Genomic DNA, 55,629 nt, shown 5'->3' with positions numbered 1-55,629 from the left:
GAGCATCGGTCCGCCGGTGGCCGGGTCGTACACGTGGGCGCCGAGCTGGCGGTCCGCCAGCAGGCAGAGCAGCGCGGCGGCCAGGATCGGGAAGACCATCAGCACCAGCAGGCTGGTGACCATGATGTTCCAGGTGAAGATCGGCATCCGGAACATCGTCATGCCGGGCGCGCGCAGCGTCAGGATCGTGGTCAGCATGTTCACCGCGCCCAGGATCGTGCCCAGACCCGAGATCGCCAGGCCGACGATCCACATGTCCGCGCCGACGCCCGGTGAGTGCGTCGAGCTGTTCAGCGGCGCGTACGCGAACCAGCCGAAGTCGGCGGCGCCGTCGGGCGTGAAGAACCCGAGCATCGTCATGCTGCTGCCGAACAGGTAGAGCCAGTACGCGAACGCGTTGAGCCGCGGGAACGACACGTCCGGCGCGCCGATCTGCAACGGCACGATGTAGTTGGCGAACGCGAACAGGATCGGCGTCGCGAAGAACAGCAGCATGATCGTGCCGTGCATGGTGAACAGCTGGTTGTACTGCTCGGTGGTGAAGAACTGCAGACCGGGCCGGGCGAGCTCGGCGCGCATCAACAGCGCCATGAAGCCGCCGACCATGAACCACGCGAACGACGTGACCAGGTACATCAACCCGATCTGCTTGGCGTCGGTGGTACGCAGCAGCCGGCCCAGCGCCGATCCCCTCGCCGGCCGGTGCACCGGCCACGCGCGGGTCCGGATCGGCTTCGGCGCTAGCCCGGTCATGACGCCTCCCCCGGGTGGAGAAGCCGACCGACGACACTGTTCGCGACTGAACGAAGGTCCACTGTCACGCCTCCCGGCGGGCACCGCAGCTCGTTGGACGTCTCTCGCCGTGCTGCGAACAGTCTGCCCGCCTTCGACCGGGGGCACCAGTTCGACGGTGGTGGAAAAGTCAGCCCGAGGACGGCCGGAGCCGGACGTCGTCGGCCGCCGCCACCAGCCACTCGACGCCGTCGCGGCCCCGTACCACCGGATTGGTCAGGGATCCGATGCCGTCGATGGAGATGGCGACCACGTCGCCGGTGTCGAGGGTGAACGGCAGCTCCGGGACGAGGCAGGTACCGGTGGAGAGCACGACGCCGTCGGGGAAGGCGTCCGCGCGCAGCAGGTGCGCGACGAGGTCGGCGAGCGTGCGGTGCAGCTGCGACGTGCTGGCGGCGCCCGACCAGACCGGCGCCCCGCCCCGGTGGATGGACATCCGGATGGCGAGGTCGGTGGGGTCGGGTAGCTGCCAGACCGGTACCACGGCGGGGCCCACCGCGCAGCCGCCCAGGTAGATCTTGGCCTGGGGCAGGTACAGCGGGTTGTCGCCCTCGATGGTCCGCGAGCTCACGTCGTTGCAGATGGTGTAGCCCACCGTGTCGCCCCCGGCGTTGAGGACGACCGCCAGTTCCGGCTCGGGAACGTCCACCGCGGAGTCCGCCCGTACCGAGATCGGCTCGCCGTCGCCGACGACCCGCCACGCGGCGGACTTGAAGAACAGCTCCGGGCGTACCGCGTCATACACCCGGTCGTACACGCTCGCTGCCGCCTGGCTCTCCTTCATGCGCTCGGTCTGCGACGTCTTGTAGGTCACCCCCGCCGCCCACACCTCCATCCGACCGTCCACCGGGGGCAGCAGCCGGACGGCGTCGCGCGCCGTGACGAACCCGGCCGGGTACTCGTACGCGGTCCGGATGTCATCAAGCGACCAGTGCAGGAGCTCCGCGAAGGAGCCGACGCCGAGCGGGGTGACGGCGTCGCCGTCGAGGACCCCGACGTCCTGCCGCCCGTCGCGGTAGGCGAATCGAACCAGGCTCATGCCCGTACCTTCCTCATCAGCGGTCGAGGCGGCGCGCCATCGCCGGGGCGTACCGGTCGCCGGCGGCGACGCCGGGCGGGAACAGCCGGTCCAGCTCGGCGACCAGGTCGGGGTCCAGCGGCGTACGGGCCGCGTCCAGGTTGGCCTCCAGGTTGCGCAGGCGGCGGGTACCGGGGATCGGGACGACGTCGTCGCCCCTGGCCAGCACCCAGCCGAGCGCGAGCCGGGCGGGTGGCAGGCCGGCCCGCTCCGCCAGCTCGAACATCCCCCGCGCGAGGCGGAGGTTGTGGTCGAGGTTCTCCTCGCCGTACCGGGGGTACCGGCGCCGCCGCGCGTCGTCGGCGGGCAGGTCGCCGGCCGACCGGTAGGTACCGGTGAGGATGCCCCGGCCCAGCGGGCTGTACGCGACGAGCCCCACCCCGAGCTCCCGGGTGGCCGGCAGCAGCTCAAGCTCGGGCTCCCGGGAGAAGACCGAGTACTCCTGCTGCACCACGGTGATCGGGTGGACCGCGTGCGCGGCGCGCAGGGTTTTCGCGCTGACCTCCGACAGGCCCAGGTGCCGCACCTTGCCGGCCCGTACCAGGGCGGCCATGGCCTCGACGGTGACCTCGACCGGCGTCGTCGGGTCCAGTCGGTGCAGGTAGTACAGGTCGACGTGGTCGACGCCGAGCCGGGTCAGGCTGGCGTCGAGCGCCTCCCGTACCTTCTCCGGCCGGCCGAGCCCGTCGGCCTGGATGCCGAACTTGGTGGCCAGCACCACGTCGTCGCGCCGGCCCCGCAGCGCCCGGCCGATCAGTTGCTCGTTGTGGCCGTCGCCGTACGAGTTGGCGGTGTCGAGGTAGGTGGCGCCGGCGTCGATCGCCGCGTGCAGCACGGCGATCGACTCGGCCTCGTCGGCGGGGCCGTAGATGCCGGACAGGGCCATCGCCCCGAAGCCGATCGCACCCACCTCGGGGCCGCGGGGACCCAGCCGGCGGCGCGGCAGCGGCGCGGCCGTCACAGCGGCACCGCCAGGTACTTCTGCTCGAGGAACTCCTCGATCCCCTCGGAGCCGCCCTCCCGGCCGAGTCCGCTCTGCTTCACGCCGCCGAAGGGGGCGGCCGGGTCGCTGAGGACGCCCCGGTTCACCGCGACCATCCCGGCGTCCAGCCGCTCGCCGACGCGGATCGCCCGGGCCAGGTCACCGCTGTAGACGTAGGCGATCAGCCCGTACTCGGTGTCGTTGGCCCAGTCGATCGCCTCCTGCTCGGAGTCGAAGACCACGATCGGCGCGACCGGTCCGAAGATCTCGGTACGGGTGATCGGCGTACCGTGCTGGACTCCGGTGAGGACGGTGGCCGGGTAGAACGCGCCCGGCCCGGCGATCGGGCCGCCGCCGGTCTCGGCCCGCGCCCCGCCGGCCACGGCCTCGTCGACCAGTTCAGCGATCTTGTCGCGCTCCCCGACGGAGACCGACGCGCCCAGCCCGTTCGCCGGGTCGGCGCCCGGACCCACCGCGAGCGCGGACATCTCGGCGGCGAGGGCCTTGGTGAACGCCTCGGCGATGCCGCGCTGCACGTAGAAGCGGTTCGCCGCGGTACAGGCGGCGCCGCCGTTGCGCATCTTCGCCACCATCGCGGCCGCGACGGCGTCCGCGACGGGCGCGTCGTCGAAGACGAGGAAGGGCGCGTTCCCGCCGAGCTCCATCGACGTGCTGACCACGCGGTCCGCCGCCTCGTGCAGCAGGATCCGCCCCACCTCGGTGGAGCCGGTGAAGGACAGCTTGCGCACGGCCGGGTGGTGCAGCATGGCGCTCACCGCGGGGCCGGCCGGCCGGGGCGTCACGCAGTTGACCACGCCCGCCGGTACGCCCGCGCGTTCGAGCACGTCCACCAGGTACAGCGCGGTCAGGGGGGTTTCGAACGCGGGCTTGAGCACGACGCAGCAGCCGGCCGCCAGGGCCGGGCCGATCTTGCGGGTCGCCATCGCCGCCGGGAAGTTCCACGGGGTGACCAGCACACTGACCCCGATCGGCTGCCGGGTGACCACGATGCGCTTGTCACCGTTGGGCGCCACCCGGAAGTCACCGCCGATGCGTACGGCCTCCTCGGCGAACCAGCGGAAGAACTCGGCGGCGTAGTCGGCCTCGCTGCGGGCGTCCGCGAGGACCTTGCCGTTCTCCCGGACGATCAGCCCGGCGATCGTCTCGCGCTCGTCGCGCATGATCTCGTACGCCCGGCGCAGGATCTCCGAGCGCCGGCGCGGCGCCGTCGCGGCCCAGCCGGCCTGGGCCGCCTCGGCCGCCTCGACCGCGGCCAGGCAGTCCGCGATTCCTGCGACGGCGACCTCGGCGATGACCGAGCCGTCGGCGGGGTCGTGCACGGCCGCCCGGGCGTCGCCCGTGGCGGGCCGCCAGGCGCCGTCGATGTACAGGTCGGTGAAGAGCTTCCCGTCCATGGCGTTCACCCCCGCGCCCCGACAAGCCCGGCGCTGTCGTGCTCGGCGCGCAGCCGCAGCGCCACGTCGATGATCATATCTTCCTGGCCTCCCACGTAGCCGTGCTCGCCGACCCGGCGCAGGATGTCGGCGGTCGGTACGCCGTACCGCTCGGACGCCTGCTCGGCGTGCTTGAGGAAGCTGGAGTACACCCCGACCAGACCCTGCACGATCGAGCCGCGCTCGATCAACGGGGGCACGCCGATGAAGGGGCGTACCACGTCGTCGGCGGCGGACAGCGCGGCCGTGGTGTCCAGCCCGGTCGGTACGCCGAGCCGCTCGAACACCGCGGCGAGCACCTCGGTCGGGCTGTTGCCGGCGCCGGCGCCCAGGGCGCACAGCGTGCCGTCGATCTGCCGGGCGCCCGCCTCGTACGCCAGCAGCGAGTTCGCCACGCCCAGCGAGAGGTTCTGGTGGCCGTGGTAGCCGACCTGCGCGTCCGGTGAGACCTCGGCGACCAGCGCCGCCACCCGGTCGCGCGCCTCACCGAGGATCAGCGCGCCCGCGGAGTCGACCACGTACACGCACTGGCAGCCGGCGTCGACCATGATCCGGCCCTGCCGGGCCAGCTCCTGCGGCCCCGCCCGGTGGCTGAGCATCAGGAACCCGACGGTCTCCAACCCCAGGTCGCGGGCGACCGTGAAGTGCTGGATGGAGACGTCCGCCTCGGTGCAGTGGGTGGCGATCCGGATCACGGACGCCCCCGCGTCGGCGGCCCGGCGCATGTCCTCGACGGTACCGACGCCGGGCAGCAGCAGGCAGGCGATCCTGGCCCGGGTGGCCTCCTGCGCGGCGGCCGCGATCAGCTCGATCTCGTCCACCTTGGAGAACCCGTAGTTGAACGACGAGCCGCCGAGGCCGTCGCCGTGGGTCACCTCGATGACCTGGAGGCCGGCCCGGTCGAGCGCCCGTACGGTGTCGCGTACCTGCGGCACGGTGAACTGGTGGCGGACGGCGTGGCTGCCGTCGCGCAGCGTCGTGTCGGTGATCCGGACCGGCTCCCGGGGGTCGCCGGTGTGGATGTCGGTCATGCGGATACTCCCAGCGATCGGACGGACAGCTCGGCCCCGACCTGCGCCGCCGCGGCGGTCATGATGTCGAGGTTGCCGGCGTAGGCGGGCAGGTAGTCGGCGGCGCCGGTGACCTGGAGGAGCACGGTGACGCGGGCCTGGCCGTTCCAGCCGTCGCGCGGGTCGTCGAACTGCGGGTCGGCCATCAGCCGGTAGCCGGGCACGTACCGCTGGACCCGCTCGACCATCGCGACGACGGACGCGCTGATCGCGTCCCGGTCGGCGTCCGGCGAGATCGCGCAGAACACGGTGTCCCGCATGATCATCGGGGGTTCGACCGGGTTGAGCACGATGATCGCCTTGCCCCGGGTGGCCCCGCCGACGGACTCGATCGCCCGCGCGGTGGTCTGGGTGAACTCGTCGATGTTGGCCCGGGTACCGGGGCCCGCCGACCGCGAGGCGATGGAGGCCACGATCTCGGCGTACCCGACGGGCGTGACGGCGCTGACCGCGGCCACCATCGGGATGGTCGCCTGCCCCCCGCAGGTGATCATGTTGATGTTCGGCGCGTCCAGGTGCTGCTCCAGGTTGACCACGGGTACCACGTACGGGCCGACCGCGGCCGGCGTGAGGTCGATGCAGCGCATCCGTGCCTCGGCGTACCGGGGCGCGTTGGCCAGGTGCGCCGACGCCGAGGTGGCCTCGAAGACGAGGTCGGGCAGCTCCGGCAGGTCGAGCAGCCAGTCGACGCCGCCGGAGGAGACCTCGAGCCCGGCCTCCCGGCCACGGGCCAGCCCGTCCGAGGCGGGGTCGACGCCGACGAGGTACCGCAGCTCGATGTCGTCGCGGCGTAGGAGCTTCTTCATCAGGTCGGTACCGATGTTGCCGGAACCGACGATCGCCGCTGTCGCGGTCATGCGTCCTCCTTGGACTGCGGGGTGGACTGCCGACCGGACAGGCCGAGCAGGTGACGGGGGTTGTCGACGAGCATCCGGCGCAGCTCCGACTCGGGCACCCCACGGTGCAGCAGGTTGTCCGCCAGGACCCGCAGCGACTCGTGCGGCATGGGGGTCTGGATCCCGCCACCGTCGGAGGCGAGCACCACCCGACCGGCCCCGACCCGGTCGATCACCGCCTGCACGTCGTCCAGGCGCAGCTTGTCCCAGAACCCGCTGACCAGGACCGAGCAGATCTCGACGTACCCGCCGCGCCGCACGATCTCGGCGATGAAGTCCAGGTCGCACTGCGGCATGTACATGACGTGGTTGACCAGGACCCGGGTGCCCACGTCTGCCGCGTCGTCGAGGACGGCGAGGATCTCGTGCGGCGACAGGTGGCTGGTCGCGAGCAGCGCGTCCGCGGCGGCGACCAGGCGTACCACCTCGCGCGCGGCGTCGGTGAGCCGCCCGTCGCCGTCGAGCACGGTCAGCCCGGTCGCGTCCGGTGGGTTGTACAGCTGCATGAACGAGTTGCCCCAGCCGCCGAGGGTGCCGGTCACCTCGCTGTGGTAGTGCGCGTGCCCGCTGGGCATCCACACCACCCGGCCGCCGATCGCCAGGCAGGAGTGCACGGCGGCCGGGTTGATCCCGCCGACCGGGTAGTTCAGCGTGATGCCGCCGAACATGGTGAACCCCGGCACCTGCTGGTTGACCAGGTGCGCGCGGGCCGCCGTGCCCTCGTAGTGGCACTTGACCGCCATGCCGGCCATGCCGGCGGCGGCGCAGGCGCGCGCGATGGCGAGGTCGTCGCCGAGCCGGGGGAACGTGTCCGGAGCGGTGTGTACGTGCAGGTCGATCACGTCGGTCATGTCGAACACGGCGCCTCCTCGACGGGTGCGGTGGTTTCGGACTGGGGGGCGCCGGCAACGGCGGCGTCGAGAGCGCGGGCGTACTCCCGGACGGCCGCGTCGGGCAGGTCGGCCGAGAGCCGCAGCAGCACCCGACCGGACGGCAGCAGGTGCTCGCGGCGCAGCGGCTGGCCGCCCTCGTCGAAGCCGAAGCGCTGCGCCTGCAGCGCCTGGTGGGTGATCTCGTCCTGGCGGGCCGCCACCTCCTGCGGCGAGGCCAGCAGTTCGAGCACCCCGCCGTTGCGGACCCGCCGGTCGCGCATCGGCGCTGCGGCGACGCGGGGGTCGGTGAACGCGACGCTCGGTGGCGCGACCCCGGCCGTACCGGGGCGGAACACGCACCGCGCCAGATCCCGGGCGCCGGCGCCGGTCAGCAGGCGGGCGATCCGCACCTCGGCGTGCTCGACCGTCGAGGTGCGGGACGCCGCGGCGGCCCCGGACGCGTCGCCCCGACCCGCGCCCGGCACGGGCCCGAGCATCAGCAGCAGGCCGGCGGCGAGGACGGCGACCCCGGCGGCGCGGGACGCGGTCACGACGCCACCAGGGACATCCGGTCGCCGGACCAGGCGGCCTCCACGAACCGCCGCATCGTCGCGGCGTCCACCGGTACCGGGGTGTTGTTCACCAGCCGGGTGACGGTCATCGCCTGCTCGGCCAGGCGGTCGAGCTCGTGCCGCTCGACGCCGAGGTCGGCCAGGGTGGCGGGGATGCCGAGCGTGTCGCGCAGCGCGTCAACCGAGTCGATCATGGTCTGGGCGTCCTTGGCCTCGTCGCCACTGTCGGCGGCGCCGGTGGCGCGGGCCAGGGCGGCCAGCTCCGGGAGCCGGGCGTCCCGGCACAGCTGCAGCGCGTACGGCAGCAGCAGCCCCACCCCCAGGCCGTGGGGGGTCTTGGTGGCGGCGCCGACCGGGTACTGGACGGCGTGCGCCAGGTGGGTACCGGCGACGCCGAACGCCATCCCGGCGCAGACGCTGCCGTACGTCATCGACTCCCGGGCCTGCGCGTCGCCGGGGTCGCGGACGGCCCGGGGCAGGTGCCGCGCGATCAGCCCGGCGGCCTGAAGCGACAGCGGCGCGGTGAGCCGGTTCGAGCCGACGAAGACGCCGAGCGTCCCGCCCCACTCCGGGCCGCGCCGGGCGGACGTGAAGGACTCGACGGCGTGGGCGAAGGCGTCGATGCCGGAGTGCGCGGTGACCCGGGGCGGGCAGCCGTGGGTCAGCAGCGGGTCGCAGACGGCGTACGTCGGGATCAGGTACGGGCTGGAGACCCCCACCTTCAGCTCCCGGCCGGGGTCGGTGACGACGGCGACCGGGGTCACCTCGGAGCCGGTACCCGCGGTGGTGGGCACCGCGATCAGCGGTACCACCGGGCCGGGTACCCGGTTCTCACCGTAGTAGCCGCTCAGCGGCCCGGGGTGGCGCAGCAGCAGCGCGGTGACCTTGGCCAGGTCGAGGCTGCTCCCGCCGCCGTACCCGAGGACGAGGTCGGGGGCGGCCCGCCGGGCCCGCTCCAGGCAGTCGTCCACCGTCGTCAGCGGCAGCTCGGCCACGCCCTCGGAGTACACCTCGACGGTCAGCCCGGCCCGCTCGAGGTCACCACGCAGCGCGGCGAACTCGGGCGTGGCGACCATGACGCCGTCGGTGCAGACGAAGACCCGCGTACCGACCGAGGCGGCCAGCCCGGCGACCGACCGTACGCTGCCGGGGCCGACGAGCACCTGGGCCGGCAGCCGCAGTACCCCGAAGTCAACATTGTCCACTGTGTACCTCCGCATCGGCGCGCAGCGCCTCGACCGACTGCCAGACCGCGTCGTCCATGGGTATTCCGTCCCGCAGGTACCGCGCGCGCAGCCGGCGGGAGCGGTCGCCGGGCACGTCGATGGCGTCGACGCCCTCCGCGCGCGGGCTGGTACGGACCTCGTCCAGGTACTCGGTGACCCGCCGCAGCGTGCCGCCGAGCCCGAGCCGCTCCGGCGAGAGGCAGATGAACACGTCGCCCTTGTTGCACACGGCCTCGCCGTCGAGCGTGCCCTTCACCTCGCGGCCGAGCTCCGAGCCGGTGAGTACGCCGACGATCAGCTCGAAGGCCAGGCCCAGCGCGTACCCCTTGGCCCCACCGAACGGTGAGATCGCACCGTTGGCCGCGGCGGCCGCGTCCGTGGTCGAGGCGCCGCGCTCGTCGACGGCCCAGCCGAGCGGGATCGGCTCGGCCCGCCGGGCGTGCCGCAGGATCTTGCCCATCGACACCGCGCCGGTCGACATGTCCAGCAGGAACGGCTCGCCGTCGGTGGGGACCGCCACCCCGATGGGGTTGGTGCCCACCATCATCCGGGTGCCGCCCCACGGGTGGACCAGCGCCTCGCTGGTGGTCAGGGCGATGCCGACGTGGCCGCGGCGGGCCAGCTCCTCCACGTAGCAGGCCAGCATCCCCAGGTGGTTGCTGTTGCTCACGGCCGCCACCGCCACGCCGGTGTCCGTCACCCGTTCGGCGAGCTGCGCGACCGCGGCGAACGCCGTCGGCGGGCCGAAGCCGGCTCCGCCGTCGACGCTCAGGAACGAGTCGGTGACCCAGCGGCTGCGCACCTCGGCCCCCGGCCGCAGTACGCCGTTGCGGATCCGCCGGACCAGCATCGGTACCCGCTGCAGGCCGTGCGAGTACTGGCCGCGCAGGTCGGCCTCGACCAGGACCCGCGCCTGCAGGCTCGCCTCGGCCGGGGTGGCGCCGTAGCCGCGCAGGACGTCCTCGATCAGCTCCTGCTCGGCCTCCGCCGTGATCAGCACGCCACCCTCCGGAGCTCCACGGTGGACATTCCGGCAATGTGGTCGCGGACCGCGGTGTCCGGCTTCGCGTACGCGCCGACCCGGCTGGTGGCCAGCCCGGTCGTGCGCCGCAGCCGGACCAGCGTCTCGGCGTACGCCAGCAGCGCGCCGTACGCGTCGAGCACCGGCACGCCGCCGAGCTCGCGCAGGCCCTGGCGCATCAGGGCGGTGTTGAGCACGCCCTCGGCCGGGATGATGAGGTCGGCGCCGCGGGCGACCAGCGCCTCGGCCGCGCCTGCGACCCGCCGGGCCAGGTCACCGCCGCCACCGTGCACCGGGTCCAGGTCGGCCTCGGTCACCGCCGGGTGCAGCGGCACGATCGCGGCGATCCGGTCGGAGACACCGTACTCGCGGGCCAGCCCGTGCAGGTACCGGGCGTGCGCGTCATCCAGGCCGATCAGCCCGTACCGGCGGCCCACCGACGAGGCGACCAGGAACGCCGTCTCGCACATGCTGACCACCGGGATGTCGACCGCGCTGCGCGCCTCGACCAGGCCGGGGTCGAAGAAGCAGCTCACCGCGACCGCGTCGAACCCCTGCCGCTCGGCCTCGATCGCGCCCTGCACGATCTGCAGCGACAGCAGCGTGTGGCACCACGGGTACGCGATCGCCTCGATCGGAGTCAGCCCGTCGGGGTACGTGCCGGGGCGTACCCCGTGCACCTCGACCTCGGTGTCGGGGGCGCAGACGGTACGCCCGTGGGCCGCCAGGGTGCTCCGGTACTGCGGCAGCTGTTCGAGGTCGGTGATGCTCTGCTGCCAGATCCGCAGGCCCATCAGCGGTCCCCGACCGTCGGTGCGAGCGCGGCCAGCGCGACCGTACCGGCGCTGTCCACGCCCCACAGCTCGGCGAGCAGGGCGTCGGCGTCCCAGCCGGTACCGGCGAACTCCAGGCAGTCGCGGAACTTCGCCTCCAGGTCGGCACGGCGCAGCGGGGCGCGCCGGTCGCCGCGCGGCACGTCGGTGCGGAACGTGAACTCGCCCCGGTCGGTCTCGACGGTCACCACCGAGTAGGCCTGTTCCCAGGACTCCGCACCGACCGGCGGTACCGCGGACTCGGCGTACTCCACCTTGGCCAGCAACTCCTGCGCCTGCGGCCGCTGTACCGCCTGGTCGGTGAAGGTGGCCAGCTTGACTGCGCCGTCCAACAGGGCGGCGGCGATCACGTACTCGGCGCTGAACTTGCCGTGCAGCCCCGTCTGCGGGCGGTGGTGGATCAGCGGGTCGAAGCCGCCCGGCTCGAGGGTCAGCCGTACCCGGCGCACGTCGTCGGCCTTCAGCCCCTCGCGGGCAGCCAGGTCCAGGGTGGCGTCGGCGGTGCGGTGGGTGTTGTAGCAGCACGGGTACTTCTTGACGTTCAGCCCGTGTAGCCGCAGCGCGTACGGGCCGTTGACGGCGTCGAGGACGGCGTCGAGCTGGCGGGTCTCGGCGAACATTCCGAAGAACCCGAGCGGCTGCTCCAGCTGGTCGGGGTCGGCGGTGAAGCCGTTGCCGGCGAGGCTGGCGGCGAGGACGCCGTCGCGGGCGGCGAGGCCGACGTGCAGCGGCTTGGTCATGGTGCCGAAGTTCTGCCGGCTGCCGCCGGCCATCGACGCGGCGATGCCGAGGGCGCACCGGGTACGGTCCACGTCCAGCCCGAGCAGTCGGGCGACGCCGGCGGCCGCGCCGATGACGCCGACGGTGGCCGAGGAGTGCCAACCGCGGCCGTAGTGCTCGCGGATGCGCATGCCCTGGGCGACCGCGCACTGCACCTCGAACCCGACCACGAACGCCTCGGCGAGCTGCCGGCCGGCCGCGCCGACCTGCTGCGCGGCGGCCAGCAGGGCCGGCCACAGCACGACGCTGGGGTGGCCGTACGTGACGTCGGTGACGTCGTCGAAGTCGAGCGCGTGCCCGGCGGTGCCGTTGATCAGCGCCGCCGTCGGCGCGTCGGTACGGGTGCCGTCGACGAGCACGGTCGCCGGGCCGGCGGGCAGCTCCTCGCCGAGGGTGGCGCGCAGGATCCGTACCGCCGGCTCGCCGCGGGCGGCGACGGTGACGCCCACGGTGTCCACAAGGGAGCGGCGGACCAGGTCGAGGACGTCCTCGGGCAGGTCGGACAGGTCACGGTTGACGGCGAATTCGGCCAGGGCGCGGGTCACGGCGGGCTGGTCAGCGGTCGACATTGCTTCTCCTCGTGGGCCGGCGGATGGATGGGGTGAGGTCGTCCAGGGCGTCGCGGGCCGCGGCGAAGCCGCGCCGGGTCAGGTCGGTGTCGACGGAGACCACGACCAGCCGGGCGCCGGCCGCGAACCAGGTCGCGGCCTGCTCCACGGTGGGCGCGAAGATCCCGCCGGCCCGTCCGCCCGCGGCGGCGCCGGTGAGCACCTCGCCGGCGAGCGCGGTGACCCGGGGGTGGCCGGGCTGCCCGGTCAACCCGAGCGACGCGGACAGGTCCATCGGGCCGACGAAGACCGCGTCGAGGTCCGGGGTGGCGAGGATGCCGGGCAGGTCCCGGATGGCCTCCTGGCCTTCGGCCATCACCAGGACGGCGACGCCGTTGTCGGCGGTGGCGGCGTAGTCGGGGTCGGCGCCGTAGCGGGCGGCCCGGATCCAGGCGTGCAGCGAGCGGGTACCGGCCGGTGGCATCCGGGCGGCGCGGACCGCCGCGCCGGCGGCCGCGGCGTTGTTCACGTGCGGGATGAGGACGCCGTCCGCGCCGGCGTCGAGCACCGCGCCGATGGCCTGCTCGGAGTTCTCCGCGACCCGCACCACCACGGCCAGGCCCGCCCCCTGTCCGGCGGCGATCAGCGCCGGCAGCGCCTCCACGCCGAACGGCCCGTGCTCGAGGTCGAGCACGACCAGGTCGAACCCGGAGACCGCGGCGATCTCCAGGATCTCCACCCGCGGCACCGTGACGAACGTGCCGACCAGCGGCGGCCCGTCGCACAGCCGCTGCCGCAGCCCGGTGTGGGTGGATGCCGTCATCGGTTGCTCCAGGCTCATGTCGCCCTCCGGGCCACCAGCGCGTCCAGGATCCGTACGCCGTTGCCCGGCCGCAGGACCCGTACCGGGTTCAGGTCGGCGGCCTCCACCTCGGCGCCCAGCCGGGTGGCCACCTCCGAGACCCGTACCAGCAGGTCGACCAGCGCGTCCCGGTCGGCCGGCGGCGCGCCGCGGTAGCCGGTCAGCAGCGCGTCGACGCGGGTCGAGGCGAGCAGCCGGTCGGCCGCGGCCCTGTCGAGCGGGGCCGGGGCCAGCGCCACGTCGCGTACCAGCTCCGACAGCACTCCCCCGCTGCCGACGAGCACCATCGGGCCGAAGTCGGGGTCGGCGACGACGCCGACGACGACATCCACCCCGTCGGGCACCAGCGGGGTGACCACCACGCCCTCGAACCCGTCCGGGTCCAGCGTGCGGCCGGCCCCGTCGAGCCGGGCGTACTCGCGGGCCAGGGCGGCCTCGTCGGGTACGTCGAGCGCCACCAGGCCGTGCTCGCTCTTGTGCGCGATCGCGGCCCCGGCGCCCTTGAGCACCACCGGGTACCCGATCTCGGCCGCCACCTGCCGCGCCTGCGCGTGCGAGGTCGCCGTGACCTCGGGTGGGAACGCCAGGCCGAGGTCGGCCAGGAGGCGCTTGCTCTGCGGCTCGGACAGCGACCGCGACGGCTCGGACGACCGCGACGGCTCGGACGGCGACCGCGACGTCGGGGCGTGCGGGGCGTCCTCCTCCGCCCCCTCCGCCGCCGGAGTCGGCGGCCGGAGCGCCCGCAGCACGGCGACGGCGTCGAGCAGGGACGCGGCGACCGGTACCCCGGCCCGCCGCAGGGTCCGCTCCTCGACCTCGCCCAGCGGGGACGCGCTGACCAGCAGGATCGGCAGCTCGCGCCGTTCGGCCGCGACCGCGGCAACCCCCTCGGCCAGGGCGTCGCGCCAGGACTGGGTCGGTACCGGCGTGAGGTAGAAGACCAGGGCCCCCGCGCCCGGGTCGGTCGCCATGGCGCGCAGGTGGTCGGCGATCGCCGACGCCCCCGCCGCCCCGATGTCGAACGGGTTGATCACCTGGGCGAAGCCGGCCTGCGGCCGCATCCGCTCGACCGTCTCCTCGGCCAGCGCCGGCAGGTCCACGCCGGCGCCGGTCAGCGCGTCGGCTAGCAGGATGCCGCCGGCGCCGGAGGTACTGGTGGCGACGACGCCGGGCCGGGTCATCCGCCTGCCGGCGGCGGCCAGGCAGGCGGCGATCGCCAGCGTCTCCAGGGTCGGCACGCTCACCACGCCGTCGGCGGCGAAGACCGCCTCGTACGTGGCCTGCGACCCGGCCAGTCGCGACGAGTGCGCCAGGGTGGCCCGGGTACCGGAGGCCGAGTTGCCGATCTTCAGTGCGATCAGCGGCTTGCCCCGGCGCTTGGCCTCGCGTGCCGCCCGCCGGAACGCGGCGCCGTCCTCGATGGCGTCCATGATCAGGGCGATGGCGGCCGTCTGCTCGTCGTCGAGCAGGTACTCCAGGTAGTCGCTCAGCCGCAGGTCGACCTCGTTGCCGCAGGAGACGAAGGAGCTCAGGCCGTGGCCGTACCTGGTCAGCAGCGGCGCGAACGCGCCGAGCATCGCCCCGCTGTGCGACACCAGGGCGATGTCACCGGGCGGCAGCGCCTGCGAGTGGGTGTGGTTGTACCCGAGCGGCAGCGGGACGGCGGTGTTGTAGACGCCGTTGCAGTTCGGGCCGACCAGGCGTACCCCGCTCTCCCGGCCCGCCGCGGCCAGCTCCTCCTGGAGCGCCGCGCCTTCGGCGGTACCCACCTCGGCGAAGCCGCTGACCGCGATCACGGCCACCCCGACGCCGGCGGCGCCCAGCGCCCGTACGGTCGGCGCGCAGTCGCGGGCCGGCACCATGACGAAGGCGACGTCGACGCCGGGCGGCAACTGGTCCACCGAGGTCAGGGCGGGCACCCCCCGGATCCCCCCACCCCGCCGGTTGACCGGGTGCACGGCTCCGGGGAAGCCTGCCGTCTGCAGGTTGCGCAGCGGCTGGCCGGAGAACTTCTCCTCGTCGGCGCTCGCCCCGACCAGCGCGACCGAGCGCGGCGACAGCAGCGCCGCCACCGCCTCCCGCGAGGTCAGCGGCGTGCCTCGGCTCACCGCGGCGGTCACGCCGTCACCTCCGGGCGCGCCGGGCTTTCGATGGGACCCTTCCACGGCGACAACGCGCCCCGGTGCACGTCCGGCCCCAGCCGGAAGTGCTGCGCCTGCTCCAGGGTCTCGATGAACGGCAGGTCCATCGGGTACAGCTGGTCGGAACGTGGACGACCGCCCGCCTTGGAGACGTGCCCGTACAGCCGGTGGCCGACCACCTCCTCGGCGACCACGGCCGCCTCGATCAGCGCGTCGAGGTCCACGCCGGTGTCGAAGCCGAGCGCGTCCAGCAGGTAGACCAGGTCCTCGGTGGGGAACAGCCCGGCGGCCCGACCGTTGCCGCAGTACGGGCAGCCGCCCATGCCGCCGATGGACGAGTCGAGCACCACGGTGTGCCGGGCGTCCAGGATCTTCAGGGCGCTGTACGCGCTGATCGGCGCCATCCCCCGGGTGTTGTGCAGGTGCAGGTGGAAGGTGCGTACCGACGGCCAGCGGTCGAGGATCTCACGCAGGTCGCCCTCGACCTGGTCCGGCGTGTGCCAGCCCATCGGGTCGCCCAGGAAGACCTTGGTGACCGGAATGCCGGCCTCGGCCCACAGGTCGATCTGCCGGGAGAGCAGCTCGATGCGCTGCTCCTGGCTGAACAGGCCGAGCCAGTTCGAGCCCCAGGCGGAGTTCACGCCGGCCTGTGCCTCGGTGGCGCCGGCCGCCTTGGCCGCGGCGATGGTCGGCTCCCAGGAGGCGATCTCGTCGGCCTGCGAGCGGTTGGTGTTGCGGCGCACGAACACGTCGCAGAGGTGGACCAGGGTCGCCGGCAGGCCGCCGTCGAGCGACAGCGGCGGTACGTGCGCGGCCCGCCGTTCGACGCCCTTCTGGTTCAGGGCGAGGGCGGTGTAGATCACCCCCTCCCGCGGCGTGAACCCTTCGATGATCTCCTCGACGTGTGCCATCTGGGGCGTCCACTTCGGACTGACGAAGCTGCCCACCACGATGCGGCGAAGGCCGGTCGCGGACAGCGCGTTCAGCAGCCGTACCTTCTCCTCGACGGGGATGGCGGCGTCCTCGATCTGCAGGCCCTCCCGCATGCCCTCCTCGACCACGACGACCGCCGGCCAGCCGGCCGGGCCGATCGCGGCCGACGGCATCGTCGGCCGGGCCACACCGCTACGCTCGATCATGACTGTTCCTCCCCCGTGTCACGGCGGCCCAGTTCGGCCAGTACCTCGTCGGTGTGCTCGCCCAGCGCCGGCGGCACCCGCCGCACCGGGGGGTACGCGCCGTCGGCCTGGATCGGCAGGTTCACCACCCTGAAGTCGTCGATCCTCGGGTGTTCCACGGAGGCGAAGCCGCCGATGGCCTGTACCTGCTCGTGGGCGACCACGGCGTCGAGGGTCTGGATCGGCGTGGTGGGTACGCCCGCGGCGTCGAGCACGTCGAGCCAGTGCTCGCTCTCCTTGTGCCGCAGCGTCCCGGCCAGCTCCTCGAACAGCTCGTCGCGGTGCGCCACCCGGTCCGGGTTGAGCGTGAACCGGGGGTCGTCGAGCAGGTCAGGGCGGTCGATGGCGCCGCACAGCCGCTGCCAGAGGTTCTGGTTGCCGGCGGCGATGATGATGTAGTTGTCGGCGGTGGGGAACGCGGCGTACGGGTAGATGCCGACCGTGCCCGACCCCAGCCGCTCCGGTACCGTCCCGTCCGCGAAGTAGCCGAGGAACTGCGACGGCAGCCACATCAGCGCGGTGCTGAGCAGCGACGTGTGCAGGTGGCAGCCGACGCCGGTACGGTCGCGGGTGCGCAGCGCGTCGAGCACCGCGATCGCGGTCCACATGCCGGTGCCCTGGTCCAGGATGGACGCCGGGATCCGTACCGGTGGCCGGCCCTGCTCGCCGTTGAGGCTCATCAGCCCGCCGAACGCCTGCATCAGCGGGTCGTACGCGGGCGAGCCGGCCAGCGGCCCGGTCATCCCGTACCCGCTCATGTCGCAGTAGATCAGGCGGGGGTTCAGCTCGCGGACGTCGTCGTAGCTCAGGCCCATCTTGGCCAGCGACCCCGGCCGCAGGTTCTGCACGAACACGTCGGCGGAGGCCAGGAGCTGCCGGAACGTCTCGCGCTGCGCGTCGTCCTTGAGGTCGAGCACCACGCTTCGCTTGTTGCGGTTGAGCGCGGAGAAGGTGCAGCTCTCGCCGTTCCAGAACGGCGGCCCCCAGCGGCGGGTGTCGTCGCCGACCTCCGGCCGCTCCACCTTGACGACGTCGGCACCGAGGTCGCCCAGGATCTGGGTGGCGAACGGGCCGGCGACGCTCATCGTCACGTCCACCACCCGGATGCCGGCCAGCGAACCGATCATCGGCCCAACACCCCCTTGTCCAGTACCTTCAGGTCGTGGCTCGGGATGACCTCGCAGCCGAGCCCCTCGATCCGGCGGAAGCTGTCCATGTACGCGGCGAGGTCGGTGAACGATCCGGACGGGATGTGCGACAGCTTCCCGTCGCCCTCCCAGTTCGCGTACGTGTCGACGCAGTCCCCGGCCAGCAGCAGCGGTCCGGTCGCCCCGGCGACCAGGACGCCCTGCGAGCCGGGCGTGTGCCCGGGCAGCGGCACCAGGTCGACGCCGGGCATCACCGGGGCGTCGCCGTCGACGGTGCGGATCCGGTCGAGCACGCCCACCCACGGCGGCAGCACGCCGGGGCCGCGCTGGAACGCCTTGCGGTTGGGTTCGAGCGGGTCGACGGCGTACCCCAGCTCCGCCTTCTGCACGATGATCTCGGCCGCGGGGAACAGGTCGTCGTTGGAGCAGTGGTCCCAGTGCAGGTGGGTGTGGACCACCGTGCCGACGTCCTCGGGCGCCACGCCGAGCTGCTTGAGCGCGGCGACAGGCTCCTGGTCGTCCGGGCGGACCAGGTCGTAGCCGTGGTGGGCGAGGGTGAACTCCGGCGTGCCGGTGCCGGTGTCGACCACGATCGGGTGCTCCCCGCCGAGGATCACAAACATGATCATCGGTACGTCGAGCCGCTCGCCCCAACCGCGGTGGTAGGTGATGGCCGGGGCCGGGAACCCGCGCAGCGTGCCGACGTGCAGCGGGTGGACGGTCAGACCGGTCACGACTTGTCCTCGGCGCCGTCGGCCACGAGTACCGCGCCGTTGACGAAGCTTGACCGGTCGGAGGCCGCGAAGACGATGACGTTCGCCAGCTCCTCGGCGGTGCCCCACTCGTGGTCGGGCCGGGCGATGTTGCGGCCCCAGTCCTTGCGGGTGGCCTTCGCCTCCTCGTCGTCCAGCTCGGTCTTGGCCATCTCGCGCTCCCACTTGCCGAACCGGTCGTCGGTGTAGACCAGGCCGGGCACCACGCAGTTGACGCGGATGTTGTGCTCGCCGAGCTCGGTGGCGAGGACCTTGCTGAGCCGGATCTCGGCGGACTTCGCCGGCCCGGTGCACGAGGAGCGGAACGGCGGGTGCATGACCTTGATGCCGGTCTCGCCGGCCACGTTGATGACCACGCCGTAGTGCTGGGCGATCATCATCGGCGCGAACCGCTGGGTGAGCCGGAACTGCGCGAAGAAGTTGATCTGCATCCCGTACACCAGTTCCTCGTCGGTCACCTCGAGGAACGGCTTGTACGTGCCGGTGCCGGCGTTGTTGACCAGGACGTCGATGCGCCCGTACCGCTCGGTCACATACGACACGAGGCGGTCGAGGTCGGCCACGTTGGTGACGTCGACGGCCACGGTGTCCACATCGGACCCGGTGCTGTCGGCGATGTCGGAAGCCGCGGCGGCGAGCTTGTCCTCGCGCCGGGCGCAGATGAGCACCCGCGCCCCCTCGGCCGCGAACAGCCGGGCGGCCTCGAGACCGATGCCGGCGCTTCCGCCGGTGACGACGACGACCTTGTCCTTCAACTGCAGATCCATGGAGCTTGGGCCCTTCTACGCGGGTGGCGGGGGATGTCAGTACGACTTCGGCAGGCCGAGGACCTTGTTGCCGATGTAGGCGAGGATCAGGTTGTTGTTGACCGGGGCGACCATCGGCAGCCGGGCCTCGCGGAACTTGCGCTCGATGCCGAACTCCTCGGCCAGGCCGTACCCGCCGTGGGTGTCCATCGCGGCGTTGGCCGCGGCCCAGGTCGCCTGGGAGGCGAGCAGCTTGGCCGCGTTCGCCTCGAACCCGGGCTGCTTGCCGGCGTCGAACAGCGCGGCCGCCTTGTACCGCATCAGGCTGGCCGCCTCCAGGTCGGCGTACGCCTTCGCGAGCGGGAACTGCACGCCCTGGTTGGCGCCGATCGGGCGGCCGAAGACGACCCGCTCGTTGGCGTACGCGACGGCCTTGTCGATGAACCAGAAGCCGTCGCCGAGGCTCTCCGAGGCGACCAGGATCCGCTCGGCGTTGAGCCCGGACAGGATGTAGCGGAAGCCCATCCCCTCCTCGCCGATCCGGTTCGCCACCGGTACCCGCAGGTTGGAGATCGTGAGCTGGTTGGTCTCGTGGCTGGTCATGGTGCGGATCGGCCGGACCTCGATGGCGTCGCCGGCCTCGCGGAGGTCCACCAGCAGCACCGACAGCCCGTCGGTGGGGCGCGCGACCTCCTCGTACCGGGTGGTCCGCACCAGCAGCAGCATGAAGTCGGAGTGCTGGTAACGGGAGGTCCAGACCTTGCCGCCGTTGACGACGTAGTGGTCGCCCTCGCGCTTGGCGAAGGTGCGGATGCGGGTGGTCTCGGAGCCGGCGTCGGGCTCGGTGACCCCGAACGCCTGGAGCCGGATCTCGTTGGTCGCGATCCTCGGCAGCAGCCAGCGCTTCTGCTCCTCGCTGCCGTGGCGCAGGATCGTGCCCATCGTGTACATCTGCGCGTGCGCGGGCACGCCGCTGCCGCCGGAGCGGTTGATGGTCTCCAGGACCAGCGCGGCGTCGGTCAGGCTGCCGCCACCGCCGCCGTACTCCTCCGGGATGAGCAGGGCGAGCCAGCCGGCCTTGCCGAGCGCGTCCACGAACGCCTCGGGGTACTCCGACCTGGCATGGCGCTCGATCCAGTACGACTCCGGGTACTGCTTGCACAGGTCGTTCACGGCGTCGCGGATGGCGAGCTGCTCGTCGGTCAGGATGAAGTCCATCTCAGGTCACCTCATGCTCGGAATGGTCGGGTGGGCCGAGTGGAACCGGTCCAGCGCGCCGTCGATCACGGCGGCGGCGGGGTCCGATTCGTCGGCGTCGAGGACGGCGTCGACGAGCGCGACGCCCCGGGCGCCGAGGATCTCCCCGGCCACCCGCCGCTGCTCGGCGGCGTCGCGGTGGAACAGGGTCGCCGGCAGCTCACGCGCGGCGAGGGTGGTTCGGGTGCCGGCGGTCTCGATGGTCACGACGGCGTCGGTGAAGTCCAGCGCGTCGTCCGGGCGCACCTCGATCCGGTCGGCCAGCGCGGTCACCACCGGGTCGTCGCGGCGGGCGTAGTCGGCGAAGTCCAGGCGGCCGGTGAGCAGCAGCTGCGCCGTCACGAACCGCACGCTGGCCAGCGCCGAGGTCAGCGACGGGTACGGCGGGCGGGTCTGGGTACCCGGGAAGCGGGCGAACTCGCCGTTCATCGTCACCTCGACCCGGTCGGGGATGCCGCCGTCGAGGCGGGCGTGCAGCTCGCGCGCCACGACCGCGACGGCCATGTTGTCCCCGAGCGTCGGCAGCGCCTTGTGCCACACGTCGAGCACCAGCTCGGCGGTGGGCGGCTTGGCGTACGAGGAGGGCGCGTGGTCCATGCCGGCGAAGACCGACAGGAACCCGAGCGGCCCGCTGAGCGCGTCGCCGCCGGTACCCATCCCCCGCGCGGCGGCCAGCGCGGCGAGGAACCCGTCGCGGGCCGCGCCCGGGTTGTGCAGCCGCCAGTCCTCGCCGCCGGAGCCGACGCTGTGCAGCGAGCCGCGGCCGAGCAGCAGCGCCGCGGCCAGGGCGTGCCGCGCCTGCGCCCGGTTCAGGCCGAGGACGCGGGCCGCGGCGGCGCCCGCGCCGGCCGGCGCGAACGTCGGGCTGGGGCGGTGGCCGCGGGTCATCATCGCCGCCGCGACCGCGCCCGCGCCACCCAGCCAGCTGGTGACGGCGTACCCGACGATGAGCCCGTCGATGAGCCGACCCAGCGAGGTGCCGGCCTCGACCGCGGCGGCGACCGCGGCCGGTACCACGAAGCTGCCCGGGTGGCTCCAGGAGCCCATGTCGGTGTCTTCCTGGAACCGGGCGCAGGTGGCGGCGGCGTTGGCCTGTACCGCGTCGGCCGGGCCGAGCCGGGCGTTGCTGAACCAGCAGCGGTGCGGCCCGGTGCCGGCGCCCAGCTCGACCAGGTCGGCGCCGCCGGGTGCGGTGTCCGCGGCGCAGGCCAGTACCAGCGCGTCTATCAGCAGCAGCCGGGCCCGTTCCCGGGCCGGCATCAGCAGCAGGTCGCCGTCGGCCACGAAGTCGACGACCGGGTCGAGGCTGTCCGGGGCGGTCACAGGTGCTCCTCCGACGGTGCTCACAGGTAGTCCTCCGACAGCGCCAGGTCGCGGATCTCGGCCACCGTGCCGCTGCGGCGCAGGGTGCCGGTACGCAGGACGTGGCCGTGGTCGGCCAGCTTGAGCGCGGGCCGGGCCATCTGCTCGGAGATCAGCACCGCCATGCCGCGCTCCTGCACCAGCCGGATGGCGGCAGAGGTGTCCGCGATCGCCACCGGGGACAGGCCCAGGAACGGCTCGTCGAGCAGCAGCAGCTTCGGCGAGGCGGTCAGCGCCCGGGCGATCGCGACGATCTGCTGCTGGCCGCCCGACAGCGTCCCGGCCGGCGCCTTCCGGCGGGCCGCCAGCCACGGGAACGCCTCGTACATCCAGGCCAGGGCCTCGTCGCGCTTGGCCTTGCTCAGCGTGTACCCGCCGCTGAGGATGTTGTCCTCGATGCTGAGGTGGGCGAAGACGCGCCGCCCCTCGGGCGAGATCCGGATGCCGGCGCGGGCCCGGCTGGCCGGTGACGACCGGGTGATGTCCTGGCCGAGGTACCGGATCTGCCCGCCGGCGGCGGGCACCAGCCCCATGATGGCGTTGATGACGCTGGACTTGCCGGCGCCGTTCGCGCCGATCAGGACGACCGTCTCACCGGGACGGACCCGGATGCTCAGCTCCTGCACCGCGTGCACCCCGCCGTACCGCACGTCCAGGCGGTCCAGCTCGAGCAGCGTGTCGGTGGGCGTGGCCGGCTCGGCGGCCCGCTCCACGGTCGGGCTAGCCATGGTTGTCCTCCAGGGTGGCGACGGCCAACGTGTTGTCCTCATCGGCCAGCTCGTCGGAGTCGGCGACGCCCAGGTAGGCCGTGATGACCCGCGGGTCGGTGAAGACGTCGGCGGGTACGCCCTCGGCCAGGGGCTTGCCGGTGTCCATGACGATCACGCGCGGGCAGATCCGGCGGACCAGGTCCATGTCGTGCTCGACGAGGAGCACCGCGCAGCCGCGGCGGACCACCCAGTCGACCAGCTCGTCGATGCGGACCCGCTCGGCCCGCTCCAGGCCCGCGGCCGGCTCGTCCAGCAGCAGGACCCGGGGCCGGGTCGCGATCGGCAGCAGCAGGCCGAGCAGCTTCTGCAGGCCGTACGGCAGGTCGCCGGCCCGGTCGTCGAGCCGGCCGGCCAGGCCGGTGGCGGCCAGCAGCTCGGCCAGCTCCGCCTCGTCGATCCACCGTGGACTGAACGCCTTGGCCCGGGCCAGGTTCTCGCGCACCGACACGCTCGCGAACACCGACGTCTGCTGGTAGCTGCGGGCGATGCCGTGCCGGCTCATGGTGTGCGCCGGGGCGCCGGTCAGCGACCCGCCGTCCAGCTCGACCCGGCCGCCGCTCGGTGGGAAGTGCCCCGACACCATGTTGATCAGCGTGGTCTTCCCGGCGCCGTTCGGGCCGATGACCCCGAGCACCTCGCCGGCCCGCAGGCTGAACGAGACGCCGTCCACCGCGGCCACCCCGCCGAACCGGCGGCTCAGCTCGGTGACGACGAGGATCGGCTCCGCCGACGGGTCCGGCGCGTCCAGCGTGGTAGCGCCGTCGCCGTCGCGGGCCGCGTCCAGGTTCTCCGCGCGCCGGGCATCGGTCTCCGCCGTACTTTCCGGCGCGCTCTTCGCCCCGGCGCGGCCGGCGACGAGCAGCCCGAACCCGCGCTGCACGGTGCCGGTGATGCCGCCCTTGGCGTACAGGACGACGAGGATGAGCGTCGCGCCCAGCAGCAGCTGGGAGTACTCCGCCTGGGACGCGAACGCGTGCACCAGCCACGACAGCACCACCGCGCCGATGACCGGGCCCAGGATCGACACCCCGCCGAGGACCGCGGCCGCGACGTGGTTGACCGCGCTGAACGGGCTGAACGAGTCCGGGTGGGCGTTGCCGAGCTGGTTGACCAGTACCAGTCCGGCCAGTCCGGCGACGCCGGCCGCGGTGACGAACGAGGCCGTCTTGTACGCCCACGGGCGCAGCCCGAGGCTCGCCGCGAGCGGCTCGTTCTCGTCGATGGCGGCGAAGTGGCGCCGCCACCGCAGGGTCACCACGCCCGCCACGGCGACGCCGGCCAGGCCGACGATGGCGGAGAAGCGCAGCAGCGGGCCGCCCGCGCCGAGGGTCTCGGCGCCGAGGGTCGCCGGCGGGATGCCGGAGATGCCGCTGGTACCGCCGAGCGGCTTGTCCGCGATGACGACGATGAGCACCACGACCTGGGCGAGCACGAACGTGACGAGCGCGAAGTAGGTACCGCGCAGCCGCAGCAGCAGGGCGCCGAGCGGCAGCGCCAGCGCCGCGGGTACCAGGAAGCACAGCGCCAGCAGCGCGACGGCGTTCGTGGTCAGGTGGGTGGCCGCGAGCGCCAGCGTGTACCCGCCGACCGCCATGAAGGCCGGCGACGCGAACGACAGCAGGTTGACCCGCAGCAGTAGCCAGACGTGGAGCGTGGCCAGTAGCGAGACCACGATGGTCGGTACGAAGGACAGCAGGAACGGGTCGGCGGTCACCTTGGGTACCACGAAGCTCGCGGCGACCAGCGCGAAGGCCAGGACCGGCGCGGCCAGCAGCCGCAGGGCGTGGCGGTTCCCGGGTGGGCGCAGGACCCCGTCGGTGCTCGGCGGCCTAGACATGGGCGGCCTTCGCGCCGAACAGGCCGGTCGGCCGCACGACGAGCAGGACCAGCACCGCGGTGAACAGCATCAGCGGCGCCCACGAGCCGCCGATGTAGAACCCGACGAAGGACTCGACGAGACCCACCAGGATGGAGGCGATCACCGCACCGGGCAGGCTGCCGAGGCCGCCGAGGATGACGGCCAGGAACGAGATCATCAGTACGTGCTCCCCGACGAACGGCGCCAGCGAGAAGATCGGTGTGACCAGTGCGCCGGTCAGCCCCGCCAGGCCGGTGGCGAGCCCGAACGCCAGCGGGAACAGGACCTTGGGGCGTATGCCCTGGGCCAGCGCGATGGTGCGGTCGTCGGCCAGGGCGCGCAGCGCGTTGCCCAGCCGGGTGCGGTACAGCAGCAGGTAGACGCCGGCGATCGCCGCGGCCGAGACCACGATGATCATCAACCGGGCGGTGGGGATGTACACCCCGCCGGCCCGCAGCGTCCCGGTCAGCGGTGCCGGGAAGTCCACCGATCTCGGGCCGAATATCGCCAGCAGTGATGCGCCGACGACGAGGCTGAGACCGAGCGTCAGAACGATGGTGGCCAGATGGTCATCGATCCGACGCTCGATCACAACCAGTTCGAAGACGTAGCCGAGCGCGGCGGTCATGAGGACTGCGGCGACGACCGCCAGGGCGTACGGCAACCCGAGCGTCTTGTCCACCAGGTAGGCGACGTAGCCGCCCAGGGCGTAGAACGCGCCGTGGGCGAAGTTCATCACGCCGAGGATGCCGAAAATCAGTGAGAAGCCCAGCGCCATCAGCGCGTACTGCGCACCGAGCGTCAGCCCGTTGACGAACGCCTGCAGAAATCCGTTCATGACCGCCTCCTCCTCAGCTCACTCGGCCGACAGCGTCTTGAACACGGACGGCTGAGCGTCCTTGATGACGCCGATCGAGAAGGGCCACGACATCTCCTGGTTGACCCCGAACTGCTGCTGGCCGGTCCAGACGCCCTGGCCGAGCGTGGTGTCCTTCAGGTCGTCGGCGCGCAGCGCCTCGGCCACCTTGGCGGTGTCGTCGATGGTGCCGGCCTTGGAGATGGCCCGCAGCAGCGCTCGGCCGCCGGGGACCCAGCCCAGCGAAATACCGGTCGCCTTGATCCCGGCGACCGCCTCGTACTCCTTCGCCAGCGCGGCGATCTTCGGGTCGGTCAGGTCGACCGGCGAGTAGTAGAAGAAGTTCTTCATCGCCTCGATGCCCGCGACGCGGGTGATCTCGTTGGTGCTCTCGCCGCCGAGCCGGGCGAAGCTGCCCTGGTAGCCGGCCTGCCGGAGCTGCTTGATCATCGTGCCGACGTCGCCGGCCGGCGACGAGGCGAAGTCGATGACGTCGGCCCTGGTGGCCATCAGCCGGGAGACGATCGGGGCGAAGTCCTGGGTGCCGCGCTGGTACGTGTCGCGCTTGACCGGGATGCCCTGCTCGGAGAACTTCTTTTCGTTGATGACGGCGATGTCGTTGCCGCTCTGGTCGTTCGGGGCGATGACCGCGGCCGAGGTGAAGCCGAACCGGGTCCTGGCCTCCTTGATGATCGGCCCGGACCAGACGAACGGCCCCGGTCCGATGTGGAACACCAGCGGGTACTTCTTCTCCAGGGCGTCGAGCCCGAAGCCGTTGGCGAGCAGCAGCATCTTGCTGCGGTCGGCGACCGGCTTCATGCCGGTGACCTCGGTGGCGCCCAGCGGGCCGATCACGAACTTCACGCCCTTGGAGGCGAAGTCGTTCGCGCCGTTCGCCGCGCCGGCGCTGGTGTAGCCGGTGTCGTAGCTGACCACCTTGACCTGGCAGGTCTTGTTGCCGACCTTGACGCCGCCGGCCTTGTTCGCCTCCTCGGCGACGAACTTGGTGCTGCCCTCCATGGACAGGCCGAAATCGGCCGCCGGACCGGTCAGCGGGCCGAGGGTACCGATCTGGAGCACGCACTTTCCGCCCGCGTCCCCGCTGCCGCCACCGCCCGTGGCGTCGGCGCCGCAGCCCGCGAGTCCGATCAGAAGAGCTGCGCCAACAATCGGCGCAATCTTCGCATTTCTCCTTGATAACGGCATGCTTCCTCCAGCTGTGGGGGTGTTGGGGCTCGGAACGGTGGATCGATCAGTACCGAGGACGGTCGGGGCCGGTTACCGGCCCCGCCACTTCGGCGCCCGCTTCTCGACGAAGGCGCGCACGCCCTCCTCACGGTCTTCACTCAGGTACGGGTTGGGGCCGGCGTTGAGGCGCAGCGCGGCGTGGACCGACAGCTCCCAGCCCTTGGTCGTCATCTCCTTGTAGCGGCGCAGGGTCAGCGGCGCGTTGGCCACGATCGAGCGGACGAACGCCTCACTCTCGTCGCGCAGCTTCTCCCGGGGGACGACGCGGTTGTACAGGCCCCATTTCAGGGCCTCGTCCGGCTGCAGCGGGTCGCCGGTGTACAGCATCTCCAGCGCGATCGGCCGCGGCACCAACCGCGGCAGCAGCACCGTGGCCAGGTTGGCGCCCATACCCCGCTTCGCCTCCGGCAGCCCGATGTAGGCATGGTCGGCGGCGATGCGCAGGTCGCAGGCGAGCGCGAGCTCGCACCCGCCGGCCAGCACCGGGCCGTTGAGGGCGGCGACGACCGGCTTGTACGTCTCCAGGACGACCTCGAACAGGTTGCGCCCCGGCCCGGTCATCGGCATCGGGAACCGCTTGCCCTCCCGGGCGCGCTCGTCGAGCTCCTTCAGGTCGGCGCCGGCACAGAAGGCCTTGTCCCCCGCACCGGTGAGAAGGACCGCCCAGACGTCGTCGTCGGCGGCGACCTCGCAGAAGACGTCGGTCAGCTCGCTCATCACACCGATGCTCAGGGCGTTACGTCGCTCCGGCCGGTTGATCGTCACGTATGCGACGTGTTCGTCCACCGTGAACAGGACATCTTCTGACATGCGTGCGGGCACCTCCGTGGGAGTGACAGACCCCGCCGTGCGACATCTCATTGTGAGACTCGCAACTGGAGTGTCGTTCGACACACCTTGGCAACACGCATCTGACCGTGCAAGGCTGCGTTCCGTTATGCGGACCACACAGTCATCACTTCTTCGCGCACTGCATCTGCTCGACGCATTTCGCCCAGGCGTGGACGAACTCACCCTGGGCGATCTGGCGCGCCACACCGGGGTACCGAAGACCACGGCGCACCGGATGGTCGCCGACCTCGTCGAGTGGGGCGCCCTCGAGCGGACACCGACCGGGCTCCGGCTCGGCATGCGCCTGTTCGAACTCGGTCATCTGGTGCCGGCGCAGCGCGGTCTGCGCGACCTCGCCCTGCCCTACCTGGAGGACCTCTACGAGACCACGCACCAGACCGTCAACCTGGCCGTTCGCCACGGCAACGAAATCGTGTACGTGGAAAAGTTGGTCAGCCGGGGTCGCCTGGTACCCCACTCCCGTACCGGCGGACGCCTGCCCCTGCACTGCACCGCGCTGGGCAAGGCGATCCTGGCGTTCTCCCCGCCGCACGTCGTGGACGAGGTGATCGCGGCCGGGCTGCGGCCGATCACGTCGAAGAGCATCACCGACGCGGCGCGCCTGCTCAGCGACCTGGCCGCGATCCGCGAGCGCAGGGTCGCCTTCGACGTCGAGGAGTCCCGGCTGGGCATGTTCTGCGCGGCCAGCCCGCTGGTCAACGCGAAGCGGGTCCCCGTCGGCGCCCTGTCGATCACCGGTATGGACAGCATGAGCACCGCGCGCCGGTTCGCCCCCGCGGTCCTGACCGCGGCGCTGTCGCTGTCCCGGCGCCTGGACGCCTGACCCGTCCGGGTGACCGGCCGGCCCCGGCCGTTCCACCATGCGGACCGGCACCTCGCGTCGCGCGCCCGGCCAGCCGTAGCTTTAGCGTGCACCCGTCAGCTTTACCGTGACCCCGCCCGACGCGCTCGAGAGGACACCACCAGATGCGACTGATGCGGATCGGCGCCGCCGGAGCGGAGCGCCCCGTCGTCTGCGACGACGACGGCAACGCCTACGACCTCTCCTCCATCACGACCGACATCGACGGCGCCTTCCTCGGTGCCGACGGCGTGGAGCGGGCCCGCGCCGCGCTCGCCGGCGGCGCCCTCCCCCGCGTGGACCTCGCCGGCCAGCGGATCGGCGCCCCGGTCGCCCGCCCGGGCGCGGTGATCTGTATCGGACAGAACTACGCCGCGCACGCCGCGGAGAGCGGCTCCGAGCCGCCCACGGTACCCATCATCTTCTTCAAGACTCCGAACACCGTGGTCGGCCCGTACGACGACGTCCGCATCCCCCGCGGCTCGAGCAAGACGGACTGGGAGGTGGAGCTGGCGGTCGTCATCGGCCGTACCGCCCGCTACCTGGACAGCCACGCCGACGCGGACGCCTGCATCGCCGGGTACGCGGTCAGCAACGACGTCTCCGAGCGGGACTTCCAGATGGCCCAGTCGGGCGGACAGTGGTCGAAGGGCAAGTGCTGCGAGACGTTCAACCCGCTCGGCCCCTGGCTGGTACCTGCCGCCGACGTGGCCGACCCGCAGGCGCTGGACCTGTCGTCGCGGGTCAACGGCGAGCAGCGGCAGAACTCGAACACCAAGGACATGATCTTCGGGGTCCGCGAGCTGGTCTGGCACCTGAGCCAGTACCTGGTGCTCGAGCCCGGGGACGTCATCAACACCGGTACCCCGCAGGGCGTCGCGCTGTCCGGACGGTTCCCGTACCTGGCCGCCGGCGACGTCATGGAGCTGGAGATCAGCGGCCTCGGGCGGCAGCGGCAGCGGCTCGTCAACGCCTGAGCGGCTCGAGGACAGGCCACCGCTACCGGTACCCCCGGCGGTAGCGGTGGCCGATGCGGAGCGACGCGCGCCGCGTGCGGAGCGGAGGGCACTTCGCGGTCTGCTTTGCTCTGCTCCCGGATAGGCAACAGGGTCCGCTCCAGCATCCCGCCCGGCAGAAACACGCGGAATCGACGTTGGCTGATTGGTACGGTCCGCCGATGAGGATCGCGTGCGTCACGACGACCGCCATGCTGGCCATCGCCCTCGGCGGCGGCACCGCGGCGGCCTCCGGCCCTCAGGTCCACTTCGGACCTCAGGGCCATCAGCGCCGCGTCTGCGTCGACACCCCGCTGCGGCTCACGTTCGACCGCCCGCCCCAGCTCGGTACGACCGGCGCGATCAGGGTCCACCTCGGCGACTCGACCGTGGTCGACAGCATCGACGTGGCCGATCCCGAATCGTCGAAGCGCACCATCGGCGGGGCGGTGTCGGACACCGGGCAGCCCCACCTCTTCACCTACCACCCGGTCGTGGTCAGCGGCGACACGGTCACCGTCCACCTGCACCAGCGGCTCGAGTATGGCGAGACGTACTACGTCACGATGGATCCCGGCATGGTCGCCGGCTTCCCCGGCGTACGGGACCCGTCCACCTGGCGGTTCACGACCAGGGCCGCTCCCCCGCCGGCCGGTGCCGCGCGGCTGACCGTCGCCGCTGACGGCTCGGGTGACTTCTGCACGGTGCAGGGCGCCGTCGACGCCGTACCGTTGGGCAACCAGCGACCGGTGCGGATCGACGTCCGCGCCGGTACCTACGACGAGATCGTGTACGTCCGCCCGGACCGGCCGCACATCACGGTCAGCGGGCAGGACCGCGACCGCACGGTGATCCGGTACGCCAACAACGACCGGCTCAACGGCGACTCCGCGCGCGCCTCGGGCGGCCCGGCCGACGTCTGCCCGCTGCGCGCCCTGCCAACGCCGGACCTGCACAACTGCTGGCGCGCGCTGGTCGGCGTGGACGCCCCCGACTTCACCCTGGAGAACATCACGCTGCGCAACACCACGCCGTACGGTGGTTCGCAGGCGGAGGCGTTCCGGGGCAACAACCAGCGCATCACGCTGAACCGGGTCACCCTGGAGAGCTACCAGGACACCCTGCGGCTGCAGGGCACCGGCTTCGTCACCGACAGCTTCATCCGGGGCGACGTCGACTTCGTCTGGGGTACCGGCTCGGTCCTCGTCCAGAACTCCACGCTGGAGTCGGCGCACGCCGGGTACGTCACGCAGGTCCGCAACGACGCGGAGCACCACGGCAACGTTTTCGTCCACAATCGACTGACCCGGGTGCCCGGCGTACCCGACGGCTCGGTCCACCTGGGGCGGATACAGACCAACCGGTTCCCGTACAGCCAGGCGGTGTACCTCGACACCGCGATGGACGCGCACATAGCCCCGGTGGGGTGGCAGATCACGCCCGACGACTGCGCCCAGGCGCCGAACCTTCAGGACTGGGAGTACGGCAGCACGGACCTCGCCGGCAGGCCGGTCGATACCGGTACCCGCCTGGCGTGCTCGCGCCAGGTGAGCGACACCGAGGCGGCGCGGTGGCGCGACCCCGGCTTCGTGCTCGGCGGCTGGGTGCCGACCACGGTCAACGCCACGCCGACCGGTGGGCGCGGGTACGCGGTGAGCTGGACCGCCGCCCCGGGCCACGCGCCGGCCGACCGTATCGCGGTCTGCCGCGTCGGCCTACCGGACGTGGCGTGCCGGCCCGGTGCGCCGACCGGCACCGCCGCGACGACGGGCACCGTCGCGCTGACACTACCGCCGCTGCCCGGCCGGTACGAGTTCCGCTACCTCACCGCCGCCGGTCAGCGGGCCGCCACCAGCAACGTCGTCACCGCCAGGTGACCAGGGCGTCCAGCGCCTCGACGCGGGAGCCGGACACCCACAGCGGGTTGATCTCCAGCGATTCGAGCCGGTCGCCCAGGCCTTCCGCGAGCCGCCCCACGCCGACGATCACATCGGCCAGCGCGTCCAGGTCGGCCGGCTCGACGCCGCGCGCGCCGCGAAGCAGCGGCGCTCCGCGCAGCTCGGCCAGTGCGCCGCGCACCTCGTCCCGGTCGACCGGGAGCAGGCGCAGCGCGGAGTCCCGCAGCACCTCGACCCAGATACCGCCGAGCCCGACCGCGAGGGTCAGCCCCCACGCCGGGTCCCGCACCACCCCGACCAGCAGCTCCACCCCGCCGGTGCGCTGCGGCTGCACGAGGGTACCGATGCCGGTCGCGCCGCGGGCGCGTAGCGCTGCGCGGACCTCCCGGTCGGCGCGGCGCACCTCGTCGGCGCTGCTCAGGTCGAGCCGGACGCCGTTGAGATCGCTCTTGTGGGCGAGCCCGTCGGCCACCGCCTTGAGCACCACCGGGTAGCCGAACTTCTCGGCCGCCTGAACCGCGGCCCCGGAGTCGGCGGCGAGTTCGGCGGGTACGACCGGTACGCCGTTGTCGGCCAGCAGCGCGGCGGCGCGGTGCTCGGCCCAGACGCCGATCGGTTCGCCGCTGATGACCGGAGTCGCGACCGCGGGTGGCCCGCCGACCGGCTCGGCCGGCGACCACCTGACCGCCGCGCCGATCGCCGACATGCCGTGCTCGATCCCGCCGACGACGTGCGGGAAGTCCGTGCGCCGCCGCACCGTACGGCCGAACTCGGTGACGTCGGTGAGCACGTTGCCGACCACGACCACCGGGCGGGGCGAGTTGCGGATCCGGGCGGCGGTCGCCTCGAACAGCGCGTACATCAGGGTGGCGTCCGCCGGCGGCACCCGGGGCAGGTCGTGCAGCAGCATGACCGTGTCGATGCCGGGGTCGTCGGCGACGATCTCCAGGGCCCGGCCGAGCAGGGTACGGTCCACGACCACGTACCCGGTGACGTCCAGCGGGTTGGCGACGGTCGCGAACTCCGGCAGGATCTCCTTGAGCCGCGCGGCCGTCTCCGGCGCGAACGGTGGCAGCGCCAGACCCTCGTCCTCGGCCCGGTCCGCGATGATCTCCGACGCGCCGCCGGACGGGGTGACCACGCCGAGCCGCCGTCCCGGTAGCGGACCGACCTCGCCCAGCAGCCCCGCGGTGACGATCAGGTCCTCCAGCGAGCGCACCCGGACCACGCCGAGCCGGCGGAACACGGCGTCGATCACGCCGTCGTCACCGACCAGCGCGCCGGTGTGGGCCTGCGCCGTGGACGAGGCGAGCGGGCTCGACCCGATCTTGAGCGCGACCACCGGCTTGCCTGCCGCCGTCGCGCGCCGGACCACCCTGGCGAACTCGGCCGGGTGCCGCACCGACTCCAGGAACAGCGCGATCGCCCTGGTCGCCGGGTCGTCGACGAGGTATTCGACCACGTCGGTCACGGAGACCGCCATCTCGTTGCCCATCGAGGTGAGCAGGCTGATGCCGATGTCGCGGGCCTGCGCGAAGGCGAGGATCGAGCTGGCCAGCGCCCCGCTCTGCAGGACCACCCCGACCGGGCCGGCCGCCAGCGGACCGGGGATCGGCAGCCCGTACGGCGTGACGTGGGCCGAGGCGTTGACGTACCCGTTGCCGTTCGGCCCCAGTACCGTCAGGCCGTCGCGCCGGGCGAACTCCGCCAGCTCCGCCTCGCGCTCCCGCCCCTGCGCGCCGGTCTCCGCGAAGCCCGCGGTGAGCACCACGTACCGGCGGATCCCCAGCTTGGCCCCCACCCGCAGCACGGGCAGCACCGCCTCGGTCGGCACCATCACGTACGCGAGGTCGACCGGGCCGGGGACCGCCGCCAGGCTCGGGTACGCGCGTTGGCCGTGGACCACCTCGGCACGCGGGTTGACCAGGTGTACCGGGCCGGGGAAGCCGCCCGCGCGCAGGTTGTTGAACGTGTTGACCGACCAGCCCGACTTGTCGGTGGCCCCGACGAGCGCGATGGAGCGGGGGTTGAACAGGGCACGCATCGCGTCGGGGTCGCTCACGCCTGCTCCACGAGCCGGAAGCAGGGCAGCTGCGGGCCGTCAGGGGTGAGCGTCGTCATCTCCAGCCGGACCCTGGCCCCGATGCGCACCTCCCCCGGCCGGGCGTCCACGATGCGGGTCATCATGCGTACGCCCTCGTCCAGGTCGACCAGGGCGACGGTGAACGGCGCCTGCGCCGCGAACTCGCCGAAGGCGCGATGCGCCACCGTGTACGAGTAGACGGTCCCGGTACCGGCGGCGCGGATCCAGATCGGCTCACCGTCGAAGCAGTGCGGGCAGACCGCACGCGGGTAGAACACCGCCTTCTCGCACGCCGGGCAGCGCTGGATGCGCAGCTCACCGGTGGCGATGCCGTCCCAGAAGGGCTTCGTCTCGGCGTCGGGTACGACCACGGTTTCAGCCCCTTCCCAGGACCACGGTCGAGGTCGAGGAGAGCACCCCGCCGGTACCGTGCACCAGGGCCAGCTCCGCACCGGGGACCTGGCGGCGGGGGTCGGTGGCGGCGTAGTCGCCGCGCAGCTGCCTGGCGGCCTCGATCAGCAGGAAGATGCCGTACATGCCGGGGTGGGTGTAGGACAGGCCGCCGCCGTTGGTGTTCATCGGCAGCGCACCGCCCGGGGCGGTACGGCCACCGCCGACGAGCTCGCCGGCCTCGCCCGGCTTGCAGAAACCGAGCGACTCCAACGTCAGCAGGACGGTGATGGTGAACGAGTCGTAGATCTCCAGGACGTCGATGTCGTCGTGGGTGACGCCGGCCATCCCCAGGGCCGCCGGCCCCGACCTGGCCGCGCCGGTCACGGTCAGGTCCGGCATGTTGGCGATCGTGTGGTGGGTCGTACTCTCCCCGTGGCCGAGCACGACCACCGGCCGGGTCGCCACGTCGGCCCAGCGGTCGGAGGCGGCGACCACCACCGCGCCGCCGCCGTCGGTCACCAGGCAACAGTCCAGTTTGTGCAGTGGCTCGCAGATCATCGGCGAGGCGAGGACGTCGTCGACGGTGAGCGGGTCGCGGTGATAGGCGTTCGGGTTGAGCCGGGCCCACTCCCTGGTGTTCACCGCGACCTCGGCCAACTGCTCGCTCGTCACCCCGTACTGGTGCAGGTACCGGTTGGCGGCCAGGGCATACGCCCCGACCGGCAGCGGCAGCCCGTACGGCCGCTCGAACTGCTCGCCGAGGGTGGCGGGTCGGGGCGCGTTGCGGGTGCGGTCGCTGCGCTGGGTGCTGCCGTACGCGATCAGGGCGACGTCGATCCGCCCGGCCTCGATGGCGGCCGCGGCGTGCCCGAGGTGCGCCTCGAACGACGAGCCGCCGATGTTCGTACCGTCCAGGTACCGCGGCCGCAGGCCCAGGTACTCGGCGAGGGCCAGGGCCGGCGCCCACGACCAGCCGCCGGCGACGAACAGCGCGTCGACGTCGTCGCGGTCCAGGCCGGCCTCGGCCAGCGCGGCCCGGCTCGCGATCGCCTGCTGGGAGAGCACGGTGAGGTGCGGCGTCTTGCCGACCTCGGACTCCGCCACCCCGACGATGGCCGCCCGCCGCCGCGCGCTCACTCGCCGATCCCGCCGAGGCGGACGTGGCCCTTGAGCAGGTTGCGGGCGATCGTGCGGCGCTGGATCTCGTCGGTACCCTCGTAGATGCGCAGCAGCCGGAGTTCGCGGTACCAGCGTTCGATCGGCAGCTCCTTGGTGTAGCCCATCCCGCCGTGGATCTGGAGCACCCGGTCCACCACGTGGTTGGCCATCACCGCGCCGTGCAGCTTGGCGATGGACGAGGCGTGCCGGGCGTCCATCCCCTGCTGTACCCGCCACGCGGCGTACAGCGTGAGCCACTTGGTGGACTCGATCTCGACCTGCGAGTCCGCGATCTGCCACTGGATCGCCTGGTAGTCGGCGATCGGGTGGCCCATCGACTTTCGGATCGTGGCGTAGTCGATCGCCATCTGCAGCATCCGCTCGGCGGAGCCGATGGCGCGGGCCGGGATCATGAACCGACCCTGGCCGATCCAGCGCATCGCCAGCGGGAATCCCTTGCCGACCTCGCCGAGCACCTGGGAGTCCGGTACCCGTACGTCGTCGAAGACCAGCGACGCCGGGCCCCACTGTCCCATCGTCGGGATCGGCTCGGACTTCCAGCCCATGTCCCGGTCGACCAGGAAGCACGTGACGCCACCGTCGGCGCCTCTGGTCGGGTCGGTGACGGCGAAGACCATCACGAAGTCGGCCTCGTTGCCGCCGGTGATGAACGTCTTCTCGCCGTTGATGACCCAGTCGCCGCCGTCGCGGACGGCGCGGGTACGGATGTTGCGCGCGTCCGAGCCCGCGCCCGGTTCGGTGATGGCGAAGCAGGAGCGCCGCTCGCCCTCGATGGTCGGGATGAGGTAGCGCTGCTTCTGGTCCTCATCGCACTCGTACAGGATGACGTCCGCGTATCCGCCGAAGCTGAACGGGACGAAGGTGCGCCCGGTCTCCATGGCCACGATCGCCGACATGACCGCGCCGAGGTTCATCCCGCCGTACTCCTCGGGGGTGTTGACGCCCCAGAATCCGGCCTTGCGCGCCTTGCTCCGCAGGTCTGCCAGGACGCCCGGCTCGATCGCCGGGGCGCCGGCCCGCTCGTTGCGCAGCACCTCCGCTTCGAGCGGCATCACCTCCCTGGTGATGAAGGACCGGACGGTGTCGCGGATCTGCCGTTCTTCGTCGCTGAGGGAGAAGTCGACCACCGGCGGACGTCCTTTCAGCCAGGTCACCAGGACTGAAGAGGTTTTCTAGAACCCCGCTCTAGGAATGGGTCCAGCGTGCTCCGGCCGGGACGAGGTGTCAAGGGTCCTCGATACCGGCTGGATCGGCACGACCTCCCGCGGCGGGCCCGCCTGGTCCGAGACCGGACCTGCCAGCGGCCGACAGCGAACGGATTCTAAAATCACGTTCGACAATCGGCTGCGACGACGGACCGTATCGGGTCACCGCGCGACGCCGTCGCCCATTCCGGACACACGGACGAGAAGGTCCCATGGCACGCAGGACGACCGGCAGGTCGGGCAGCAACGCCTGGCAGTGGAGCCGTACCGCCGAGACCCGTCGGGTGCTGCTCCAGACGGCTCGCGAGGTGTTCGGCGAGAAGGGCTTCGCCGAGGCCAGCGTGGCCGACGTGGTGGAGCGCGCCGGCTCCAGCGTCGGCAGCCTGTACCACCACTTCGGCGGCAAGACCGAGCTGTTCCTCGCCCTGTGGGAGGACCACCAGGCCACCCAGGAGCAGAACGCGATGAGCGCGGTGTCCAAGGCCCGCAACGGTGGCGAGACGGACCCGCTCACCCTGTTCATCCTCGGCGCGCAGGCCTTCCTGGAAGGCTCGTGGCAGCGCCGCGACCTGGTACGCCTGTTCATGGACGGCGACGGGCCGCCCGGATTCGAGCTGATGCGCCGGACCAGGGGTCGCGAGTGGGTCCGGCAGAACGCGGTCCTGCTCGGCGCGGGTACCGACCCGGTCGACCGGGTCACCGTCGCCGTGCTCACCACGGTGATCGGCGAGGCCGGGCGGGAGATCGCCACCTGCTCGACCAAGCGCGAGGCGAACAAGATAGCGGAGGCGGCGATCCGGCTGATCCGGCGGCTCGACCCGCTCCGCGACGACATGTGAAGAGTGGACGGAGAGGAACCTAGGGTGGCCCAGACCGAACTGCGGGAAGCCTTTTTCACCCCCTCGGGCGAGGAACTGGTACCGGCGCCGCACGCCCGCGGCCCGTGGGCGGCGAACATGCTGCACGGCCGGCTGCTCGGCGGGCTGCTGGCGCGAGCCGTCGAGCGCGAGCACACCGAGCCCTCGCTGCACGTCACCCGGCTCACCGTCGACCTGTTCCGCAACACCCCGCTGGTACCGGTACGGGTGGAGACCACCAGGGTCCGCGACGGCCGCCGGATCCGGGTCGTCGACGCGACGGTCCTGACCGCCGACGGCCCGGTGGCCCGCGCCAGTGCCGTGCTGCTGCGCCGCAGCGAGCAGCCGGCCGGAGAGGTGCCGACCACTCCGGCCTGGGACGCCCGGAACCCGGACCAGCTCGGCCCGTCGCCGTGGGCCAACGGGTCGGGCTGGCGTACGCCCTGGGACACCTGGCTGCTGGACGACGACGGCGTGCCGACCGACCGGTGGCTGAACACCGCCCGCCGGCGGGTCTGGCTGCGCGAGACGCACGAACTGGTGGCGGGTGAGCCCATCTCGCCGCTCGTGCGGGTGGCCCTGGCCGGCGACTTCGCCAGCCCGCTGGCCCACTTCGGGGACGCCGGCCTGCAGTTCATCAACGGCGACTACACGTTGACGCTGAGCCGCCTGCCGCTCTCCGACGCGATCGGCGTGGAGTCCGACGGCCACCTCAGCGACGACGGCATCGCGGTCGGCCACTGCATCATGCACGACACCAGCGGCCCGATCGGGTACTGCGCGGTGACCGCGGTCGCCAACCCGAACAGCCTGACCGGGCGGTCCTGACGCGCCTGCCGATCAGTTGACCTTGCGCTCGCGGTCGGCCCAGTACGGCTCGCGAAGCCGGTACTTCTGGATCTTGCCGGTGGCCGTGCGGGGCAAGGCGTCGAGGAACTCCACCCGCTTGGGACATTTGTAACCGGCGAGGTAGCCCCGGCAGTGGGTGATGACCTCGTCCGCGGTGAGCGGACTGCCGTCGGTCACCACCAGCGCGGTGACCAGCTCGCCCCACTTGTCGTCGGGAACGCCGATCACGGCGGCCTCCCGGACCGCCGGGTGGGAGTTGAGGGCGTCCTCGACCTCGATCGAGGACACGTTCTCACCGCCGGTGATGATGACGTCCTTCTTCCGGTCGGAGATCGTCAGGTACCCGTCGGTGAACGTGCCCCCGTCGCCGGTGTGGAACCAGTTGCCGGCCTGCACCCGGGCGGTCTCCTCGGGGTTGTCCCAGTAACCGTCAAGGTTGGTGTTGGAGCGGGCCAGCACCTCCCCGTCGGTGTCGATACTGATCCGCGTGCCGAGCGCGGGCGCACCGGCCCGGCCGAGGAGGCGGGCCTGCTCGTGCGGGTCGAGGTCGGCCCACTCGGCGCGCATGCGGTTGACGGTCAGCAGCGGTGAGGTCTCGGTCAGGCCGTAGATCTGGATGAACTCCCAGCCCAGTTCGGCGCGGACCCGCTCGATGGTCCGGGTGGGCGGCGGCGCGCCTGCCACCACGATCCGTACCCGGTCCCGACCGGGGATCTCCCCGTCCCACGTCGCGGCGGCGTCCAGCACGGCCGTGACGACCGCGGGCGCGGCACACAGGATGGTGACACCGTGCTCGTCGATGCGGCGCAGGATCTCGGCGCCGTCGATCTTACGAAGCACGATGTGCCGGCCGCCGAGACCGGTCACCGCGTAGGGCATGCCCCAGCCGTTGGCGTGGAACATCGGCAGGGTGTGCAGGAGCACGTCGTTGTCGGACAGGGTGGTGTGCAACCCGAACGTGACTGCGTTCATCCACAGGTTGCGATGGGTCAGCTGCACGCCCTTCGGGCGGGCCGTGGTGCCGGAGGTGTAGTTCAGCGTCGCGGTGGTGGACTCGTCACCCTCCCAGGGCGCGGGGTCGGCCGTGCTGCCGAAGACCTCGTCGTCGTCCTCGCCCAGCACGAAGACGTGCTGGGCGGTGACCGTGTCCAGCAGGTGCCTCAGCTCCGGGTCGACGAGGAGGACCTCGGCGCCGGAGTGCTCGACGATGTACCTGACCTCGGCGGGAGACAGCCGGAAGTTGACCGGGACCAGGACGCGTCCCCAGCCGGAGACGCCGAAGAACGACACGAGCAGGCGGGCGGCGTTGTGGGACACGATCGCGACCCGCCCACCGACCGGTACGCCCAGCGCGTCGAGGCCGGCAGCCTGGGCCCGGGCCAGCCGCGCGACGTCGCGGTAGGTCAGGGATCCCCACGACGGGGCGGGCTGGTCGGGCTCGTCGACGACCGCGACGCGGTCGGGGTACACCAGCTCCGCGCGGTCCAGAAAATCGCGTACGCCCAGATCGAAGAACACGTGGCGATCCTTTCGCTCGCTGAACTGGCCCGATCATGACCGGTCAGCGACCCGCTGGCTACCCCCTTACACGGCGGACGCCTTCGAACGGATCGTCGGCGGGTTCCCCGCGCCGCCCCGGCGGGGGCGACCAGCGGGCGCCGGCGGTGAGCGAGCCGGCTCACGCCTCGCGTCGTACCGCCGCAAAGGTGGCGTGAACGGCCGCCCCTCCGGCTTCCAGCGCGGCCGCGAGCACCTGCCCGTCTCTGGCCAGGCGGCCGACGCGCGGAGAAGCGGCGTCGGGGCGGATGGACATGACCGCGGGATCACCGGCCCCGAGGTCGTAGCCGGCGAGCAGCTCGTCGTCTGCCGCCAACCGCGCGGCCCGGCCGAGGAAGGCCTCCCGGAAGGCGACGGTGTGCCGGCGGAGCGCGGTACGCGCGATGAGCGGCGCCAGTCGTGACGGCCGGGCCGTGTCCGTGTGACGCCGGGAGCGGAGTACCAGGACATGGGTGGCGCCCTGGGCGAGGGCCATCCGGAACGGGACGGACTCCGACACGCCGGCGTCGTAGAACCGCCGGCCACCGAGCTGCACCGCGGGCCCGGCGAGAAGGGGAAGCGCGGCACTCGCCCGCATCGCCAGACGAAGATCTGCCTCGTCCCGGACGAGGGGACGAAGGTCGGTGGACTCACCGGTGGCGACGTCGGTGGCGAGCGGGTGGAACTCGACCGGATTGGCCAGCACCGACGCGAAGTCCAGCGGCGACACGGTCTGGTAGACGACCTCGACCAGCGTCTCCACGTCGACAATCGGCCGTCCCCGCATCAGATTGCCGGTACGGATCAGGGTGTCCGCGAAGGTGGGGTCGGCCCAGCGCCGCAGGAGATCGGGGTTGGAACTCAGCAGCCACGCGCCGTTGATGGCACCCGCCGACGCGCCGTAGACCGCGTCGAAGCTGGTCACCAGGCCGAGCTCATGCAGCGCCAGCGCCATGCCGCCGGACACCGTGCCCCGCATGCCACCGCCTTCGATGGCCAGCGCGACGCGACACCCGTCGGTACGCGAGCCTGGGACACTCCCGGTCGCGGCCCGCTGGAGGAGAACACGGATGACGTCGTGCGGGGCACTGGTCTCAACAGTCATGGTTTTCCCATCCTGGATCCCGTCGGCCGGCCCCGGCAGCGGCCCGGCGATCACAGTGGCGCCCGCCACAGCGCGGGGTCGCGAACCGAACACCCGACCGGCCGGTAGCCGACTACTGTCCACGCCGTGGAGCCCGTTACGCACCGGCCCGCGGCGCGCGTGATCTGCGCTCGCATGTCGTATACAGGTCGTATACGATACGGGGATGGGGTACGTGTGGGCTCTGGTGTCGCTCGCCCGGCTCAAGGGCATCGAGCCGCACGAGGTGATGCAGGCGCTCACGACGGGCCGGCCGTGGCCGCGGTCGGCCTCCGGCCCGGGTGGGATCCCGGTGCTGACGATCTGGGGCCGCAGCCAGGCCGGGCGGCACCTGATCGTCGCCGTGCGCCACGTCGGCGCGTTCGAGTGGCAAATCCTCGGCGCCCGGCAGATGCGGCCTGGCGAGGCTGACGAGTACGACCGTTGGGAGGCACAGCAATGAATAGCATGGACAGAGAGGGCCTGCCCGGCGGCGACGAGTACGCCGAGGCGGTCGGCGACTGGCTCGACGGCGTTGACCTGGCCGGATCCACGACCGAACCATCCGAGCCGGTGGCGCTGCCGCCAGCCGACGCCCCGGTGAGCGTGGTCCGTCCGGTTCGGCTGCCCTACGAGGTCCACGAGATGGTCAAAGCCTTGGCGCAGGCCCGCGGCGTGACAATGTCCGATTTGATCCGCGAGTGGGTCCAGGCCGGCCTGGCCGCCGCCGGCACGGTCCCCGATCCGGTCACCGAGCTGCGCCGGGGATTGGACTCCGCCCAGCGCGCTCTCGACCAGCTCGCCGCCCGCGGCGTGCGCGACGCCGCCTGACCGGCCGGGCGTAGTACGGGGGCGTTCCACGGCACGCAATGATGCGGCGGATCACGCCGGTCGCACCACGGCCCGACCCCGGTCGATGACGACCGTGCCGTCGTCCTTCGTCGTCCGGAACCGTGCGCTCTCCCCGTCGAGCCACATCGAGACGGTCAGCGCCTCACCCGGGAACACCGGGCTGCTGAACCGCCCGGACATCGCCGCGAACCGGGCCGGGTCACCTGCCGCGAGCGCGTGCAGCAGGCCCCGACCCGTGACGCCGTACGTACACAGCCCGTGCAGGATCGGCCGGGGGAAACCGGCGCGGGCCGCGAAGGCCGGATCCGAGTGCAGCGGGTTGCGGTCACCGCAGAGCCGGTACAGCAGGGCCTGCTCCGGGCGGGTCGGGTAGGTGACCCGGTGGTCGGGCTCGCGGTTCGGCACGGGCCACTCGTCGCGCGGCCCCCGGTCGCCGCCGAACCCGCCCTCGCCGCGGATGAAGATCGAGCCGCGCGAGGTGATCATGCGCTCACCGGTAGCGGGGTCGACCGCGACCGTCTCACTGACCACCAACGCGCCGGAGCCCTTGTCGTAGATGCCGACGATTTTCGACGTGGAGCGTACCCGGCCCTCGGCCGGCAACGGCCGGTGCAGTTCGAACGACTGCTCCGCGTGTACCAGCATCGCCGGGTTCACGTCGCCGAGGCGCCGGCCACCGGGCGCCCACGCGGCCAGCACCGCGTAGGTCGGCAGCACCCGCTGGGGTACACCCTGCGAGTTCTCGGTGGTGAACTCCAGCTCCCGCAGCGGGTCGCCCTGCCCGGCGCCGACCGCCACCGCGTACAGCAGCGTGTCCGCCGACGTCCACGACCGCTCGTACGGTTCGGACTCGACCCCGACGACGGTGTGGTCGAGCGGCATCTCAGGCCCCTTCCCCGAGCTGGTCGGTTCTAGAACCGCCTTCTAAAAAGGATCGACACGGCATCCATCGCCGTCAACCCTTCCGCCCGACGCATCGACGGAATACGGTTCTGATACCGCGGAGGGGAGGCATCGATGAAGCCGCTCGCCGGGAAGGTCGCCGTCGTCACGGGCGCGAGCCGTGGCATCGGCGCCGAGGTGGCACGCAGGTTCGCCGCCGAGGGCGCGGCGGTCGCGGTGGCCGCCCGTACGGTGAGCCCCGGCCAGTCCCCGCTGGACGGCACGATCGGTGAGACGGCGGCGGCGATCGAGGCGGCCGGCGGCACGGTGTACACCGGCGGTGATGGCCGAGGCGGCCCTCGCGCTGTGCACCCGCCCCGCCGCCGAGCTGACCGGGCGCATCGCGTACTCGCAGGACCTGCTCGCCGAGCTGGGCCTGCCGCTACCCACCGGATGACGGGAGGACGACGTGCGAGGTCTGGTACTGCGCGAGATCGGCGTACCGCTGGAGCTGTCGGACGGGCTGGAACTCACGCCGCCCGGTCCGGGCGAGGTACGGGTCCGCCTGCGCGCGGTGGGGGTCTGCCACTCGGATCTGTCGCTGTGCAACGGCACCCTGCCTCAGCCGACGCCGCTGGTGCCGGGGCACGAGGGCGCGGGCGAGGTGGTCGCGGTCGGCGAGGGGGTCATCCGGCCGCAGGTGGGCGACCACGTCGTCCTCTCCTGGATTCCCCCGTGCGGTAGCTGCTTCTTCTGCCTCGGCGGCCAGCCGAACCTGTGCCCGTACAACTGGCAGACCAACCCGCGGCCGGTCCTGAGCCTGGAGGGCGAGCCGGTCAACTCGGCACTCGGTACCGGCGCGTTCGCCGAGGAGACGGTCGTCCCCGCGGCCGCCGCCGTCCCGATCCCCGTTGACGTCCCGTTCGAGATTGCCGCCCTGGTCGGGTGTGGGGTGCTCACCGGCGTCGGCGCCGTGCTCAACACGGCCAGGGTGCGCCCCGGCGAGTCGGTCGTGGTGATCGGCTGCGGCGGGGTCGGCGTGAACGTCCTGCAGGGCGCGCGGCTGGCCGGCGCCACCCCGATCCTCGCGGTGGACCAGCTACCTGGGAAGCTGGCCGGCGCGACCGGGTTCGGCGCCACCCACACCGCCACCCCCGACCAGATCCCCGAGGCGATCGCCGAGCTCACCGGCGGCCTCGGCTTCGACAACGCCTTCGAGGTGGTCGGCCGGTCGGCCACCATCCGCCAGGCTTGGGACGCCACCCGGCGCGGCGGCACCACGGTCGTCGTCGGCGCCGGCAGCCTCACCGACGAGGTGCGGTTCAGCGCCGGCGAGCTGTTCCTGTCCGAGAAACGGCTGCTGGGCTCGCTGTACGGCTCGGCCGACGTGCGTACCGACTTCGCCCGGATGCTGCGGCTCTGGCAGGGCGGCCGGCTCGACCTCGAGAAGCTGATCAGCCGGACGATCGCCCTGGACGAGGTCGGCGAGGCGTTCGCCGCCATGGAGCGCGGCGAGGTGATCCGCAGCGTGATCAACCTCTAGTCGAGCCAGCGGGCTCGTTCTCGGTCAGCGATCCGCCCTGGCCAGATCGGCAGCTTGACGCAGCCCCGCTCCACTCGCTGCGGAAAGCTGCGGAAAAGCCCGGCGCTAGACCTGACGGGCGGGTATCCAGGCGCTTTGCTCTGCTCCCGGATAGGCATCGGCCGACCGTCCTGTTGCCTATCCGGGAGCAGAGCAAAGCGGACCGCGGAGTGCCCTCCGCTCCGCACGCTGCCTCGCCACGCGTCAGGGCCCGAACGGACCGACCCGCATGCGCACATGGGAAGCGCTAGGCGTCAAGGGTCGCCGGCACCCGGCCGATCGCGGCCACCGACTCCACGAAGAAGTAGATGATCCGGAAGAACGACAGCACCTCACCGCGCTCGAGGCGCAGTCTCCGGTACATGACGATCCGGCCGGTGTCCTCGCCTGCGAGCAGGTCGTGCCAGGTCTGGGCGTCGGCGGACAGGACGTACGTCGCCTCCGACGGGGTTGCGGTGACCGTCGCCGCCACGCAGTGTCCCCGCTCCCAGCGCAGCAGCAGGTAGTCGGTGTGGCCGTCGGGTTTACACCGGCCCAGTGCCCACGATTCGCCGTAGTCGGCGCGGGCCTGGTCGATCCAGCCCCAGTAGGTCTCCAGCTTGGTGGCGCGCAGTGCGTCGTCGGGACCGGCGTCCACCGCGCCCCGTACCGCCTCGGCCCAATCCGTACTGAAAAAGATCACGTCAGCCCCCCGCCAGTTCGGGCTCGATGCGCGCGACCATCTGCTGGAGGTCGGGTGGCAGGGCGATGCCCACGTCGTTCAGCTTCATGGAGAGCTGCCGGATCATCAGCCGCCGTACCTCCTCCGGCGACCAGCCCAGTGACTCCAGCGCGATCCGCCGGCTGGTCGCGCCGTTGATGGTCAGAATCGTGCGCAGCGTCTCGTGGATCTCGCGCAGCAGGCGCGGATCCTCGGCCACCGAGTCGCGCAGGAAGCGCATGCCGAACTGGACGTGCCTCGCCTCGTCGCGGCAGGTGGCGGTGAACCCGGCGTAGTAGCCGGGCAGGAAGCCCCGGTTGCGGCAGTACGTGAGGGTGATCTTCATGACCGACAGCGCGAGGACGCCCTCGATCCAGAGGAAGTACGTGGTGCCGTAGCGGACCCTGGACACCGGGTCCTCCGGGTCGCGGCGCAGTTCGTCGGCGAGGTACGCCAGCAGCCCGAACGGGCCGACGAACGTCTCGGAGACGTGGTGGAACGAAGCGTCCAGCACCTCCTGTACCGACTCCCCCGGCAGGCCGACCACCTCGCGGTAGAACCGGTCGAAGAAGATCGTGTGCCGCGCCTCGTCCTCGATCTGGCTGGACATGAAGATCTTGGACTCCTCGCTACCACCCAGCATGAACACCGGCAGCTCGACCTCGACCTGCCGCTCGCCGTGGTGGAAGCCCGAGGAGATCGCCACGAACGCGTCCCGCTCGGACTGGGTCATGGCGGTGTTCCAGTCCCGGATGTCCTGGCTGAAGTCCAGCTCGTAGACGTCCCACCGTTGTCGCAGGTAGCGGCGGTACAGGTCCAGATAGTCGGGCAGCCGCTTGAGGTCGGCGTGGACGTAGTCGATCACGTCGTCGATGTCGAGGTCACGGATCTGGGCCAGGTCGGACTTCTCGACCCCGGCCAGTACCTCCTGGTCCATCGTCATCCCTCCACACGTCACTCATTCGGCGCTGCCGACGGCGGCCGCCGGCTTCCACTCCGTCGCGGTCATCGGTCGCCGCCACGGCCCGCGGAAGAACAGCGAGGCCGGGATGTACAGCAGCAGGCAGACCAGCGAGGCGGCCAGCCAGGTCTGCCACCCACTCTCCTCGACCACCCTCGGCACCGCGAACAGGGCGACGACCGCCATCGCCCGGCTGAGGAAGCCGTACGCGCCCCAGGCGGTGCCCTGGAGCCGGGGGTCGACGTCCTCGGCGTTCTCGGAGAAGTTCGCCATCCACGGCCCGTACGCCACGGCCAGGGCGGTACCGAGCAGCGCGCCGGTGACCATCAGGTGCACCGCCGGTACGGCCGGCCGCCCCATCAGGATCACGAGGTAGCCCGTGATGGCCGCGGCCGCGGCGGTGCCGACCACGGAGATCGGCTTGCGCAGTTGCCACCGGTCGGAGATCCGGCCGACCGCGACCAGCGCGGCGAGGTCCAGTACCCAGAACGCGGTCATGATCTGTGAGGCCTGCGCGGCGCTGACGTGGAAGGTCTGTACGAGCATCGTCTGCCCGTACAGCGCCAGGGTCAGGTACAGGACCAGCCACAGCCCGATCCCGATCAGGTGGGCCCAGATGTGCCCGTGCGCGAACAGGTCGCGCACCCGGGCGGGGCGACTCGGGTCGGCGACGGCGAGGGTGCGGTGCTCGGTCTGCTGGATCCGCGCCCGCAACTGGGGCGACAGGTCCGCGATGTTGAACGCGATGATGATCGAGACGACCAGCGAGATCGTGCCCATGATGACGAACTGCGACCGCCATGAGTCATTGAGCAGCGGCAGGGTGGCGCCGGCGATCGCGGCGGCGAGGAAGTTCGCGCCGACCGGCCCCCAGGTCCAGAAGCCGAAGGCCTGGGCCCGGCCCATCCGGGGCGAGAAGTCGCGGACCAGGGGCGCGGTGCCGGCCATCGCCATCCCGTCGACGAAGGCCAGCGCCACCCGGGCGGCGAGCAGCTGGCCCGGCGTGTGCACCAGGGTCATCGCGAAGCAGCACGCCGCGGTCAGCAGCATCAACGGGACCAGGAGCCGGACCCGGCCGAGGCGATCGGTGAGCCGGCCGCCGACCCCGGCGGCGATCGCGCCGGCGATGACGGCGAGCGCCGACAGTGAGCCGTAGGTCGTCAGGCTCATGTCCAGGTCCCGCAGCAGCAGCGGTACCACCGGGGCGATCTGGCCCTCGTACGACCCGATCAGGATGGCCAGCACGGCCATGGCGAGGATGCGTATCCGGCGCCGGCCGGTGGGGTACTCGTCGAGTTCGCGCACGTAGTCCAGCCGCATCGCCCGCCCCCTCTACGCTGAGGACCCGCAAATATTTAGAACCAGCCTCTAGAATCTCCTTGCCCAGAAGAGTCGACCAGTGCCTATTCGTTGTCAAGAGCGGCCGGACCGGCAACCCCCGTCCGCCTGCGCCGCGACAGGGCCGCGGCGCACGTGACATAGTCGTGCCACCGACCACGGATCACGTCCATATCGGACAGAGGCTGGCGGCGGACGCGCACGCCGGAGAGAAGGCATCATGACCCCACCCATCCGCAAGGCGGGATGGCTGCTGACGGCCGCCGTCACCGGCGTCGCGCTGGTGACGGCCGCCACTCCGACCCTCGGGCACTCCGCCGCTCCGGCCACGGGGTGCTACGACCGTGCCGTGCCGATCACATACGAGGAGACCCGCATCGAGACCCCGGCGCTGCCGGGCGGCGACCGGGTGCCGTACAAGCTGGTCGAACTCGGCGGCTTCACCGGGTTCGTCGAGCGGCTCAACGCCGACCTGTGCTCCACCCGGTCGGCCCAGGCGGCCGACCGGCTGCTGCGCGAGCGCGGCGCCGAACTGTGGCGGACCGCGGTCGAGCGGGCGCAGGGCAAGCGCTGGATGGGCAGCATCGAACGGTACGACGACCGCCCGCTGTACTGGGCGCGCCTGATGGGCACCCGCGACCTGCGACAGTGGCGGCCGGCGTTCGGGCTGTCGGACCAGGCGCGCGCGTCGCTGCTGAAGACCTTCGAGTACGCGTCCCGCGGGATCTCCTCGACGTCCTTCCCCCGGGACAAGAAGTCGATCCGGGTTCTGGTGAGCGGCTTCGACCCGTACCAGCTCAACGGCGAGATCCGCCGCTCCAACCCGTCCGGCGCCTCGTCTTTGCAGCTCGACGGGCAGGTGTACCAGGTGGGCGACCGTACCGTCCACATCCAGTCGGTGATGCTGCCGGTGACGTGGAGCGGCTTCAACGCCGGCTACGTCGAGGACGCCTTCGGCCCGCACCTGACCCCGAAGTCGCCCGAGCGCGCCGACCTGATCATGACGATCAGCCAGGGGCTGCGCGGCACGATGAACATCGAGCAGTGGGCCGGCGCCTGGCGCGGCGGCAGCCCGGACAACAACAACGAGGGCACGCCCGAGGTCGTCCCGCAGGTCACGACCTGGCCGCAGCCCACGCCGAACCCGGAGTTCATCCAGACCACCCTGCCGTACCAGCAGATGATCGCCGCCGGCACCACCCCGTGGCCGGTGAAGCTCAACCCAGGCATCTGTGAGTGGACCGGCAACACCCGGCCGGACCCGGCGAAGGTCTCCTGCCACGACAACGGCCCCTCGCCCGACGCGCAGGCCCAGTCCGGCGGCGGGGGGAACTACCTGTCCAACGAGAGCATGTACCGCTCGAACCGGCTGCGGCTCGCCCTCGGCGCCACCAGCCTCCCCGGCGGCCACCTGCACATCTCCGCCCTCGTGTACCCGAAGGACCCGCTGGTCCTCATCGACCAGGCGTTCGCCTCCGACCGGGCGCAGACCATCGAACAGACCGTCGCGCTGGTCAAGGCCGCCGGCGCCGCGATCGCCGGCGGACGGAAAGGTTGAACGGTCCCCTTACAGTCGAGATGTCCGGTGACGAAGGGGGAACCGACATGGCCCAGTTGACCCGACCGACCAACGGCCGCTGGATCGCCGGCGTGTGCGCCGGCCTCGCGCGCCGGTTCAACATGCCGCCGATGCTGGTGCGGCTGCTGTTCATCCTGTCGTGCCTGCTGCCCGGGCCGCAGGTCCTGATCTACCTCGTGCTGTGGGTGATGATGCCGTCCGAGTGAGGCGTCAGCCGCGGTCCACGACGCGGAACGAGATGCCGGCCCGCTCCAGCCGCGCCCGGAGCGGGCCGCCCATGGCCACGGCCGTGGTCACCTGCCCGGCCGTGGCCGGCAGCGGGTCGTACGCCAGACACAGCGCCGACTCCGCCAGCATCTTCGCGGTCTCGCCGTAGCCCGGGTCTCCCCCGGCGACCTCGGTGACGACGCGCTGGTCGCCGGCCTCGCCGACGAACCGCACCCGGAACCAGCCCTTCTCGCGCTGCGCGGCGGTGGGGCCGCTACCGGGCGGACGCAGCCGGACCAGCAGCCCGCGGGCCGGCGGCACCTGGGCGAGCGCGAACGTCCCCGCCACCGCGGCGGTCAACCCCGCCGCGACGAGGGGGCTCTTCACCGCCATGAAGTGGCCGTACGAGAAGTCGGGCCCGTACCGGTCCAGCGCCGCCGCCGAGCGGGTCACGATCTGCGGGTCGACGGTCGGCAGCGGCAGTACCCACGCACCCGTCTCACTGTCGTGTCCGGGGCGGCCCGCGACGGCGCGCACCCGGCGCCCTTCCCCGCGAGGCTCGGCGCGCCGCCGCTCGCGGTGCACGGCCGCCGCCTGGCGGAAGCGCCCGAACGCGGTCACGGCCGACCCGAACGTCCCGCCGGAGAGGACGCCGCCCGCGCTGACGTAGCCGCGCAGCCGGATCGGCCGGTCCGACGGCAACTGTTCCACGGTGAACAGGGCCCCCAGGTCGTGCGGGACGGAGTCGAAACCGCAGGCGTGCACCAGGCGGGCGCCGGTGCGCTCGGCGGTGGCGTGGTGGCGCAGGTACATCAGGTCGACGAACTCGGGCTCGCCGGTCAGGTCGACGTAGTCGGTGCCGGCCTCGGCGCAGGCGGCGACGAGCGGCTCGCCGTACCGGATGTACGGGCCGACGGTGCTGATGACGACCCGGGCGGACCCGGCGAGCCGGCGCAGCGAGCCGGCGTCGGTCACGTCGGCGTCGAGGATCGACACGTCCACGCCGAGCCGGTCGCGCAGCGCCGCCAGCTTCTCGCGGTTGCGGCCGGCGAGCGCCCACCGCATCCCGGCAGGGGCGTGCGCGGCAAGGTACTCGGCGGTGAGCGCCCCGGTGAAGCCGGTAGCGCCGAAGAGAGCGATGTCGAAATCCGTCACGTACCTGACGCTAGCGTCAAGCCCCCGCCTCACCGAACCACGGGTTGCCGATTCGGCAGAAGTACTGGTCCGCGATGTGGTTGAGGATGCGCCGCGCGTCGGTGAACCGGTCGGCGACCTCCGACACGACGGCCAGTTGGGTGGTGGTCACCGGCGCCAGGTCGAGGGCCCGCCGGTACCAGCGCTGCCCGAGCTGCTCCAGGAGCGCGATCGGCGGCGAGGTGACCAGACCGCTGGAGTCATCGGCGGGCAGCCCGGCGGCGCGCAGCAACCGCGCCGCGTCGAACGGCCCGAACGCGTACAGCTGGGTGTAGTCGGGGAAGACCCCGGTCAGGAACAGCGCGACGTCGCCGAGGCGCCGGTACCGGCCGGGGCGGTACGCGGGCGGCGACTGCTCCGCCATGTCGGCCAGCCCGACCGGGTCGAGTTCGCTGTACCGCTTGGAGCGCCAGCCGCGCGCCGTCCGGGTCCAGTACCGCCCGCTGGCTACCCGGACGAAGGAGGTCAGCAGCTCCGCCAGGAACAGTCGGCGCATCGGGTCGGCCAGGAACTCCCGCAGCCGCGGCGCGTCGAACACCGGTACCCGCTGCCGGGGTGCGGAGCGCTCGGCCACGAACGCGGTGGTGGCGATCTCCCTGGTGGCCTGTTCGACCGCGACCAGGAACGCGACGAACGGCGACACCGCGACCAGGCCGGCCGGCTGCTGCCCGTACACCTGATCGAACAGCTCCGGACGGTCGAACAGCTCCAGTACGGTCGCGGGGCGCCCGCGCAGCTCCCCGGCCCGCTCGGTGTCCAGGCCCGCCGTCGCGGCGAGGACCCGCAGGTCGGCGTCGGTCAGGTGCTCCAGGCACCCCCGACCAGCGGCCTCCCTGTCCACGCTCCTACGTTATGTCGCACTGACGCTGCGCAACCAGCGGGCCGGCTCAGGCGGCGGCCCGGGCGGCCGGCGTCCTCGCCCCACCTGCCCGCCGGGCGCCACGGGCCCGCTCCCGGCGCAGCGCGTGCATGTAGTCGTCGAAGTCGACCTGGATGGTGTGGCGCTTGGAGGCCACGTACCGCTTGGCGGTGGCGCGCCGGTGCCCGGCGATCTCGGCCCGCATCTCGGCGTCGCCGGGGAGCGCGTACCGGCCCTGCAGGTGATCGGCGACCAGCTCGGACTGCCGTTCGGCGATCGGCATGATCGCGCCGAGGGGCTGGATCAGGCCGATGAAGTACAGGCCGGGTACGTCCGGGTGGAACACCCGCTGGTACAGCCCGATCTCGTTGTCGGCGCCCGGGTCCAGGAAGTCCGGGTCGAAGAACGGAAAGCTGATCTTGTACCCGGTGCAGTAGACGACCAGGTCGGCCTCGACCCGGCTGCCGTCGGTGAACACGACCTCGCCGCCGTCGAAGTGGTCGATGTCGGGCTTGGGCGTGATCGCGCCGTGCGCCAGCCGGTCCAGGATCCGGCTGGACATCGTGGGGTGGGCCTGGGCGAACTTGTGGTCGGGCCTGGGCAGGCCGTACCGCTCCATCGGGCCGGTCGCGGCGCGCATGATGACGCGGGCGAGCGGCCACCGCACCCAGGCGGGGATCCACTCGCTGCCGCCGATCTGGTCGTACGGCCGGCCGAAGACGTACTTCGGGATGACGTGCACCCCGCGCCGGGCCGACAGGTAGGTGACCTCCGCGTGGTAGCTGGCGTCGACGGCGATGTCCATCCCGGAGTTGCCCATGCCCACGACCACCACGCGCTTGCCGACGAGCTGGGTCTCCTCGGTGTAGCTGTGGGAGTGGATCTGCTCGCCGGTGAAGCCGTCCGCGCCGGGGAACGCCGGCTCGGGCCAGCGCGGATCCCAGTGGTGGCCGTTGGCCACGCAGACCGCCCCGTACTCGCGGGTCTCTCCCGTGCTCAGGCGCACCTCGAACACCCCGTCGGCGCGCCGGCTCACGTGCTCGACGCCGGTGTTGAAGGCGATCCGGTCGCGGAAGCCGAAGTGGTCGACGTAGGCGTCGAAGTACGCGGCGATCTGGTCGTGCCGCGCGAAGTCGGGCAGGTGGTCGGCCATCGGGAAGTCGCTGAACTCCATGCGCTCCCGGGAGGTGTTGATGTGCAGCGACCGGTACGAGGCCGACAGGCCGTTGCGGTTGCCCCACACCCAGTTGCCGCCGACCCGGTCGGAGAGCTCGAAGCAGTCGAAGTCGATGCCCCGCTCGTGCAGGATCTTCGCGGTGGCGATCCCGGACGAGCCGGCACCGATGACACAGACACGCGGCAGGGACACGAGCCGACCTCCACGGGAACGATTGTGACCACTGGTCATATGACCACCGGTCACAGTAGAGTGCCCATCCATGACGGGCAACCCCTTCGCCACCAACCGGGCTGTGTCGCGCCCGCAGCTGGAGATCCTCGAACGCCAACCAGCCGTCGACAGCGGAAAGCCGCCCCTGCTGTTCGTCCACGGCCTGGGCCACGGCGCCTGGTGCTGGGAGAACTGGCTCGACGCCGCTGCGGCGGCCGGCCATCCCGCGTATGCGGTGTCGCTGCGCGGCCACGGCGGTAGCGGCGGCAGCCTGCGGGGTGCGCGGCTCGGGCAGTACGTCGACGACGTGATCAGGGCCGCCGCCACACTCCCCCGCCGCGCCGTCCTGGTCGGCCACTCCCTCGGCGGGCTGGTGGTACAGAAGGCCCTCGCGCGCTACTCCGCGTACGCCGGCGTGCTGGTGGCACCGGTACCGGCGCACCCCGCCGTCGCGTCACTGCTCGCCGTCGCCCGCCGGCACCCGCTCGACGCGGCCAGGCTGACGTTCGGCGGCAGCCTGCCGCTGCGCGCCGACTACCTGTTCACCACGCTGGACGGCGAGGAGGCGAAGCGGCACACCGACCGGTGCGGGCGTGAGTCGGCGCTGGCCCAGTACCAGTTGCTGCTGCACCGGCCGGCCGCACCGCCGCGCGGTGGCGCGCCCGTCCTCGTCCTCGCGACCCCCGACGACCGGCTGGTACCGATCCGTGGCGTCCGGTCGACGGCGACGCGCTACGGCGCGACCCTGCGGGAGTTCCCCGGCATGGGCCATGACCTGATGCTCGACGTGCGATGGGAGGAGCCGCTGAAGTCCATGGTGGACTGGCTGTCCACCGCCCGTTGACAGTCAGCGGTCGGCCTGCACCGGGTCTCCGAACGCGGCGGCCAGCACGCCGATCAGCCGACCGACCGCCGCCTCCACCTGGGCCGGGTCGCCGCTGTCCAACCCCAGCACCGGGTCAAGGCCGGGGCTGTGCGGTGCCAGCGCGAGGTGTGGAAGTACCAGCAACAGCAGCGCCAACAGGGCCTCCACGTCCGCGTCGGCCCGCAGGTCGCCGGCCTCCCGCGCGCCCTCCAGCAACGGGCGCAGCACCTCGAGGTAGTGGCGGTTGGCCACCTCGCGCACCGCCGAGCGGGCGGCCGGGTCGGGTTCGAGGTTCACCGCGGCGGTGAACGCCAGGTCGAGCGGGTGGGTACGGAAGTACTCCACCCACGCGAGCATGAGCTGACGGACGGCGACGAAGAAGCCGCGATCCCAGGGCATGTCCGGGATCTGTGCCTCCATGTGCTCCCGGATCCGCATACTCGCCAACTCGGACAGGTACGCGTACAGGTCCGCCTTGTCGACGAAGTACTGGAACAGGCTGCCCTTCGCCACGCCCGCGTTGCGGGCGATGACGTTCAGGCTGCCACACGAGAAGCCGTGGGACGCGAACTCCGCCTCCGCCGCCGCGAGCACAGCCAGCCGGCGGGCGGGCGGAAGCCGATCCCAGGTTGCCGTCGGCACCGACAAATCACCCCGCCTCCATGACCACTGGTCACTATTGTGCCGCTACCGCGTCGCGCCCGGCCGGGCGTACCGCCCTCTTCTAACTTAACTGGTTAACAACCCGCCGACGGTGACCTGCACCGCATCCTGAACTCGCGTATCGCTACCGGCCGGGCGCTCGCCGCGTCCGGCCGGCGTGTTTACGCTCCCGCCTCTGGCTCCCCGAAGACCATCCGGAAGTCGCGGAGTGCCACGGTCAGCCAGGGCCGGCGACCGCTCAGGTACGCCAGCGGGCCGGCGGGCGCCACCCGCCAGGTCGCCGTCGCCGACCGGATACCGGCCCGGCCGCGCACCGGCGTCACCTCGACCCGACCCCTCAGCCACTGCGCCACCGACAGCCTCGTCGGCCACCGCCCGGGGAGCGGCCGCCCCAGCGAGATCCGCGCCTCCGCGATGCCTCCGGCGGCCGCCCGGACCACTCCGGGGGCCGGTGACCCGACCTCCAGGTCCGCCAGCTCCTTCGGGATGCCCCACATCTCCCGGCCGCCGTCGCGCGAGGCCGGGCTGTCCACCCAGATGTCCACAATGGTCACCTGCGGATGGTTGCGTTCGCGGACCAGTACTGCCGAGAGCAGTTCGCGGTACGACAGGACCCCGCCCGGCTCGTAGTCGACCCACGCGGTACCGACGATCGCGTGGCCGCCGACCGTGACCGGGCGTACCGTCGCCGCGAGCCCGTCGGGCAGTGGGGGCAGCCGGTCGCGGGGTACGAGCCAGACCGAGAGGTACAGCTGACCGCGCAGGTGCCACGGCTCGGGTGGGTAGCTCATCGGCCTATTCTGCTGGCCCGCGGCGGACGTCGGGCTTCAGAACGGCGCGCGCCGCCCTCGCGCCGAAGGTCCGCCGCCTGTACGACCAGCGCTGAAAGCCAGCGGAGGACGGATGGACAGCTTCACCGAGCTGCCCATCCTTCCTCCGTGAGTTACGTCGGCGCCCTACGTGTACGGCTTCTCGGCGCTCGGCCTGCCCTCTTCGGTGTATACCGCGCCGGTCTCCGGCGAGCCGGGGACCGCCTCCGCGACGTGACGCCGGATGGGAACGCTCTGACCGAGCACCTGCCCGGTGTCACTGCCGGGGTCGTCCACGGCCACCTCGTCAACAACCGTATCGTCGCCAGCCCGGCCGTCGCGGTCCTGATCGCCAAGGACCGCCCTCTCGCGCTCCTGCCGGTCCGCCTCGGGTGCCCCTACAGACTGCTGACTCATCTCATTCACCTCCGATACGGGGCAGAAGCGCGACTGGCTGCGCTCGCCGGTCGGCGCGCTGCTGAACTGGTCCCGCAAGCCACGAGCACGGTTAGGCGGGCTGCCGGAAACGGCTCGTTCGTGCCGGAAGCGGCTCGTGCCCGCGTGCCGGCCGCACCTACCGTCGCGGCAGGCATTCGAGTTCGCGACGAGCGCCGCGGAGGCGAACATGGGCGGAAATGCGGTACGGGTTCTCGGGATCGGGGGTACGACGAGGCACGACTCCAGCTCCGAACGTGCCCTGCGGATCGCGGCCGGGGCCGCCGCGGACGAAGGCGCGACCGTCGAGCTGATCACCGGGCGGGCGCTGATGCTTCCGATCTACGACCCGGAGAGTCCGGAGCGCTCGGACGAGGCGCTCGCGTTCGTGGCGGCGCTGCGCGACGCCGACGCCCTGCTCATCGCGTCCCCGGGGTACCACGGCACCGTCTCGGGGATGGTGAAGAACGCCCTGGACTACGTCGAGGACCTGCGGTACGACGACCGCCCGTACCTGAGCGGACTGGCGGTCGGCTGCATCGCCGTGGCGTACGGCTGGCAGGCGGCCGTCTCGACCCTGCACACCCTCCGCACCTGCGCGCACGCGCTACGGGGCTGGCCGACCCCGCTCGGCGCCGCGCTCAACGCCTCGATGCCGGTCTTCGACACGGCCACCGGCGCGTGCACGGACGAGCCGGCGCGCTTCCAACTGGAGACGGTCGGCCGCCAGGTCGTCAGCTTCGCCACGGCGCACCCGTGCCGCGCGTGAACGCCGACCGCTCCGCCGGCGGGAGAGCGGGCGGACCATTCAGGAGGCCGCGGTCACGCCGCAGGCGACGCCGAGCGGTCGCAGCGCCGGCATCACCTCGGACGCGAACAGTTCCATGCTGCGGGTGGTCTGCTCGTGCGTGATGTCACCGATCGAGAACAGCCCGATGAGCTGGCCGAAGCCCAACTCCTCCTGAAGCTCCCGCAGCCGGGATGTGACGGATTCGGGGCTGCCGACGACGACGTACCCGCCCGCCAGCAGCTCCTCGTACGACATCTCGGTGTAGGCCTTCATCCCGGCCACCAGCAGGCCACGCATGGAGCCGGGTGACATGTACCCGGGCGGGAAGACGAGCGATGTGCTCTGCTTCAGTCCCTTGTGGAACAGCCACTCGACGTGCTGGCGGCCCT

The 55,629-nt window shown here is 72.1% G+C and carries 54 protein-coding genes and 1 pseudogene (1 of these 55 cut by a window edge); 13 read left to right on the top strand and 42 right to left on the bottom strand.

Annotated features, from left to right (window positions below; all coding sequences use genetic code 11):
• From Pme01_RS21565 to Pme01_RS21445, 25 genes are all read right to left on the bottom strand, one after another.
• Positions 1–753, bottom strand: a 753-nt coding sequence (locus tag Pme01_RS21565; RefSeq protein WP_203935786.1) for a cytochrome c oxidase subunit I, incomplete at its 3' end; no start/stop codon positions are given.
• 169 nt (positions 754–922) lie between these two features.
• Complete coding sequence (locus tag Pme01_RS21560) at positions 923–1,831, bottom strand: fumarylacetoacetate hydrolase family protein (RefSeq protein WP_168114403.1); 909 nt, start codon at positions 1,829–1,831, stop codon at positions 923–925.
• Between the two features lie 16 nt (positions 1,832–1,847).
• Positions 1,848–2,831, bottom strand: coding sequence for an aldo/keto reductase (locus Pme01_RS21555; RefSeq protein ID WP_239088374.1), 984 nt, complete (start codon positions 2,829–2,831; stop codon positions 1,848–1,850).
• On the bottom strand, positions 2,828–4,267 hold the full coding sequence (locus Pme01_RS21550) for an NAD-dependent succinate-semialdehyde dehydrogenase (RefSeq protein ID WP_168114402.1): 1,440 nt from the start codon (positions 4,265–4,267) through the stop codon (positions 2,828–2,830). Before Pme01_RS21550 ends, Pme01_RS21555 begins: the two co-directional genes overlap by 4 nt.
• A 5-nt stretch (positions 4,268–4,272) precedes the next feature.
• A complete protein-coding gene (dmpG, locus tag Pme01_RS21545) occupies positions 4,273–5,337 on the bottom strand; it encodes a 4-hydroxy-2-oxovalerate aldolase (RefSeq protein WP_168114401.1) in 1,065 nt (354 codons plus the stop codon).
• Entirely contained in the window at positions 5,334–6,233 is a 900-nt protein-coding gene (locus Pme01_RS21540) for an acetaldehyde dehydrogenase (acetylating) (RefSeq protein ID WP_168114400.1), read from the bottom strand. Before Pme01_RS21540 ends, dmpG begins: the two co-directional genes overlap by 4 nt.
• Positions 6,230–7,123 carry a DUF6282 family protein gene (locus Pme01_RS21535; protein ID WP_239088376.1) on the bottom strand — a complete coding sequence of 298 codons (894 nt, stop codon included), beginning with the start codon at positions 7,121–7,123 and terminating at the stop codon, positions 6,230–6,232. Before Pme01_RS21535 ends, Pme01_RS21540 begins: the two co-directional genes overlap by 4 nt.
• Positions 7,120–7,695, bottom strand: coding sequence for a hypothetical protein (locus tag Pme01_RS21530; protein ID WP_168114398.1), 576 nt, complete (start codon positions 7,693–7,695; stop codon positions 7,120–7,122). Before Pme01_RS21530 ends, Pme01_RS21535 begins: the two co-directional genes overlap by 4 nt.
• Positions 7,692–8,921, bottom strand: coding sequence for an iron-containing alcohol dehydrogenase (locus tag Pme01_RS21525; RefSeq protein WP_239088373.1), 1,230 nt, complete (start codon positions 8,919–8,921; stop codon positions 7,692–7,694). The genes Pme01_RS21530 and Pme01_RS21525 overlap by 4 nt, the downstream gene beginning before the upstream one ends.
• Positions 8,908–9,942 (bottom strand): Ldh family oxidoreductase, encoded by a 1,035-nt coding sequence (locus Pme01_RS21520; protein WP_203935785.1) that lies wholly within the window; start codon positions 9,940–9,942, stop codon positions 8,908–8,910. Before Pme01_RS21520 ends, Pme01_RS21525 begins: the two co-directional genes overlap by 14 nt.
• Complete coding sequence (locus Pme01_RS21515; RefSeq protein WP_168114396.1) at positions 9,936–10,757, bottom strand: aspartate/glutamate racemase family protein; 822 nt, start codon at positions 10,755–10,757, stop codon at positions 9,936–9,938. Before Pme01_RS21515 ends, Pme01_RS21520 begins: the two co-directional genes overlap by 7 nt.
• The gene (locus Pme01_RS21510; RefSeq protein ID WP_168114395.1) at positions 10,757–12,145 is read right to left on the bottom strand and encodes an MmgE/PrpD family protein; all 1,389 of its coding nucleotides are present in this window, start codon (positions 12,143–12,145) and stop codon (positions 10,757–10,759) included. Before Pme01_RS21510 ends, Pme01_RS21515 begins: the two co-directional genes overlap by 1 nt.
• Positions 12,132–12,965, bottom strand: coding sequence for an HpcH/HpaI aldolase family protein (locus Pme01_RS21505; protein WP_168114394.1), 834 nt, complete (start codon positions 12,963–12,965; stop codon positions 12,132–12,134). The genes Pme01_RS21510 and Pme01_RS21505 overlap by 14 nt, the downstream gene beginning before the upstream one ends.
• Entirely contained in the window at positions 12,962–15,106 is a 2,145-nt protein-coding gene (locus Pme01_RS21500; protein ID WP_168114393.1) for an acetate--CoA ligase family protein, read from the bottom strand. Before Pme01_RS21500 ends, Pme01_RS21505 begins: the two co-directional genes overlap by 4 nt.
• Positions 15,103–16,266: a hydroxymethylglutaryl-CoA lyase-like TIM-barrel protein gene (locus tag Pme01_RS21495; RefSeq protein ID WP_203935784.1), complete on the bottom strand. Its 1,164-nt coding sequence runs from the start codon at positions 16,264–16,266 to the stop codon at positions 15,103–15,105. The genes Pme01_RS21500 and Pme01_RS21495 overlap by 4 nt, the downstream gene beginning before the upstream one ends.
• On the bottom strand, positions 16,263–17,432 hold the full coding sequence (locus Pme01_RS21490; protein ID WP_168114392.1) for a CaiB/BaiF CoA transferase family protein: 1,170 nt from the start codon (positions 17,430–17,432) through the stop codon (positions 16,263–16,265). Before Pme01_RS21490 ends, Pme01_RS21495 begins: the two co-directional genes overlap by 4 nt.
• Complete coding sequence (locus Pme01_RS21485) at positions 17,429–18,187, bottom strand: N-acyl homoserine lactonase family protein (protein WP_203935783.1); 759 nt, start codon at positions 18,185–18,187, stop codon at positions 17,429–17,431. The genes Pme01_RS21490 and Pme01_RS21485 overlap by 4 nt, the downstream gene beginning before the upstream one ends.
• The gene (locus Pme01_RS21480) at positions 18,184–18,993 is read right to left on the bottom strand and encodes an SDR family NAD(P)-dependent oxidoreductase (RefSeq protein ID WP_168114391.1); all 810 of its coding nucleotides are present in this window, start codon (positions 18,991–18,993) and stop codon (positions 18,184–18,186) included. The genes Pme01_RS21485 and Pme01_RS21480 overlap by 4 nt, the downstream gene beginning before the upstream one ends.
• A gap of 36 nt (positions 18,994–19,029) precedes the next feature.
• The gene (locus tag Pme01_RS21475; protein WP_168114390.1) at positions 19,030–20,190 is read right to left on the bottom strand and encodes an acyl-CoA dehydrogenase family protein; all 1,161 of its coding nucleotides are present in this window, start codon (positions 20,188–20,190) and stop codon (positions 19,030–19,032) included.
• A 6-nt stretch (positions 20,191–20,196) separates the two neighbouring features.
• On the bottom strand, positions 20,197–21,552 hold the full coding sequence (locus Pme01_RS21470; RefSeq protein ID WP_168114389.1) for an MmgE/PrpD family protein: 1,356 nt from the start codon (positions 21,550–21,552) through the stop codon (positions 20,197–20,199).
• Positions 21,553–21,572: 20 nt separating this feature from the next.
• A complete protein-coding gene (locus Pme01_RS21465) occupies positions 21,573–22,319 on the bottom strand; it encodes an ABC transporter ATP-binding protein (RefSeq protein ID WP_203935782.1) in 747 nt (248 codons plus the stop codon).
• Positions 22,312–24,198, bottom strand: coding sequence for a branched-chain amino acid ABC transporter ATP-binding protein/permease (locus Pme01_RS21460; protein WP_168114388.1), 1,887 nt, complete (start codon positions 24,196–24,198; stop codon positions 22,312–22,314). The genes Pme01_RS21465 and Pme01_RS21460 overlap by 8 nt, the downstream gene beginning before the upstream one ends.
• Complete coding sequence (locus tag Pme01_RS21455) at positions 24,191–25,057, bottom strand: branched-chain amino acid ABC transporter permease (RefSeq protein ID WP_168114387.1); 867 nt, start codon at positions 25,055–25,057, stop codon at positions 24,191–24,193. Before Pme01_RS21455 ends, Pme01_RS21460 begins: the two co-directional genes overlap by 8 nt.
• An 18-nt stretch (positions 25,058–25,075) precedes the next feature.
• Positions 25,076–26,155, bottom strand: a complete 1,080-nt coding sequence (locus Pme01_RS21450; RefSeq protein WP_168114386.1) for an ABC transporter substrate-binding protein — start codon at positions 26,153–26,155, stop codon at positions 25,076–25,078.
• Between the two features lie 198 nt (positions 26,156–26,353).
• Positions 26,354–27,133: an enoyl-CoA hydratase/isomerase family protein gene (locus tag Pme01_RS21445; protein WP_168114385.1), complete on the bottom strand. Its 780-nt coding sequence runs from the start codon at positions 27,131–27,133 to the stop codon at positions 26,354–26,356.
• On the opposite strand from Pme01_RS21445, the gene Pme01_RS21440 reads away from it, so the two are divergent.
• The 3 genes from Pme01_RS21440 to Pme01_RS21430 all read left to right on the top strand — a co-directional run bounded on the left by Pme01_RS21440 (position 27,048) and on the right by Pme01_RS21430 (position 30,888).
• The gene (locus tag Pme01_RS21440) at positions 27,048–27,998 is read left to right on the top strand and encodes an IclR family transcriptional regulator (protein WP_308441100.1); all 951 of its coding nucleotides are present in this window, start codon (positions 27,048–27,050) and stop codon (positions 27,996–27,998) included. The two genes, Pme01_RS21445 and Pme01_RS21440, sit on opposite strands and share 86 nt — an antisense overlap.
• A gap of 143 nt (positions 27,999–28,141) precedes the next feature.
• Positions 28,142–28,993, top strand: a complete 852-nt coding sequence (locus tag Pme01_RS21435; protein ID WP_168114383.1) for a fumarylacetoacetate hydrolase family protein — start codon at positions 28,142–28,144, stop codon at positions 28,991–28,993.
• 200 nt (positions 28,994–29,193) lie between these two features.
• Positions 29,194–30,888, top strand: a complete 1,695-nt coding sequence (locus Pme01_RS21430; protein ID WP_168114382.1) for a pectinesterase family protein — start codon at positions 29,194–29,196, stop codon at positions 30,886–30,888.
• Here the strand turns inward: Pme01_RS21430 and Pme01_RS21425 are convergent.
• Genes Pme01_RS21425 through Pme01_RS21410 form a run of 4 tightly spaced genes read right to left on the bottom strand, consistent with a single transcriptional unit; the run spans position 30,875 to position 35,691 of the window.
• Positions 30,875–32,971, bottom strand: coding sequence for an acetate--CoA ligase family protein (locus Pme01_RS21425; protein ID WP_239088371.1), 2,097 nt, complete (start codon positions 32,969–32,971; stop codon positions 30,875–30,877). The two genes, Pme01_RS21430 and Pme01_RS21425, sit on opposite strands and share 14 nt — an antisense overlap.
• Positions 32,968–33,363 (bottom strand): Zn-ribbon domain-containing OB-fold protein, encoded by a 396-nt coding sequence (locus Pme01_RS21420; protein WP_168114381.1) that lies wholly within the window; start codon positions 33,361–33,363, stop codon positions 32,968–32,970. The genes Pme01_RS21425 and Pme01_RS21420 overlap by 4 nt, the downstream gene beginning before the upstream one ends.
• A 4-nt stretch (positions 33,364–33,367) precedes the next feature.
• Positions 33,368–34,522, bottom strand: coding sequence for an acetyl-CoA acetyltransferase (locus tag Pme01_RS21415; protein ID WP_168114380.1), 1,155 nt, complete (start codon positions 34,520–34,522; stop codon positions 33,368–33,370).
• Positions 34,519–35,691: an acyl-CoA dehydrogenase family protein gene (locus tag Pme01_RS21410; protein WP_168114379.1), complete on the bottom strand. Its 1,173-nt coding sequence runs from the start codon at positions 35,689–35,691 to the stop codon at positions 34,519–34,521. Before Pme01_RS21410 ends, Pme01_RS21415 begins: the two co-directional genes overlap by 4 nt.
• Positions 35,692–35,981: 290 nt before the next feature.
• Here Pme01_RS21410 and Pme01_RS21405 point away from each other — a divergent pair, with 290 nt between their 5' ends.
• Positions 35,982–36,608, top strand: coding sequence for a TetR/AcrR family transcriptional regulator (locus Pme01_RS21405; RefSeq protein ID WP_168114378.1), 627 nt, complete (start codon positions 35,982–35,984; stop codon positions 36,606–36,608).
• Positions 36,609–36,632: 24 nt separating this feature from the next.
• The gene (locus Pme01_RS21400) at positions 36,633–37,454 is read left to right on the top strand and encodes an acyl-CoA thioesterase domain-containing protein (protein WP_168114377.1); all 822 of its coding nucleotides are present in this window, start codon (positions 36,633–36,635) and stop codon (positions 37,452–37,454) included.
• 12 nt (positions 37,455–37,466) lie between these two features.
• Here the strand turns inward: Pme01_RS21400 and Pme01_RS21395 are convergent, their stop codons facing one another.
• A complete protein-coding gene (locus Pme01_RS21395; protein ID WP_168114376.1) occupies positions 37,467–38,993 on the bottom strand; it encodes an AMP-binding protein in 1,527 nt (508 codons plus the stop codon).
• A 160-nt stretch (positions 38,994–39,153) separates the two neighbouring features.
• Positions 39,154–40,116, bottom strand: coding sequence for a patatin-like phospholipase family protein (locus Pme01_RS21390; RefSeq protein ID WP_168114375.1), 963 nt, complete (start codon positions 40,114–40,116; stop codon positions 39,154–39,156).
• A 205-nt stretch (positions 40,117–40,321) separates the two neighbouring features.
• Between Pme01_RS21390 and Pme01_RS21385 the strand changes: the two genes are divergently transcribed.
• The gene (locus Pme01_RS21385; protein WP_168114374.1) at positions 40,322–40,597 is read left to right on the top strand and encodes a hypothetical protein; all 276 of its coding nucleotides are present in this window, start codon (positions 40,322–40,324) and stop codon (positions 40,595–40,597) included.
• 5 nt (positions 40,598–40,602) lie between these two features.
• Entirely contained in the window at positions 40,603–40,965 is a 363-nt protein-coding gene (locus Pme01_RS21380; protein ID WP_168114373.1) for a hypothetical protein, read from the top strand.
• Positions 40,966–41,016: 51 nt separating this feature from the next.
• On the opposite strand, the gene Pme01_RS21375 is transcribed toward Pme01_RS21380, so the two are convergent.
• Positions 41,017–41,868, bottom strand: coding sequence for a MaoC family dehydratase (locus Pme01_RS21375; protein WP_168114372.1), 852 nt, complete (start codon positions 41,866–41,868; stop codon positions 41,017–41,019).
• A 135-nt stretch (positions 41,869–42,003) separates the two neighbouring features.
• On the opposite strand from Pme01_RS21375, the pseudogene Pme01_RS31115 reads away from it, so the two are divergent.
• Together Pme01_RS31115 and Pme01_RS21365 are read left to right on the top strand one after the other, a co-directional pair.
• Positions 42,004–42,084: pseudogene (locus tag Pme01_RS31115) on the top strand (beta-ketoacyl-ACP reductase); the annotation flags it as partial.
• Positions 42,085–42,337: 253 nt separating this feature from the next.
• On the top strand, positions 42,338–43,411 hold the full coding sequence (locus Pme01_RS21365) for a Zn-dependent alcohol dehydrogenase (protein WP_168114371.1): 1,074 nt from the start codon (positions 42,338–42,340) through the stop codon (positions 43,409–43,411).
• A 286-nt stretch (positions 43,412–43,697) separates the two neighbouring features.
• Here the strand turns inward: Pme01_RS21365 and Pme01_RS21360 are convergent, their stop codons facing one another.
• The 3 genes from Pme01_RS21360 to Pme01_RS21350 are packed head-to-tail and all read right to left on the bottom strand — an operon-like array spanning position 43,698 to position 46,431.
• Entirely contained in the window at positions 43,698–44,132 is a 435-nt protein-coding gene (locus Pme01_RS21360; protein ID WP_168114370.1) for a hypothetical protein, read from the bottom strand.
• Between the two features lies 1 nt (position 44,133).
• Positions 44,134–45,093 (bottom strand): ferritin family protein, encoded by a 960-nt coding sequence (locus tag Pme01_RS21355; RefSeq protein WP_203935781.1) that lies wholly within the window; start codon positions 45,091–45,093, stop codon positions 44,134–44,136.
• A gap of 15 nt (positions 45,094–45,108) precedes the next feature.
• The gene (locus tag Pme01_RS21350) at positions 45,109–46,431 is read right to left on the bottom strand and encodes an MFS transporter (RefSeq protein WP_168114369.1); all 1,323 of its coding nucleotides are present in this window, start codon (positions 46,429–46,431) and stop codon (positions 45,109–45,111) included.
• A gap of 238 nt (positions 46,432–46,669) precedes the next feature.
• On the opposite strand from Pme01_RS21350, the gene Pme01_RS21345 reads away from it, so the two are divergent.
• Both Pme01_RS21345 and Pme01_RS21340 read left to right on the top strand, forming a co-directional pair.
• Positions 46,670–48,007: a PA0049 family protein gene (locus Pme01_RS21345; RefSeq protein ID WP_168114368.1), complete on the top strand. Its 1,338-nt coding sequence runs from the start codon at positions 46,670–46,672 to the stop codon at positions 48,005–48,007.
• A 47-nt stretch (positions 48,008–48,054) separates the two neighbouring features.
• The gene (locus Pme01_RS21340) at positions 48,055–48,234 is read left to right on the top strand and encodes a PspC domain-containing protein (protein WP_168114367.1); all 180 of its coding nucleotides are present in this window, start codon (positions 48,055–48,057) and stop codon (positions 48,232–48,234) included.
• Between the two features lie 4 nt (positions 48,235–48,238).
• Here Pme01_RS21340 and Pme01_RS21335 read toward each other — a convergent pair whose 3' ends face one another.
• Genes Pme01_RS21335 through Pme01_RS21325 form a run of 3 tightly spaced genes read right to left on the bottom strand, consistent with a single transcriptional unit; the run spans position 48,239 to position 51,657 of the window.
• On the bottom strand, positions 48,239–49,390 hold the full coding sequence (locus Pme01_RS21335) for a saccharopine dehydrogenase family protein (RefSeq protein WP_168114366.1): 1,152 nt from the start codon (positions 49,388–49,390) through the stop codon (positions 48,239–48,241).
• A 16-nt stretch (positions 49,391–49,406) separates the two neighbouring features.
• Positions 49,407–50,270, bottom strand: a complete 864-nt coding sequence (locus tag Pme01_RS21330) for a hypothetical protein (protein WP_168114365.1) — start codon at positions 50,268–50,270, stop codon at positions 49,407–49,409.
• Positions 50,271–50,316: 46 nt separating this feature from the next.
• Positions 50,317–51,657 carry a flavin-containing monooxygenase gene (locus tag Pme01_RS21325; RefSeq protein WP_239088370.1) on the bottom strand — a complete coding sequence of 447 codons (1,341 nt, stop codon included), beginning with the start codon at positions 51,655–51,657 and terminating at the stop codon, positions 50,317–50,319.
• A 70-nt stretch (positions 51,658–51,727) separates the two neighbouring features.
• Here Pme01_RS21325 and Pme01_RS21320 point away from each other — a divergent pair, with 70 nt between their 5' ends.
• Positions 51,728–52,522, top strand: a complete 795-nt coding sequence (locus tag Pme01_RS21320) for an alpha/beta hydrolase (protein ID WP_168114363.1) — start codon at positions 51,728–51,730, stop codon at positions 52,520–52,522.
• A gap of 3 nt (positions 52,523–52,525) precedes the next feature.
• Here Pme01_RS21320 and Pme01_RS21315 read toward each other — a convergent pair whose 3' ends face one another.
• From Pme01_RS21315 to Pme01_RS21305, 3 genes are all read right to left on the bottom strand, one after another.
• Positions 52,526–53,185, bottom strand: coding sequence for a TetR/AcrR family transcriptional regulator (locus tag Pme01_RS21315; protein ID WP_168114362.1), 660 nt, complete (start codon positions 53,183–53,185; stop codon positions 52,526–52,528).
• Between the two features lie 182 nt (positions 53,186–53,367).
• Positions 53,368–53,997 carry an acetoacetate decarboxylase family protein gene (locus Pme01_RS21310; RefSeq protein ID WP_168114361.1) on the bottom strand — a complete coding sequence of 210 codons (630 nt, stop codon included), beginning with the start codon at positions 53,995–53,997 and terminating at the stop codon, positions 53,368–53,370.
• Between the two features lie 165 nt (positions 53,998–54,162).
• On the bottom strand, positions 54,163–54,510 hold the full coding sequence (locus Pme01_RS21305) for a hypothetical protein (protein WP_203935780.1): 348 nt from the start codon (positions 54,508–54,510) through the stop codon (positions 54,163–54,165).
• 130 nt (positions 54,511–54,640) lie between these two features.
• Here Pme01_RS21305 and Pme01_RS21300 point away from each other — a divergent pair, with 130 nt between their 5' ends.
• On the top strand, positions 54,641–55,219 hold the full coding sequence (locus tag Pme01_RS21300; protein WP_168114359.1) for an NADPH-dependent FMN reductase: 579 nt from the start codon (positions 54,641–54,643) through the stop codon (positions 55,217–55,219).
• A gap of 39 nt (positions 55,220–55,258) precedes the next feature.
• Here Pme01_RS21300 and Pme01_RS21295 read toward each other — a convergent pair whose 3' ends face one another.
• A protein-coding gene (locus Pme01_RS21295; protein ID WP_168114358.1) for an LLM class flavin-dependent oxidoreductase crosses the window boundary here: on the bottom strand, positions 55,259–55,629 show its 3' portion. Its footprint extends 793 nt past the window's final position; the window shows 371 of its 1,164 coding nt (coding positions 794–1,164); its start codon lies beyond the right edge, outside the window; it ends in the stop codon at positions 55,259–55,261.

Origin of the sequence: Planosporangium mesophilum (genome assembly GCF_016863255.1) — a bacterium.
In the GTDB taxonomy this organism is placed as follows: domain Bacteria; phylum Actinomycetota; class Actinomycetes; order Mycobacteriales; family Micromonosporaceae; genus Planosporangium; species Planosporangium mesophilum.
This window is presented reverse-complemented; position numbering and strand designations above follow the sequence as displayed.

Excerpts from the sequence above, each read along its gene's own strand:
- Pme01_RS21490 (WP_168114392.1), bottom strand. The coding sequence starts at position 17,432 with ATGATCGGTTCGCTGGCCGGCATCCGGGTGGTGGACGTGACGATGAGC.
- Pme01_RS21380 (WP_168114373.1), top strand. The coding sequence starts at position 40,603 with ATGGACAGAGAGGGCCTGCCCGGCGGCGACGAGTACGCCGAGGCGGTC.
- Pme01_RS21460 (WP_168114388.1), bottom strand. The coding sequence starts at position 24,198 with ATGTCTAGGCCGCCGAGCACCGACGGGGTCCTGCGCCCACCCGGGAAC.
- Pme01_RS21310 (WP_168114361.1), bottom strand. The coding sequence starts at position 53,997 with ATGAGCTACCCACCCGAGCCGTGGCACCTGCGCGGTCAGCTGTACCTC.
- Pme01_RS21385 (WP_168114374.1), top strand. The coding sequence starts at position 40,322 with ATGGGGTACGTGTGGGCTCTGGTGTCGCTCGCCCGGCTCAAGGGCATC.
- Pme01_RS21515 (WP_168114396.1), bottom strand. The coding sequence starts at position 10,757 with ATGGGCCTGCGGATCTGGCAGCAGAGCATCACCGACCTCGAACAGCTG.
- Pme01_RS21510 (WP_168114395.1), bottom strand. The coding sequence starts at position 12,145 with ATGTCGACCGCTGACCAGCCCGCCGTGACCCGCGCCCTGGCCGAATTC.
- Pme01_RS21345 (WP_168114368.1), top strand. The coding sequence starts at position 46,670 with ATGACCCCACCCATCCGCAAGGCGGGATGGCTGCTGACGGCCGCCGTC.
- Pme01_RS21550 (WP_168114402.1), bottom strand. The coding sequence starts at position 4,267 with ATGGACGGGAAGCTCTTCACCGACCTGTACATCGACGGCGCCTGGCGG.
- Pme01_RS21480 (WP_168114391.1), bottom strand. The coding sequence starts at position 18,993 with ATGGATCTGCAGTTGAAGGACAAGGTCGTCGTCGTCACCGGCGGAAGC.
- Pme01_RS21535 (WP_239088376.1), bottom strand. The coding sequence starts at position 7,123 with ATGACCGACGTGATCGACCTGCACGTACACACCGCTCCGGACACGTTC.
- Pme01_RS21440 (WP_308441100.1), top strand. The coding sequence starts at position 27,048 with ATGCTCAGGGCGTTACGTCGCTCCGGCCGGTTGATCGTCACGTATGCG.
- Pme01_RS21455 (WP_168114387.1), bottom strand. The coding sequence starts at position 25,057 with ATGAACGGATTTCTGCAGGCGTTCGTCAACGGGCTGACGCTCGGTGCG.
- Pme01_RS21350 (WP_168114369.1), bottom strand. The coding sequence starts at position 46,431 with ATGCGGCTGGACTACGTGCGCGAACTCGACGAGTACCCCACCGGCCGG.
- Pme01_RS21505 (WP_168114394.1), bottom strand. The coding sequence starts at position 12,965 with ATGAGCCTGGAGCAACCGATGACGGCATCCACCCACACCGGGCTGCGG.
- Pme01_RS21355 (WP_203935781.1), bottom strand. The coding sequence starts at position 45,093 with ATGACGATGGACCAGGAGGTACTGGCCGGGGTCGAGAAGTCCGACCTG.
- Pme01_RS21435 (WP_168114383.1), top strand. The coding sequence starts at position 28,142 with ATGCGACTGATGCGGATCGGCGCCGCCGGAGCGGAGCGCCCCGTCGTC.
- Pme01_RS21340 (WP_168114367.1), top strand. The coding sequence starts at position 48,055 with ATGGCCCAGTTGACCCGACCGACCAACGGCCGCTGGATCGCCGGCGTG.
- Pme01_RS21390 (WP_168114375.1), bottom strand. The coding sequence starts at position 40,116 with ATGACTGTTGAGACCAGTGCCCCGCACGACGTCATCCGTGTTCTCCTC.
- Pme01_RS21430 (WP_168114382.1), top strand. The coding sequence starts at position 29,194 with ATGAGGATCGCGTGCGTCACGACGACCGCCATGCTGGCCATCGCCCTC.
- Pme01_RS21300 (WP_168114359.1), top strand. The coding sequence starts at position 54,641 with ATGGGCGGAAATGCGGTACGGGTTCTCGGGATCGGGGGTACGACGAGG.
- Pme01_RS21375 (WP_168114372.1), bottom strand. The coding sequence starts at position 41,868 with ATGCCGCTCGACCACACCGTCGTCGGGGTCGAGTCCGAACCGTACGAG.
- Pme01_RS21475 (WP_168114390.1), bottom strand. The coding sequence starts at position 20,190 with ATGGACTTCATCCTGACCGACGAGCAGCTCGCCATCCGCGACGCCGTG.
- Pme01_RS21405 (WP_168114378.1), top strand. The coding sequence starts at position 35,982 with ATGGCACGCAGGACGACCGGCAGGTCGGGCAGCAACGCCTGGCAGTGG.
- Pme01_RS21445 (WP_168114385.1), bottom strand. The coding sequence starts at position 27,133 with ATGTCAGAAGATGTCCTGTTCACGGTGGACGAACACGTCGCATACGTG.
- Pme01_RS21465 (WP_203935782.1), bottom strand. The coding sequence starts at position 22,319 with ATGGCTAGCCCGACCGTGGAGCGGGCCGCCGAGCCGGCCACGCCCACC.
- dmpG (WP_168114401.1), bottom strand. The coding sequence starts at position 5,337 with ATGACCGACATCCACACCGGCGACCCCCGGGAGCCGGTCCGGATCACC.
- Pme01_RS21540 (WP_168114400.1), bottom strand. The coding sequence starts at position 6,233 with ATGACCGCGACAGCGGCGATCGTCGGTTCCGGCAACATCGGTACCGAC.
- Pme01_RS21320 (WP_168114363.1), top strand. The coding sequence starts at position 51,728 with ATGACGGGCAACCCCTTCGCCACCAACCGGGCTGTGTCGCGCCCGCAG.
- Pme01_RS21495 (WP_203935784.1), bottom strand. The coding sequence starts at position 16,266 with ATGATCGAGCGTAGCGGTGTGGCCCGGCCGACGATGCCGTCGGCCGCG.
- Pme01_RS21560 (WP_168114403.1), bottom strand. The coding sequence starts at position 1,831 with ATGAGCCTGGTTCGATTCGCCTACCGCGACGGGCGGCAGGACGTCGGG.